The following is a 52,345-nucleotide window of genomic DNA, read 5'->3' as shown; positions in this document are numbered from 1 at the left end:
AATATGTGGTGAGTTTTTTTACTCTTCTTCATCTTCTTCTAATTCTTCATCATCCTCTACAGATGGATAAGCACTCTTAGCTTCTTCTAATCTGTCTAACTCCTGTTGCACGTTTGTAGTCCATGGATGATTCGCTACTATCGTTTCTTGGCTGATTACGCCTAAACTCTGCTGTGCTATGGTTACTTGTTCTAACTCGTTCATAAGCATACTTTTGTTAAAAACGAACTCAATATTTTTATAATCGTATGTGCCTTGTCCTGATATTTCGAGATATTCACATACATACCAAATAAACTCACGTAAGCCTTTTTCGAATTTACGTTCTAATACAGATGCTTTCATGTCGAGTAATGAGAACAGGAACTTCAATGCTATCCCAGATGGACTATTCCCATACTTATCACTGGATATATCAACACCTTGCCCGAATTGGAATATATCGTCTTTCATACGGTCTAAATGAGTTGAAATAGATTGCATAGGAACTTCCCCTTGCAATATGTCTACCCCACTATTCTCATCCGAACTAACTGCAACACCTTTAAACCGTTTGAAATTAGTTACGGCTTCCGCTATATCTTGTCCTTCATATCCTCTGATGACGTATAGAAATTGTTGCACATCCTCAATTGTGTTAGTAGTGTCTGATATTATATTGTCTGTTGCATCAATGAAATCTTTGTAGAATAACAAGTCATTCACTCGTTTGCTGTTGTTTGCAAACTCAATAAAGGGTACTGCCTTCTTGCCTTCTTTGCTCCATGAATAGCCTTTCTTGTTATCTTCTGGACCATAATAAAAATGCGGTTGCGGGTTATCCTCATATGATACATCCATTACAATTCCTTGGTCTGTTTCCTCGTAAAACGTAACTTGCTTATCATCCCACAATTCTATTTTCTTCGTGCCATCGTCTAACTCATAATATCGAATAAACCCTATAAGGCTTTTACGCTTCGTATTGTCGTATATCGGTATTCCCTCTTGTGCAGGTATAATAATATAATCAAATTCCCCGTTCGTATCAATATAAGGATGTAGCCATTCTCTGCCTTTGTTGGATGCTGCGGTTACTAATTCGGGTAGTGTATCGTTAAATTCATCGCCTAATGTTTCCGTGATTGGCTCAATATCCTTATCAGACTTGCTACTTATTGTTAATGGCTCACCGACTAGGTAAGAGGTTTTCTGATCCACTAATAATTTGTGGTAGCCAGATGCCAATTTATTGTTTGTCGCTTCGTGATCTATTAGCTTATTCCCTGCGTTGTCATACTTATATATAACTCGATCGGTTATGTCATTTTCTTTATAGTAATACTTGATCCCTTCATCCATAGCCTTCGTGTCGTGGTTCTCTATATATTCTTTGATGATGTCTACTGTTTTAGGTGAGTTGCTTTTTATCATTTGTATTAATTCTTCTGTGTGCGTCGGACTACTTGGGTACATATCCGCACCTCCTTAGTTTACAAATTGGATTCCTTTGCGTACCATATCTCTTTCCATTCCGTAACGTATCGCATCCAATAAATGGTTGTCCTTATCTACAGGTGTAGGGAGTACGATTCCGTTCTTATCTTCTTTCCACTTATACTTCTGAAATTCATTCTTTGTGTTTTGACAGCTTACATCTATAATTATCTTTTGTTGTTTTAACCAACCGATGCCATGATTAACTGAATCCTTGCCTTTCTTAGCGCCTAATGCTCTTACCCCAAGATTCTTTAATTCTTGTATACTCTTAGGTTCTGAACTATCGCAAAACACAACCTCGCTGCCTATCTTCTCTATTACACGATCTGCAAGTACATCATTTGTTAGTCCATGCTCGTATAATTCATCGAGTATATATAATTCCTTTTTCTTCTTGTTATAGTACATTCTCGCTAATGCTGACGGATCGTTGGCAAATCCAAAATCGAGCCCATTATTAAATCTATCGAATGTATGCTTAATGTCGGATAAGTCTCTTGTTTCCCAATTCTTGAATATGACGTTACCAAGTACGCCCCAATTACCATAGGTATATACATCACGGTAATATTTATCTGGCTCATTCTCTAACTCGTATACATCGTCTTTTTCTAGGAAATCATTGTCTTGATATGTTGTCTTGATGATTAATAGTTTTTCATCGTGATAGCTTGTTTTATCATCTTCCCAACCATCAAAGTATTCCTCGAATATCCAATGCGATTTTAAAATGGGATTGAACGACAAAATAAGACGCTTATTAACTTTAGAGCGCCCTCTTAAACGTTTATTTAGTTGCTTTACAGCTTCATATCGTGTTTCGGTAGCTTCTTCTACCCATACGTCAGTTATAACGCCCTCAATAGGTGTAATGGACTTTATTTTCTCTGGATCATCTAAGCCAGCGAATAAAATTTGCTTATTAGTCAGATTACACGTAATTACTAAGTCAGATTTATTGATGCTGAATGCTTTTGAAAGATCCATTTCTATAATGGTCTTGCTGATCTCATTGAATACAGACTTACGAATTGTGTTCGCTACGTTCCTGCATATCAGGTAATTACGATGACCACCTAACACATCTAATATAGTACGTTGGGCCAAAAAGAAGCTTTTCCCACTTGATGAACCACCGAATAGTATTTGTGTTCTTGTATCGTTTTTCAATAATGGTAAATACGTTTGATTAACAGTTACATCAATGTTCATTACCTTTACTTCCTTTTACGTTGATGTTTATACTCATGTCGCCTGTTTGTTCTGTCCTGTCAATAAAAGCAGCGTTTGTCTTAGCAATGTATTCAGAAGCCTTTAAGCGATCTTTGTAGTCTAGTTCCTCATCACGTATAGTATTAGTCCAAAACTCTTTTACTTCTGTCATATTGGCTATCCTTTGGCTTTCTAATTGTTTATTTCGTTCTTCTATATATTTTCTGATCCCAACATTATCCAACAATTTGTACCCTTGGGCATTAGCATAGTTTTTGCTATATCCTGCCCTTACTGCTGATTCCGTTATGTTGCCTGTCTCGATGTAATAATCTGCAAATCTTCTCTGTTTCTCATTCACTTATAAGCGCTCCCTCCTGCATATGCTATATTGGTTATTTTCTATATAATTTGTACGCTAATAATATCGCTATAATCGGAAGTGTAACGTACATGGTTAAAATCAGTCCTAATCCAATCATATATTTCCACCTCTTTCTAGTGTGGGTATGTTTGGCAGACTCATCTTAGGCATTGTTGGGAAATCCATTTTAGGGATGTCCGGCAAATCTACTTCCGGTAATCTTGGCATCTTATGTTGCTTACCTTTGTTTCCGAATCTTAAATCGTTATCCTTCAATACCTGATACAATACCTTGCCTACTCGATTAATCATATCCTCGTCCTGTGTATCATATCCTGCTTCATAGTGAATAGCATGAAGTAACTCATGTATAAATGTTTCTTCTTTTCTATCTTGCGGTATATCCTCTTTTATTTCTATTTCACTAAAACCCCAATTACATATTCCTGCTAGAGTTGCATTTTTATCTACTGTTGGCTTCTGCAATACGTCATATTCTATTCCTGCTACTTTTACTTTGCTTGGTATCATGTAATCACCTCTGTTCTAATATATTGACATTCAATTTATGCCCTTTATCTTCTATGTCTGCATTCAATTCATTCTGCACCTTTTTTAGTCGCTTTAGATATATTGATCGAGACATTTTATTTGCAAGCAACTTAGACCACATGAAAAAACTTGTTTCAGCACAACCCAGAGCAACTGCCCTTCCTTCTTTCCAAGCGGACATAGTTACTGTGTTAGTGAATTTATTTTCATATAGTGTTGTATCCACTCTGTGATTTTCATCAATATTAGTTGTCCAATTTTGTGTTGTTGACATTACCTTTATCTTCATGGGTTTCATGTAATCACCCCTACCTATACGATTCATTTATATAATCAATTGGATTCTTAATTTTAAGTATAAAGTTAGTCACATCCGGTTCTGGCAGCACTTGATAATCAATTTTACGACTAGTATTCTGCATCGTGTACGTATATGCTAGTTCATGCGCTGTTTCAATGCCTAACCCATCATGTATCATTTCCTGCTGTATTTGATGTTTTCCCATCCTTGTATTCTTGGCAATCATATATTTCATAACTATCACCCCCTATACATAATGAATACATCGTTCTGCATCGTAATCATATTCATGTACTTGGAATCTCTTGTGCGCTGTTGTATATCCCATGTCATCATGCCAAATATCAGCAGGAACACGGGTAGATAACTGCCTAATCACTATGCCACCCTTATCTATCACTAACTCATGATGTAGGTGTGCGGTAAATACTGTCCTTGTTTTCGCCTTACTCCACTCAATAGGGAATTCTACTGCAAAGTTTTCTGATATGTTTTTCATCTTCTTCTTATCGCCATGATTAGCTCCACAGAAATTCAAGCCTAACATGTGGACTTTTCTTTCCTTGAATTCATCGTCAAATATTATCTGTGGGAATCTCGCTTTAAGCATCTGAACAAATGCCCATTCCATGCTCTCCGAATGATTGCCCTTAATGTACATAATCTTCACTTTATTACTGTTTTCTAATGCATATCCCAATAATGGATAATAAAACGCTTTAGCATCTTTCCATGCTTGTACCATGTCTATCTGTTGTATCTCTCGTCCTGATGATGTTGTGTTTCTAAAGTTATCTACGTGTAAAAGGTCATTTCCAATAATAAATAATACTTCCTCATGCTTATTTCGTATTAGATTAATTATTTTAGATTGTGTTTCTTTGTAATAATCGTAATCAGCCACACCGAAATGCATATCTGCTAGAGGAATATTTAAATACGTTGTAGCGTTCGGTATGTATGTTTCTATATTGACTGTTGGCGTTTGTTTAATTTCGTCTAACAACCTGCCCCAATCAAATCCATTTACTTTCGGTTTAACTGTTACTTTTGATGCATACATTGTCTTAGGACTCGACATTTCTTTATTAAAATGATGCCACTTACTCGATGTTGCTTTAACTATCTCCCATTCAACAGGATCATAGCCGTGTGCTATCAATACGCTATCCTTGTCCTTCTCTTCTTCTTCGGATAACTCTATTAGTCTATCCGTTTCAATATTTCCATTTTCCAATATCTTTGTAGTCTCGTTATATGCAGGTATATCCTCGGTTTCTGCTTTCTCATATTGCAGTTCAGTTCTCCATCTACTGCGGACTTGTTCACTGCTGAATGTTTCCCCGAATTTATTTTCCATTTCCTTGGCCACAAATTGCCACTTCTTTCCGTGTATTGTAACCAGGCTTATTAAGTATTTGTCTTTATCTTTGTTCCATTTCATAATTGCCCCGCTCCCCTCCAAGCAAATGGCTATCCCATAAACGCTTTTAGCCCATGTAATATAAAAAACGCTATCGAATTAGTAATCCAATAACGCCAACCGATTACGGCTTTCCTAAAAAAGGGAGTAGAAGGATTTGAACCCTCAATCAACTGTGTAGAAAACAGGCGCTTTATCCGTTAAGCTATACCCCCATATAAAAAGCACCCATACGAGGTGTGTTCGCCCATTAATGACCGAATCTCGTACAAGTGCGTTATCTAATTTTCCTATACTACTATACTACTACAGAAATGCGTTCAATTCGTATTTAATTTGTATGCAAAAAGTATAGATGTTTCGCTATTTTTCTTCTAGTTGAGATTCGATTGAGTAAATTTGCGTTGTTACCTTTTCTTTTTTTTGCGTTATATACCGCAATATCAATTCTATGCTGAGTATTTAAGTGTTCAAGTTCATATTTTTTGGACTGTAATGTTTGTTTTAGATAATCTTCATGACTTGTTTTCATATTGATACCTCCTTTCACCACAAGTAAAAACTGTCTGCAATCATACCCATTAATTCATATTTCTCACCAAAGTATTTATTCCGATTACTCGTTAAATTCATGTGGATCATCGTCTGTTCGTCTGTATATCCATCTATAAATCGGTAATCCCATATATCCTTCTTTTCCTGTGTAATAGATTCGTAGATGATGTCCAGCTTTTCTTTTTGTTTTAATTTGATTTCTAGTTGCATTTTCTTCATAACGGAATCCTCTGTCGATGAATAAAACTGGTTATCTCGTTGGGCTTCGCTTACATCAAAGCTTTGTGTTACTTTCGGCATAACTACGCTCATACTTTCTATAATTGCATCTAAGTTACCGTAGGAGCGTAATATCTTAGTTACTTCACGTTTAGCTTTTTTATCCAGTTTCTTTTCAGCAAAGGACAGTTGTGTCATTCATTAACCCCCTAACCCTAATGTGGTTGCGCTATGTCGTTCATCTGTAAGAATGTAATACCTTGCCTATCACCTTTTTCATATGCTTTTATAAGATGTTTTATTAAAGTTGCATTAATAACAGCTTGCGGATGTGGTATAGCTTCCCAATAAGGTAATATTAACTTAATGCGTTCTACTTCGTTTTTCCATTCTTGTTCTGTTGGCATGATTAACCCTCCTTATCAACCAATATGAGTAGTACTAATACGATTAATACGATTAGTAACTCCATGTACTATCCCCCTACATCAGACTGAAATCTCAATATGCTTTGCAATCCGCTTAACTCTGCTTGTAACGCTCTTAAACTCTCAATCGCTGCCTTGAACATATCCTCTGCTAAATCTCGATCACGTTTTAACCTTGCAATATCTTCTTTTCCTCTTGCTAAATCATCAATGAGTGTTATTGCCATTCCTTGATCTTTTAATATAAATTTTTCTTTTGCTAATGCTATACGGAAATATTCTTCGGTCTCTGCTTTCTTTTCGGCTAGTTTATATATTTCTCTCGTTGCTTTGTCTATTCGTTCTGAAGCAATCATTATCATTGAGGTTACTTTTTGGAGTTCCATCTAATCAGTCCACAATAAGCTATCTGTCAGGCCGTTCGTTAATTCGTTCATTCTGATGTCCTCATCTATCTGTGTGGTTGCTTTAAATTTTAAATACTCTATCTCTCTGTCTACTTTGATTTTCCATCTTTTATTACCCCCAAACACTGGCTTTCCAATAATGGAATCAAACCAATATTCACTTTTACTTGAGCCCGGTTTATAAATGTTACATTCAACAAAAACAACTTCTCTATCCATTGGTTTGCTAACAAATGCTTCTATTTTTATATGACGGTTTTTATAATCTTCACTCCATATTTTTTTCAATCATCCCAACTCCTTTATACAAGCTAATTGTGCTTTTGCAGGCTTTCCATGACCATCTAACGCCCTACCAATCTGCGCTAATACATACGCATCCCTTATGTTGTCTGAACCGTTCCTATAGCCCCATCTGTCGTTAATCGGTAGTATCATATCCTCTTTCTTTACGTTCCCTTTACCTGTAGCGAATTTTTTTAATGTGTTAGGCGATACCTCGATATAGTCGGATATATATTTGCTTCGGACTAATTTTAATAGTTTTATGCGGATTGCCCAACCTATGCCATATTGTGTGGAGACTCCCCTACCTCTTGAACCGTAGGAGAATCCCTCAATTAATACTTTGTCACCCTCGTTTATGAATGGGATTATTTGTTTTGTTATATCTACGAATCTTGCAGGATCGCTTTTTTCTTTTGTGGTTATTTCTTTTTCAAGCAATACGTTACCTTCAACATTCAATATAACTAACCCCGTTTTCGTACTTGGGTCTATGCCTATATAGTTCATTAGTAAGCCCCCATAAATATAGCGATAATCAGTAATACACTTAATACTCCCATTGCCCCCAAGAGAAAGGTTGTTACTCTTTGCTCTGCTTTGTATTTCTTGAAATAAAAATCCCTTTCTTGTTCAGCTTGTTTTTTATAATGTTTCAGCATTGTAATTCGATTATCTTTATCCATAATATTTCTCCAACTCCTTTAATAGTTCTGTGTCACCTATTCTGTCAAATACGCTGCGGTTATATCCTGTGATTAGTACTAATTGTTCGATGATGGATTCACGTTCAGTAGTCATTGTTCTGTCTTTCGTGATTGATTTTGTTTTTGTCCAGATATGCTTGTTCGATTTGTTCTGTGGTGAATCCTAGCATTTCTCCAAGAGTTATGAAGGTATCGAAAACGATTGTGTATTTTATTTCAGTTAAGTCTTCATTGCCTGAAAAGTAAGCCCGATAGAACATATTAATTGTTTCAAAAGTGACAAGAAACATATCTGATACTGTCTTAGTTTCTGGTGAACTCCCAATCATAGGATAATTACCAAACTCTAAATCTAACCCAATACTCAATATAAAATGCAGGCAATCAACGTATTCTTCTAGGAGTGGGTTTCTGACTCCGACTGTTCCAGCGCAATCACATTCTTCACAATCAATATATTCATGGTTACCACTTCCCTCGGCATCCTCTTGAACCTTTTCGTAGTTTAAATCACCTGTTCCATTACAAGTTGAGCACTCAATCCAATCTTCGACCCTCGGTCTCTGATCCTTACTCCAAAACTTAAACCCTCGCCATTCATTCGCTAACTCGCCTAATTCAACTTGTAAAGCTAATATCTTTTTATTTAGCAAGTCCTGTCCTTCTAATCCATGCTCTTTCATGATTCGATCATCCAATGTTTTCTGTATCTCGAATAATTTAGTTAGATTCATGCGTTACCTCCTAGTGCTTTTTCTGCTCTTTTTCTTATTACGTGAATAGGACTTATATATTCAAGGCTACCGTCATAATGAGTGTCTGATATAATTAACTCCAAAGCCTGTTTGTGGCGTTGGTTTTGTAGCTCAAGTTCGCCTTTATTCCGAACTTCATATAATAAAACTTTGTGCCTGTATTCCAATTCCTCTACACGTTCTGCTTGGTTTAATAACTTTTCAAACATCAATTTATTTAATGTAATTTCTTTTAATCCATGTTCTACTTGAGTTTTATAAATCATCCTTATTGCTTTAAAGTCACTCATCGTTTAACCTCCTAGAAAAATTTATTATCATCGTGTGTTATGTCTATATCCATTGCTCTAGCTGCTGCTAGTTTTATTTTTAATTCTTGATATGTGTAATGGTCGTTGTTGTAACTACCGAATTTCTCTAGTTGCTCGATAACATGCGTTCGCTTCATTTCGTCATGGGTCTCATACGTTTTCATATTTCGCCCTCCTTGTATCTGTTGGAAATTCTTTTTCTAATACATTTGAAACTTGATCCACTAATTCAACTGGTAATTTGTCATCTAACATTTCAAGCAAAGAATATTGTGTAACCTCGTATGTGCTAAACCGATGCTTGCACGATCTACATTCTCTCCTGCGGTACATTACTTCTGTTTTACGACTATCTATTACTTTTGTTTTATCTTCGCACTCTGGACATTCCATAGTCACCATCTCCTAAATAATTCATAGTATTGTTTTCTCCAATATGGCGATAACGTCTGTTTAATGCGTTTAACTTTTAAGTGTCTGCAAGCTAGATATTTAATATCTAACTCGCAGTTTTCATGTAAGGCTATTTGCTGTAGTTGTTGTTTAGTTGCTTTTGAGTAGTCCATAATTAAAATGGTAATTCTGTATCTTGGATTTCTGTTCCTTCACTTGCTGGAATTGATTGATTGCTAGATTGGTTGTCCTTCTTGCTTTCCAGGAATGCCGCTTGATCCGCTACTACTTCCGTAACAAATACTGTCTTACCCTCGCTATTTTCATATGTCCTCGTCTGAATACGTCCTGTTACTCCGACTTGTGAACCTTTTTTCATGAAGTTTGCTAAGTTCTCAGCCTGTTTGCCCCAAATAGTACAATTGATAAAGTCTGTTTCCTGCTGTCCGTTCGTTTTAAATGGCCTGTTGACCGCTAGCGTAAAATTCCCTACCGCTTTTCCATTGGGCGTGTACCGTAAATCTACGTCCTTTGTTAATCTGCCTACTAGCGTTACTGCGTTTATCATATAATTACCTCCTAATTAAAGTATCCAGTCTATTTGTGGTTGACCCTCATATCCGTGCTCCCACACATACCAAGCAAACGCTAAAACCCCTGACCTCTTATTGCCTTCTAAAGTACCTTCATAAAAATTCAATCTTTTAGAAAAAACTAAAACATGCTTTAAAGGTGTATTGTTGAACATTTCATACCTTCTTGCGCTTTCAAGAAAATTCAACTTCAACAACATAGCAACTTTACCCGTCGTACATTCTAGCGATCTTTCAACAAATTCTTGAGCGATTTTATAAGGCGGATTAGTAATGATGTTTGCCGGTCTGTGGTTGAATGTTTTTGTCCAATCCCAAGTTAAAAAATCAATATCATACACGCCATAACCTCGATCGTATTTATCTGTTGCATAAACCTTATACTCCTTTTCTTCTAAAACCTTACAAATCGCCCCATCGCCACATGCGGGCTCCCATACACTTCCCTCAAAGTTAACTCGATTAAGCAATGATTCCGTTGCATGCGGTGGAGTGGGGTAAAAATCGTTTTTTTCTCTTTCTCCTTTATTCTTATTTCCTGCCAATCCGTTAGCTACTAATGCCATTAAAATTTCCTCCTATTTGTAAAATACTGTTTAGTTTTGTTATTATAGAATTGGATTCTTACGCCCAAATGATATAATTGTAGAAATAAGGTTTACTCTGATGTAGTGTTATCTGTGTTAGTAGATCACCGTCTGCGTTTTCTGTAACTATTTCCTTGACGTATAACTTCATTCTTCAAACAAACTTTCTGTCGTTATCCCTAATACTTCCAATCTTAATTTAATTAACTTGTTTCTGTTTTTTTCGTTTGGTTCTGCGAGATAATTTTGTTGCGGTTCTAACCATGTCTTTTTGCTTGAATGGACTAATGCATGATCTTCTCCGCATAGTTGAATACAATTACTTGTTTCATATTTTCCGCCTTGCGAACCATAAACAACCCTATGCATGTGCAATCCGTCCCCAGGTAGACCACAAAGTAAACATTCTTTACCTCCGTCACGTTCTATTAACTCTTGTTTAATTTTTCTTTTGTCCCCTCTATATCCCCTGCCTGCGTGTTTGCCATTCTTATACATTCCGTTATTTTTTCCGCTATTGTCATTTCCTTTTACAAAGTTTATTCGTGGATTTTCTTTGAGCCATTCGAAATGACATTCCCTTGAGCAGAATATCCCACGACCATATGAAAGTACTGCTTTTTGTACATAAAACTCTTTCCTGCAAATCTTACATTTTTTCATCTTGCCTGTTTTTCTTTCTGGGTAACTTCTCGGCGCTCGTGCGTTAGCTTTGTTTGCACATGCACTACTACAATAGACTTTCCCGTTCCTTCTTTTTACATGATCTGCTCTTTTAAGTTGCTTTTTTTCACACTCCATGCATTCAACTTCTCTATGCGCTCTATTTGCAATGTAAGTGTAGTTTTCGTTTCTTTTTTTCAAATTGTGAGTGGATACCCATTTTCTAGTTGCCTTAATTTCAGTTCCGCATCCACACCTACAATAATTCTTAGGCTTAGGCACTTCCATTCGTTTTTCTCCTTCCTGTTATCCTAGAGTGATTCCCTCGCTTTGGCTTGATACGGGTTGATTGTAGTTGTTGGGCTTTGCTATACATTTTCTATTGTCCATTTGCCTTCGAATAAGTCCATCAAACTGAAATCAGCTAATATATCTGTGTCGTCATATTCTCTCGGGTATAATTTTGATGAGTCTCCACCATCAAGAGAAAACCATCTGATTACCTTTCCTTCCTTCAATGCCTTCATAGCTTCCTCAAAAGATACACAGTTTGGTAGGATGCGCCATTTTAATTCCGTTATATAATCATTGACGAAAAATTTCAGTCCGTCTTTTTTCCAGACTAGAACACCTTCATCATATGTCACCTTTTCATCTTTCGTTTTAAAATGCTCGGATGGGTTGTTTGCCACTTCCGCAACTTCCCCAACTTTCAACTGATCTATCATTTCACCTGTAGTTAACCATTCATTCATTATCATTACCTCCTAAAACTTCCCTTGCTTTTGATTGCAATTTAACTACTACCCGCTTAGGTTCTACGTTGTGCTGTTTAAACGCAATTTCTTCTAATGCTTGTTTGTAGCGTTGGTTTTCACCAATGATTTTTCCATACTCTTTATTGTTGAAGTTAATACCGTCAATAATTTCAGCGTTTCTCTTTTCCAATTCCTTTACATATTCTGCTTGTTGGATTAAATAATTTAGATCAGCAACCTCTATTTCGTAATTTGGAAGCGTTTCTCCTGATGATAAAGCTATATCAACCATATTTGAGTAATTTTCCTTTATCTTTTTCAACCATTCACTCATTATCATTACCTCCTAATGCCACTAAGCTATATCCGTTTATATCCTGCCATGCATTTTCTTCTCCCTGATTTCCGTTAGCTATTCGCATCTGTTTATCAAACACTCGTACAAGTCCTAACATATCTTTGTATTGCTCTGGCTTGATTCCATCTGGATATAAGAGTTTAAGGAAGTCGCCCGATTTATTGAATGAATCTCCGTATTGTTTGTTTTTCTCTGCTACTAATTTACCGATGTTTTTCGCTATGATTTCGTAATCTGTTTTACCTTTTGGCGCTTCGCCATACTTATCATCTAAAATTATCCATGCACCCTCACCGATATATTCTTTAACTTTTTCTACTTCATAAGTAGCTGGTTCACCCGTAATGTCATCCCAAGTAACGTTGACTGTTCCATCTGATACTTCTGCATAATAAATTTTATCCCTGTACTTAAACTTAAGCTCCTTTGGTAAATTCATTGAAATAACCCTCCCCATATAATGCCTGATGTGATAGATACAGTTAGAATAGCCATGTAGAATATTTCATAAGATTGTGCTAGCTTACCTTCTTTTGATGATTTATTGACGTGTTGTACATGCCCTATGATGACTAGGATTGCTACGATTAATATTATTGTTGCGGTTATAATCATTTAGATTCACCTTTGTCTAGTCGTTTTTCGGCAAAACAGGCTACTTTAAAATCTTTTTTTAACTCGTCCCATGTTTTCTTTGTGGCGAACTCGTTGAACATAACGTAGCTTTCATCAACTGCTCGAACTGTGTAAGCAAAATTTCTTTTGTCCAATACATCACCATTTTTCAACTCCCAATTTTCCCTGCCGTGCTTGCTCCACCATCTGCGTTCTTTTTCTTCTGCTATTTCTTCTGGTGTGGCATGGCGTAAATGATTGTCTGTTACCCAACTTAAAAACCTTTCTGTAGTAATAGCCCCTTCTGAATCAAGCTTATAATTAATATTCGTTATTTTTGTGATAACATTTTCACGAACAACCCAATCCCCAACCTTAAACTGTGGCTCTACTTCATAACCGATGTATAAAGCTTTGATAAAATCATCTAAATCTAATTCGTTTAAGGATAGATCTGATTCAAGCACCCAGCCCCGAATATGAGTTTCCACTAATTCTGAATCATTGCGATCTGAACATGTTCTCCATTGATGTATCGCATCAGCTTGATCTTGTGTCACCTTCACTTTATTCATTTTCCTGCCCCCTCAAATTTATCTTGCAGATCATTCCTTACTTTGCATTTGTAAGTCCTGTTATTTTGATTTGTTTTCACCTTTCGCAAACTTCCTATAGCTTGGTCTAATTCGTTAATATGTGGTTTTAGTTTTATGAATATATTGTTGATCTCTGCCAGTAGTTCATTTTCGTTTTTGTGCTTTCTTCTTTCTTTGCTTACTCTTTGGAAATCTTTGTAGGCTTTGCATCCATCACTAGCGTTTAAGTTGCAAAATTCCATGTAATGCATGATGTCCTGGCGTTCTTTATCCAACTTACTTTGTGCTTTGCCGTTATAATCGAATTGCTTCGGTATATCTCGTATAGCATCCCGTATGAATGTTGCGGTTTGTTCGATGTCGTCAAACATGAGTTACCCCCTATCCCGATAAGCGAATGGTCTTAATTTGACGTTTCTTTTGTTCTGGTGGATTAATGCTATTAGCACCTCATATTGATTTCGTTTTACTTCTTTCGCTATATCCTCTAGTTCCATGCCATCGTTATGTAGGTCTGTGATGGTTTGTAGTTGTTCCGTTGGCATTACGAACTCTAATTCTTCTAGCAGGATTACGTTGTCTCTTGCTCTTGTCTGCTTTAGCATCGCTACATTGCTTAATGTGTTCATAGTCCTAACCTTCTTTTCAGGTCCTCTATATCATCATCATTCCGTATGAAGTCACAATGGGAATCGGGGCAGGGGGCAAATTGTACGCCCCACGTATGTTCAATGGTTAGACCGCCTTTCCCTTTACATGTAGCACACATCTAATCAAAACCTTTCAGCCGTTGATCGTCACCATCAACCTTGATTACTTTTGCTTTGTTCATCATTCTGGAAATGATTCGCTTTGATAACATGCCGTATTTCTTATTAAGGTCCTTACTTGTGTAATTGGTTGTATAGATGTTTTGCTTACCTAGCCTTGAATTTACAATCTGAAAAATAATATCAGCAGCCCAACTTTCATAACCATTTGCATCAGGTTTAACGTATTCAGCGCCTATATCATCGAGTATTAGCAAGTCAGCGTTTGCTATGGTCCGTAATAGGTTTTCTTGTACTTTCCCTGAATCTTTATATCCGAATGAGTTTTTTATCCTATTCATTAGTTCAGGTGAATCAATGAATACCACCGACTTAATACGATTTCTGAAAGAATCTCTGATACACTTAGATAAATGGCTTTTACCTATCCCTGTATCTCCTTGAAAAACCAGTGAGGATTCTTCTATGTCATCGTTAGCAAACTTGATGGCAATATCTTTCGCTTTTCTCTGCAAGTCTGTTGTTGGCATATAATCATCAAATGTCTTATTCCTAATATCCATTGGAATATGGCTTATTCTGTCAGGGTCAATTAACTTCTGTTTCTCCATCATGACTGAAAAGGTTTCTCGTACTTTGTTATCCTCTGAATCTATTAAACAATATGGACATGTGTAAGATGGGTTTGTTTCTGTGTTCTTTCTCCTAGCAAGATCAAACTCTTTCCCGCAATCTTCGCATGTATGTTTTCCCACTATTTCTACACCGTGTTTTTCTCGTATCTTTTCCATAGCTTCTTTCATACTCATGAGCTACCTCCTAAAATAATTCGTCAAATGCTCCGCCGTCATTGGCTTGTCCTTCTTGATTGAGATAACCTTCAAACTTTGGACTGAATAGCGTTTCTGGTCTGATAAACTTATTCATTTTTTGATCGTCTTTCCATTCATCGTGCTTTATATCTATAACTCGCTTAAAGTCATCAACTCTAAATCCTTCATTCCACCTAGCCTTGATTAAGTCTTTTGTCTTATTGGTAGATGATTTATAATTCTTGGAAGCTATATCGTTGAGATAAGTAATTATCTCGACATAAGGTATTGTAGTAGTCTCTGTTGTGTTCTCTGTAGTAGTCTCTGTTATAGATTCTGACTTATTGTCATGTTGGATACTGACATATTGTAAGTTTGGAATCTGACATAATGTAAGAATGGAATCTACCAACTTGTCATAATGGAGTTTGTAGTGAACTGTTGGTGATCCGTTCGCTCTCATTAGCTTTGTTTCAACTACTTCTAACTTCTTCAATTTATTAACCGAGTTTCTAACTTGTCGTTCCGTTAAACAGATTTCTGTTTTCCATTCTTTATAGGTTTTATAAAAGTAACCATCTTTTCGCTTTGATTTATCTGACAAGAAAACAATTTGATTTAAAAGAATCGCTGTAGTTAAATCTCCAGTGTATTCAACGTATATCTTAGGTACGGTGAAAGTGTTATGCTGACCACTCATTTTGTTTATAAGGCCCCTGATGGCATCGTAGTTACTCATTTATTCACCTTCTTGCAATTTGTTGGTATATTCTTGTCCATTTCTGATATACTAATAGTAAGATTGTTTTTGTATTGGGCTTTATGGTGTTAGTAGCACCTAAAGCCCTCACTTCCTTACATATAAATCCTTTTTAAAATGTTCTGGATTGTTATTCATGAATTCTCGTATTTTGCTATAATTTATTTTTGTTTTTCCCATCATTCGTTTTGCTTTTTGTACTTTCAAAAAATCATTTAAATCAGTTACGTTTTTGTATCTTTCCCTTTGAATGTAATAGTTTGTTTTGTGCTTGTTGCACAATCCATATGCTGAAAAAGGTCTGTCGCACCCTTCGACTAAACAACCACCGTCATTCTCCATAAACTCTCTTTTAAATTTTGGTTTAGGTGTACCATAATTACGAACTCGTATATAATGATGCCTGCAATACCCATGAACGCCTGTTGCTAGCGTGTTGCAATCGTCAACACTACAAGGAATACTCTTTGCCATTTCTATTTTCTTGGCTATACCTCCATCGTTCCTATCGACCCCGAAACCACTTAATATTTGCCTAACTCTTTCTCTGGTAACCCCATAAATGTCGCCTATTTCTTGTAACGTAGATCCACTTACGTACATTTCTTTCATATCGCTGGCTCTTGGTTTGTTGAATTCCTTGAAAGCGTATGAATCAATTTTTAATTCGCTGACGTTGCCTAACTTGCTTTTGATTTCTCTTTTTCTTGCGTTGATTTCTTTCGACTTTTTCACCAGTTCTTTCCACTCGATGTATAGATCAAGCTTTTCCATTATGCTCCCCCCTTTCTCTTTACTTCCTTATGAAGAACCATTGATATAAAGCTGTTTTTGTTGATTCCCAATTCCTTTGCTTTTGTTTCGATCTCGTCATTGATCCGAGAATCTATACGCAATGTTAACCTTTTCCTATTGGTGTCGTTTTTATGCAATTTGGTGTCACCTCCTACTATTAATAATAACATGACCCCTATGCGACGTCAAGATAATTATTCCATTTAAATTAAATATTTCTAGTTATATTTTTTGGTGTCTTAGTGTATACTAGATAGTGTCAATAAGGTGCAGAAAGGAGTTGCCGTAATGTCTGATTTAAAGCGATTCACGTTGCGTATTGATGCTGATGTTCTGGACAAGGTAAAAGAACAGGCCGAGGACAACAAGCGATCAATGGCTAAAGAAATTGAATACATTTTAGAAAAATATCTTGATAAAAAAGAAGGGGAATAACCTCCCCTTATCCTATTAATCTACTAAAGCATGTCCAACATAGCTTGCTGCGTTTGTTCCAGGGTAGGAAGTTACATAACATGCATTTCATTGCTTCATTCCCTTTCCAAAACACTTTGTACATGTTGTTTTTATATTTCCGCTTGTAGTGATAGGTAATGAAAAACCCATGAAATTGCTTTCTTTACCCGTGAATATATCGTTGGATTTCATAAATACAATTCCAGTACCATTACAAAACTTGCATTTCCTCATTCCAACAACCCCTTATCTTCGTATATGTTGCCGATTACTTCTGCATATACACTCGGTGTCACATTATGAAAAAAACATTCGTAACCGTACTGGTAATAAACTTCATTCTCGTAATCTTCATGTAAATACAATTCAATTGGAACAAAGCAGTAAGCTCCATATTTTTTAATGTACTTAACTACTGTTAAATTTCTATTTTCATCGGTGTCAATATCCCCCTCATATATAGGAGTTCCGTTCTTGTCATGCAAGCCTGTGAATTGCATATAAATTAGATGTTCCATGCTATCTACCCCGTCACCACTAGGTGTGCCGTTCCGAATGTCTGTGCATTCAATCCCTGTATCGCTTAAAGAGAAAATAACGTCCATATCCTCTCCTACATACAACATTTCAAATGCTACGTTATCCCATGCTCTAAATTTAATCTCTCTCACTTAAATACCTCCCTCTTAATAGTCCGATAGATAAACCCCTCTGGCGTATTAGCAAAGTAACTGCCCCATTCCCACTTATGCATACATAGGTACATATCTTTAAATGCTTTGTCGTTATGTGCGATGATCTGTTTGAGTTCGTTGATCTCGGTGTCTTTCGTTGCGGTTATTTGTTCTATTGCTAATCGGATGCGTTCTGATTCGGCTAGTGAAAAATCTTCGTATGTTTGGATCATGATTGTTCCTCTAAGGCTTTCTCTCTCATTTTTCGTATTTCCATATAAATATCATAAAACTCTTCTCGTTCTTCATCTTCTAATGTAGGATTTTTATATTCTACTCTTAATGGATAATATACAGCTTCGCTTGATAGCATTTTTTCGTATCGTTCAACCTGTTTGATTAGAAACTCAAGCACTTCTCTTTCAACCAAAATATCTTTCCTTTTATTAAACATCACTGCGCTTTTAATTCCTTTTAACCGTTCATTCATTTTCAACACTCCTTCATATTTTAGGTAATGCAAGGGGCAAAACGCCCCTATGCACTCTTATTGGTACTCAATATCTTTATAGCTTCACTCGCTTGTTGTGCTGTCCAATTTTCCATATCTACATCGGTTTTCATTCTATTTTTTAATCCGTTATATAATCTGTCTTGCGGTATGTCGTTGGTTGCTTTTTCTTTTAGTAGTTTGGTGACAAAATTGAGTTGTTTATCGGATGCTCTAGCCCCGTTTGTCTTTGACTGACTCGCTTGGTTTCCAGATGAACTATTTGCATCATCGTCAGCATCGCTAGTTATTCCGTATATGGCAGATAGTGAATATCTCTTTAAGTATGTTATTAATGCTCCTGCCCCTTGTGGTGTCTCTTTATCCGCTTTCATGAATACTGCATCGAACTCGATAAACTCACCGCTAGTGTGCATTAAAAGAGTCGCTACACCTACTCGGCCTGTTTCGTCATTCTTAGGCCATTGAACAAAAGATAATCCGTTTTTTGGTCCACTTTCTGCAATGGCTTCTACTACATTTTCTAGCGGAACATATTTACTTTTAAAGAATGGGTTATCCGCATCTTTCAATGGTTGCTTAACTTCTTCTTGAAATTTTGCCAACGCCTTGCTGATCTCGACAATGCTTTCCGATTTATTCATCGTATATTTAAACCCCTTTCGGAAATCATAGAAACACCTTCAAATTCTCGGCCATCTTTTATGGCTTGTTTCAGTGCCTTTTTATCTACGCTGCTTTTTGTTATAATGAAATCAGATGGAATTAAACTTTCATCTTCTATCTGGACTTTAGGCGGATTATTGCGTATCGAGATTGTGAAGTGTGGAGACTGTACTTTCTCAATACCTAGTCCGTCTAATTCATTGAATAAATAAAACTTAAGATGATCCTGCTTGCTTTCTAATGCCCTTCTGCGCTCTGCTAGGCGTTTTTCTTCTGCTCGTAATACATCTGCATCCGATTTCATTTGTTGAAGCACATAGGCTATATTTTCAGCCTTAGAATTGATGCCCTCTGTTATACCCTCTAATGCATCTTGAAACGCTCCTGCATCTACTTCCTCTGCTAATTCGAGTAATCGTTTGTACTTGTGAGTTAAGTCATATAAAGTTGTCATTCTATCCCTCCTATATAAAATCCGATTGTTTGTGTCCTGCATCCCGCATGGCTACTTCTTCGCTTGTTACCCCTCTTGGTTGAGATACTAAAAATTCTTCATCTTCAACCTCGAACAGCGAAGCATATTTTTCTTCGTATATTTCATCAGTTGCTATGGAATAAAAAAGAACTTCTCCGCTTTCAAATGATAATTCGTGAGGGAATAAGCTTCTCCCTCTCTCTTCGTGTTTGATGGAATGACCATCTGCATAATCTAAGAAGTGACTTTGCGCCAAGTGAACCACAACCTTTTTGACATCTGCGCAATACTCAATCCTCAATATTCCAACGTCTGTGAAACTAGTGTTTTTTTGAGTTAATACATTCATACCGTTACCTCCTCGATTTGTTCAACCTCATATACCAGATGTTCGTCTGTCTCGATTAGCTTACCTACTAGAAATTCATCGTGATTAGCCATGCCATGTTCCTTAGCTTCCTGCTTTGTTGCGAATTCCTCGTTACACCAGTTTTCTAATTTGTCAGCATATGTCCATCCCATTAATAAAACCTCCTATTATTTGGTTGTTCTTTGTTCGGATTGCGAATTACTTATAAATAACCATAAGCATATATGAATGCCCGTTTTCAGCGCCTTCAGATGTAAACTTAATATCAATTACATCTTTGTCTTTGGTGAACTCGTTAACCTCGTCTTGTAAACCAGCTATAGATTCTTCGTTGTATCGAGAATCATAAAACAATTGAATTTTCATACTTTCACTCCTTCGCATTTTTTTGTCTTTGCCGACTAACTAACTTCCTTCTGCAACCATGAATCAATTGAATCTAAGTTGAATACTAAAACCCTGCTGCTGATCCTGATGTGTGGTATCTCTTTTTCTCTTACTAATTTGTACAGTGTCGTCTGTCCGATAGGTACTTCGTTTTCGATTAAGTATTGCTCTAGTTTTTCTACCCCTCGAATATTACGCATTGATTGTCTCCTTTCTGCCATATATAGATATTTACTCAATTTGCCAACTCCTACCGCATTCGTTTAATTACTCACCTCTTTTTCTTCATTTTGGGTGAAGTTTCTTGGTAAAAAAATTTGTTCCATTGGTAATCCGAAGTATTCTTTTAATGAAAACATTTCATCTGATGAAAATTGAATCTCACCTCTTTCCTTCTTGCCATAAGACACGACACTCATTCTGGCGATTTTAGACATCTTTTCTTGGCTCAAATTATGCTCTTTTCTTAATTTCAGTAACTGCCATTGCACTATTTTTCCCCTCCTTCCAATTTCTAACTATCCTAAGTATACTTCACCCACAGTGAAGTGTCAACAAGAAATCTTTACTTTTGTTAAATATTTAATGTTTATAGGTGGAATGCTATATGTTATAATTCACTATGACTGAAAGACGAGGTGAAATAAGATGACAAGAAAGAAGACGAAGTTATCGCAATATGTCGGTAATAAAATAAGGGAATATAGAAAAAAGCAGAAATTAACTCAAAAGGAATTGGGAGATAAAATAGGTGTAAAACACAATACAATTTCTTCATATGAATCGGGGACTGTATCACCAGAGCAGGATAGTCTGTTTGCTCTTAGTAGAGCCTTAGAAGTAAAGGTAGATGATTTTTTTCCTGCTCGCGATGATAGTCTTGGCAATTTGGATAGAGCAATTGAACTATCTAATGAAGATTTAAACTTGGACGAACTCGGTTTCCTTAATGATCTTTTATTACAGGTTAATACACTTGAAGGTGAAGAACGGAAGCGGTTCTGGGATAACATTAAATTTGCGGTTGAATTTTATAAGTCGCACAAATGACGGGTCTACACGTTTAATCTTGGCGAATTCAATCAGTAGTTTTATTTCGTTGTCGCTCATAATAAGCCCTCCTTTGCCAAATTGTAACAGATTTTTCAGATTTTTAATGCAGGTACAAATTACTATTTTTCTTGGAAAGGTTTGGGAATACCTCCCAACCTGTAAACATATAGTATCATATTTTTAGATAAAAAAGAACACTTGTTCGATTAATATTAAAAGGGGTGCAATAAAATGTCTAGCTTTAGCGATATAGGAAAAGGCAAGTATAAGCTATTTGTGGAGTTAGGATATGATAACAAAGGCAAGCGTATTAGAAAGACTAAAACGGTCAATGCGAGTGGTGTACGTGAAGCACAGAGGAAGTTATCTGAGTTTGAAACAGAGGTTTACTCGAAAACACACATTGATACGAAAGAAACGCCCTTTAGTGCTTTTGTGGAGTTATGGAAAACCAACTACGGTTACTCAAAAATAGAACGCCGCACACTTGAAAATTACGAGAACTCGTTAGCATCAAGTATAATTCCATATTTCGGCAGTATGAAAATGAACAAAATTAAAACGCTGCACATTGTAGAATTTTTCAGGAAAGAAGAAGAAGCCGGCAGGGCCACACTAGAAATGAAATACTTTATTTTATCTAATATATTTCGTCATGCTAAATTGTGGGGGATTATTGAAACTAATCCAATGGAAGGAATCGAAAAACCTAAATACAAAAAGAATGAGCGCGATCCATACAATGACAAGGAAATAGAGACACTCCTGGAGCGTATAAAGATGCAACCTACCCAACATCAACTAATCATCAAATTAGCTGTTTTGGGCGCTCTAAGGCGTGGTGAAGTGATCGGCTTAACAGATGATGTAATCGACTTTGAAAACAATCAGATCACCGTTAAACAAACGATACAGTATACAAAGCGTGACGGGTTGTATATGAAGGGAACGAAAAAAGAGGACACACGTACTATTACGATACCAGAATTTTTAATGAGGGAATTAGAGGACTATTATAAAGAAAGATTGGAATTTAAAGAGAAGATGGCTAACCTATGGGAAGGATTTAAAGATCAAGATGGCAATAAATTGTTTATGCTGTTTTCTAATGAATACGGGAAGCCATACACCCCTAATGCAGTAACGAGGTTCTGGCATCGGTTTTTGGATCGAACAGATTTAAGGCGTATTGCTTTTCATGATTTAAGACATAGCGCTGTGAGTTATGCGCTAAGACACGGCGTTAACATTAAAGTTATACAAAAACGACTAGGGCATAAAAATATCACAACGACACTTAATACGTATGCACATGTCACTGATGATGACGATAAAGAGGTAAGTGACATACTTAATAATATGTTTGGTCACCAAGACGACACTAAAACAAAATAAAAAGGCTCTCCATAGCCTGGGAGCCTTGATATAACAACGTTTATATTTTAGTGACTTACTTATTATACAAAAGACAGCCAAGGGTAGCAATTACAAATCACGTTATCATATATTACTGTTTTTTCAATTCCTGTTCCGCATTGTCTTCAACAGCACTATCTGCCAGTCCATTATCCTGCAATTTACTGCTCATTTTTTTATTTTCAGTCTGCAACCTTTTCACTTCCCGTTGCAATTGAAAAAATTTAACCGCACCGACTGATGCCGTAATGATACCTCCCATTAATACAGAGAATAATATTAGTAGAATTAACGGAGACTCTCCACTCCAAAATAAATAATTCACTTCAACAGGTTCCACATTTGTTACTGCAAAAACAGCTACTATAATTACAAAAATGATAGCTAAAATTACATACGTTTGCCCTTTCATCCAATTCCTCCTTCATTGTATATGATCATCCACTCTTAAGTTACCCGTTTTTCAATTCATTTAAGCATGACTCAGAAACCCCTGTCACCATGACAGGGGTTTCTATAACATAGCATGAAGGAAACTCTTTACTAAACTTGCGGACCTTCTACACGTTTTTTCTTAGAAAAATCAACAGGTTTTTTCTTGATCATCTTTCCACGCCACACTAGCCATATTTGGGAAGCCAGGAATAAGGATGAATAGGTTCCCACCAGCAGACCTACAGTTAATGCAATAGCAAACCCAGTAATCGATTCTGCGCCAAAGAATAGGAACGCCAGGACAGCAATTAATGTCGTCGTTGTGGTATTAATACTGCGTGTAAATGTTTGTATTAAACTTTTATTCACAACTCCTGCAAGCTGTTTAAACGATGTAATTCGTTTTTTCTTGCGAAGATTCTCCCGTATTCTATCAAAGGTTACAATCGTATCATTAATTGAATAACCTACAATTGTAAGTATAGCGGCAACTATAGTTACATTAAATTCAATCTGAAAAATACTGAATATAACAAGTACAAAAAATGCATCGTGAATTAAGGCGATTAATGCCGTTATTGCGAAAAAGAATTCGAACCTGAACGTAACATAAATAATCATAAAGATAGAGGCAATAGCTACAGCATATATTGCGTTTTTGACAAGTTCCTGGCCTACAATCGGCGATACAACACTCACGTTGGGATTATTCCCGTATTTATCTCCGAAATAGGTTGTTACTTCAGTAATTTTATCTTCTGAGATAACTGTATCAAATCTCGTTACTGCTAAATCATTATTGTCCCCTGATAAGACTATTGAGCTTGCTTCCAGGTCAAGTTCCTCAAGACTTGCTCTTACCTCTTCTGCAGTCATCTGAGTATCAGACAAAACTTCTATTCTGGAACCACTTGTGAAATCTATTCCGGGGTTAAGTTTAAAAATCGTTAAAGACGCTGCACCAAGAAGTACCATAAGTAAAGAGATCATAATAAACTTCTTACGATGCTGAATCACATTTACTTTCCTGTTAAAGAACTTTGCTTCTTCTTCCTCTTTAACAGCTATATCTTTAATATCTTTCTTTTTAACTCCAAACCATCCAGGCCGGTTTGTCAGCACTCTACTTTTCACCCATAATCCTAACAACAGTCTAGTGCCAAACACAGCAGTAAGGAAGCTCACTACTATACTTACAATGAGCATTGTAGCAAAGCCTTTTACTGAACTGGTACCAAAGACGAATAAGACTGAAGCAGCGATCAATGTTGTAATATTCGCATCGAATATTGTAGAAAGTGAATTCTTGGATCCCGCTTTAAAAGCCGCAATTACAGATTTACCATTTCTTAATTCTTCCTTGATTCGTTCAAATGTAATAACATTCGCATCAACTGCCATACCAACTCCTAAGATCAAAGCTGCTATACCGGGTAAAGTTAATACACCATTCATTAACTCAAATATCAATAACACTAAAAAGACGTAGATACTTAAATTGACAGCAGCAATTATACCTGGAAAACGATATACAGCAATCACAAATAAAAATACAAGTCCAATCCCAATAAATGCAGCAAAAACAGTTTTATTTAATGCCTGTTCACCAAATTGGGCACCTACTGATGTTGAGTATAGTTCATTCATATGTACAGGTAAGGAACCTGAATTAATTATATTAGCTAGTCTTTGTGCTGACTCTACTGAGAAATCTCCAGAAATCATTACATTTGTTGTATTCAATCGTTCGTTTATGCTGGGAGAGGAAATGAATTTAGGTTCTTCCTTCCCAAGCTCTTCCTCAAAGGAATCGCCCTCCTGATAGTCCATCCAAATAACTAATAAGTTGTTTGGTACACCCATTTCCATAACTTGTGTAGATACCTCACCGAACTTAGATGCATTCTTTAATTGCAGCGTTACAATTGGTGCATTTGTTTGCGGATCGAAATCCTGATTAGCACTACCTTCTTTTACATCGGAGCCATCCAGCAATTCGGTATCATTTACATCCCTAAATGAGAGTCTGGCTGACGTGGACAGCATCTCCCGGGCTTCTGTTTGGTTTTCTACGCCAGCAAGCTGGACACGGATTCTATCTTCTCCTTCGATATCAATGTTAGCCTCACTGATACCCAGCCTGTTAACACGGTCATTTAAGGTTTGCACTGTAGATTCCAATAACCTTCTATCCACATCCTGGTCATCAGCAACAGGCTCTACCTCATATAATATTTCAAACCCACCTTGTAAATCCAAGCCAAGATTTATGTCCTTTGTAATTCCAGTAATCGTTGTTCCAATCGTTCCTGCAAATAATAACACGATTAGAAAAAAAGCAACGATCTTTCCTCTATGTTTCATCTGTAGTATGCCTCCCTTTACTCTATCAGGTTGTTCTTTATGTAATTTAGTTACACTTCTTCCATATAATCAGTTGTTAATGCTGCAATAGAGGCCATCAAATCATCATCTTGATATGCTTTTAGAGTTAAATAACTCATATAGATACTGGAACCCAGATGTAATACATCTTGAACAACCTCATGTATCCGTTTTTCCGGATCACCCTTCCATACTTTTTGGTCAAGACATTTCCAAACATCTTCAACAGTGGCCTGCGAATAACCCATTAAGCGAAATTCACTTGCTTTACTTTCCAGTGCAGGGATGATCATTGCTTTCCATTCATTAACAGTTTGTACTATTTCCAAGTCATTTCCTCCTATCGTGGAGTACATAATTCTCCTTCTTGTCATGCTTGGCCTATTCCTTCGCATATATATCATTGTATATGAAATTTTATTTTTTGAGAAGGTAGGTCGGCAATAATGACCAAACAAACATTTTTACAAGGGACGTTAATATTAATACTAGCGGGTATGATAACTCGTTTTTTAGGATTTATTAATCGGCTTGTTGTAGCTCGTTTAATGGGCGAAGAAGGCGTAGGTCTTTATATGATGGCCCTTCCCACTTTATTTCTGGTTATTACATTAACACAACTTGGCCTGCCGGTCGCTATATCCAAACGAGTATCGGAGGCTGAGGCCAGAAACGATCAACGAAAGATTAAAAAGATTTTAATCGTATCTTTAATTGTCACCACGATCTCAAGTGTTGTTTTCACTACAGTAATGATGTTAGCTGCTCCATTTATTGCAACTACATTACTCACTGATGCCCGGACAGTTTATCCTTTACTTGCAATAAGCCCTATCGTACCTATTGTTGCAATCTCATCTGTATTAAGAGGGTACTTCCAGGGAAAACAAAACATGAAGCCACAGAGTTATGCACTGGTAATTGAGCAGATTGTTCGAATTACCTGTGTAGCACTGTTTGTAAAATTATTATTGCCCTATGGTGTTGAATTTGCTGCTGCTGGTGCGATGGCTAGTGTAGTTCTCGGTGAATTTATTGCATTAATGTACATGATATACATGTTCAAGCGCAAAAAAGTAATAAAAATAAGAACAGGATTTTTTACGTATTTAAAATCAAGTAAAGACACAATGAGAGAATTATTTTCTATCGCCCTGCCAAACACAGGTAGCCGGATGATTGGATCTTTCTCTTATTTCCTTGAACCGATTTTAGTTGCACAAAGTTTAGCAATTGCGGGTATCTCAAGTTCGCTTGCAACAAAGCAATATGGAGAACTCACTGGATTCGTACTTCCACTCTTATTTCTACCAACGTTTATTACACAGTCTTTATCTATAGCACTCGTTCCATCTATTTCAGAAGCCGGAGCAAACAGGAACAAAGAATTAATTCACTATCGAATTCATCAGTCAATTCGAATATCATTCGCCTCTGGTGCAATAGCAACTGTAGTACTTTCACTATTTGCTGTTCCCATATTAACATACATGTATGGAACAGCTAATGCCAGTAAATTTTTAGTCTTGATGGCACCCTTTTTCATTTTACTTTATATTCAGGCTCCATTACAAGCAGCATTACAAGCACTCGATCTTGCCAAACCTGCTATGTGGAATAGCCTCATTGGTGCTGCCATTAAATTTATTGTATTATTTCTATTGGCATCCAATGCTAATTTCGGAATCATGGGGGTTGCCATTGCCATGTCAGTAGGAGTCGTTTTAGTTACCTTATTACATTTAGCTTCCTTGCAAAAGGAGATTAATTTTCGAATACCAATAAAAGATATATGCAAGATGCTCCTTCTGATTTTGGTGACTTGGGGTGCCGGAAATGTACTTAAGGATCTATATAATTCCTTTGAACCAAATATAATTATACTCTTCTTCATTCTAATAGGATTGACTTGCATTTACATTGTTTTCTTATTTCTATTAAAGTTTATTACTAAAGAAGAACTAAAACAGATACCACTTATTCAAAGATGGCTATAATTTGCAAACTTATGAACAAAAGCGCAGGGCGCCCGGTTAGGGACGTACGGACAGCGCCCGCGCACCCGAGGTTAGGTCGACGTAGTCGCTCAGGAGTGGCGTAGTTAGTCGATCTTCCACTGCCGCAGAAGATTCACTCCAAAGTATAAGTTTCACTTAGACTTTCGCCATTCCTGGCGATAAGTCAAGTTCATCTAAAAGAAGACATGCCCCTACATAGGGGTATGCCGACGCCTGAGCACAAGCTCAGGAATAGTCGGCCTTCCTTATCCTTAGGAAGCCGATGTTGACTTAGATTACGGAGGTGAAGGAAGTCTCGCTAGTCCCTGGGCGCTGGAGCTGGACGTGGTTGTTTAAGTGTACGAATTAATTGCAGTCAAAAACTCATACTCCCTCTATATACTAACGTTTTCAAAAAGAAAAGACCATTTACGTATAAAATGATTGTAGATTCTAATTTTCATAGTTGATATAAAAGACGACGTAATGAAAATTCTCTTAGTGATACCTTTCACTTTTTAAAGATGGTTGAGTGCTTGGATTCGCTTCGGCAGAATAATTCGCCTTCCATGGGCACGGCCTCAGCCTCCTCAGAAGCAAAGAACGCTTACTAAGGGGGGCTTCGGACACGTGCTGTTTCGACGAACACGACGTTCTAGTGTCGGTGTTGGTCATAGGACGTGACCGTTTTTAGCCGACCCATACTGCGAAAATCCCTCGCACGAAGAAAATTGCTTTTTATTTTCGAGGAGTCTACGTATTCTGCCTACGCTGATAGAGATTCCTTGATTAACAATTAGTTACAGTCCATAAAATCAACGTTTCATGTGTATCTTTTCACCCTAAAAAGAAAGTTATACTAGCTACGGAAAAATGCGAAACTCCTCGAAAAATACATCCACTTTTTTCTTCGTGTGATGTAATACTGCTGAAGCTTTACTGTGGGGTCTTCAGTTGATGCTTTCCGCAGGAGTCGACTACTGTCCTACGTTCCAATCAACAATAACAAATAGCGCGTATTTGTTCACTAAAACAATAGATAAATATTATAACAAGCAAACACCAACGGAGGAAAAACACGAAGACTCCTGCGGGAAAAGCGATGCTAGCGAGACCCCACAGAACGAAACGACAGTGAAGTTCGAGGAGGATTTGCAGACCGCCCAGCGGCAAAGGAGACACTGCGAAAACGAACAGCGTGAGTCTGAGTAGATGTCGCACTTGTACCCGGAGTGGTGAAAGCGTAGTGTATTTTCCGCAGTGGCAGCTAACAATCTATTCGCTTTGTGATGACCGCTGCACCTGGCTTCATTCAGCGATTGCTTCGCTTAATCCCGCGTTTACCCCGGTTTATTCAGCGTTCGGACCAATTTATCCCGCGATTGTTCAGCATAATCCCGCGATCACCCCGGTTTATTCAGCGATTACCCCCTTTGAGCGAAGTATATTTCCGGAGCGATTATAGTAAACAGTAGTTACTTCGTCTTATATATATTTTGTGCAAAAACCTACAATTTTTAAAAAAAGAGCCAAAGAAAAACCCGACAAAGCGAATGTACGCTTCGTCGGTTTTTTTCCTTTCATGTATAGGGTAGTAAATATCGAAAGAAAATATAAACTGAAGATATAGTAAGGGATAGAATGACCAGGGGAACACCATAGATCATGAATCGGATGAAAGGTATCTTCTCACCCGCGCCCTCTGCTAAGCCCGCAACTACTACGTTAGCCGATGCTCCAACTAATGTCCCGTTCCCCCCCAGACACGCTCCTAAAGCCAATGACCACCAAATAGGATCTAAGTTATCCATCCCATAGCTTTTAAATTCCTGAACTACTGGAATCATTGCTGCCACGAAAGGAATATTGTCTACAATTCCAGAGAATATTCCTGAGATCCATAAAACCAGTAATGACGTCTTTGCATAATCACTATCTGTGGATAGCACAATTCCTCTCGCCAGCTGATCTATTATACCAACCTCCTGAAGCCCTCCTACGAGTGTAAATAAACCAATGAAGAAAAATAACGTGACCCATTCAACTTTTTCAAAAATCTGTTCCGTTGCCAGCTCCTTTTCAGTTAATAATAAAAGTAGTATTGCTCCTGATAATGCTATTACTGTCAGCTCCATATGTATAATTGTATGCAGTAGAAAACCAAGCATAGTCATTAATAAGACTGTTATAGATTTGTAAAGCATAGGAGATTTTATTAAATGCGAATGAGCATTAATTTCCATTAACTCCTTTATCTCCCGATGTTGGTTCCTTAAGACACGGTTAAAAATAAGGAAGATCATTGCCAGCATGATAAAAAACATAAGGATTGCTAAAGGAGCCAAATGTACAAGAAACGATAAAAACGTAAGTTGTTCAACTGCTTGTCCAATCATAATGTTAGGCGGGTCACCAATTAATGTAGCTGCCCCGCCAATATTAGAACTGAAAATGATGGCCAGCAAATAAGGAAAGGAAGGCAGTTTCAGCATCTTCGTTATTTTTAGGATGATTGGAACAAAGATTAGTACAGTTGTCACATTGTCCAATAAAGCAGACCCCACTGCAGTCAAAATACTACACCCTATCAATAGATGGATGGGATCTCCCTTAACTTTTTGTGAAAACCGGATTGCTATAAATGTAAAAAGTCCGGTCTTTTCAGTTATGGATATTAATAACATCATAGAAAACAATAATGCAATAGTATGCCAGTCTATATAATTCATAAACATATCACGGGTAGTATAAACCCCGGTCAGTAATAATAGAGTCCCGCCGCAAAGAGCTATGACAGCACGATTAATACGATCTGTCATAATAAAAAAATAGCTTACTATAAATATTACCGCCGCAAGAATTAAGTCCATTCATATCCACTCTCCAAACAATAGTACTTTTATAAAATATATGTTTGGAAAAACAAAATATTTTCGTCTATTTTATTTACAGATGAATAGTATTAGTATAAGTGGACAATCATGGAGGGGGATAACAGATGCGCAAACAACAATTTACCGCATTAATGTATGGTTGGATAATCGTTTTGGGGTTAATTCTATTAGCGAGTTTTATTCTGGCATTTTTATTACGTTTTACAACATTTAATGAACCAACTTTGTCTTGGGTGGCATTAGTAATAGGGTTAATATCCCTGTTTATCGGTGGAATGGTAGCGGGTGTAAAAGGGAAAGCAAAAGGGTGGATTATTGGTGCGATTACAGGCCTGGGGTTTACACTATTTACATTTTTAGTTCAATACCTCGGGTATCAGCAGGCGTTTTCGCTAGAACAATCTGTTCACCATATTGGTTATATACTCGCGGCTCTCTTCGGTGGGGTGGTAGGAGTAAATATTATTGGGTCAACAAGCAGCGACTGACTTTTCGTTAGCGTTAGTTAAAAGAAGTTAATACCACATGATATTAACTTCTTTTTTCTGCTATGTATTTATCATACATATTTATGGATTCAATTGTAAATTTACTAGCATAGTAATTGCTTACTGTTGTACCTCACGGATAGCTGAACGGTCATATGTAAGCTTTGTACCGTCTCCTCCTTGGATAATAACAGTATTTTCATCAATCGCATGAATGACACCGTGAAAACCACCGATTGTAATTACGGATTGTCCTTTTTGCAAGTCTGCTTGCATTTGTTTTACCTGCTTTTGACGTTTTTGTTGTGGACGTATTAGCAAGAAGTAAAAAATCACAAACATTAGAATGATTGGTGATAATGACAATAACATTTCCATTTCGTATTCCCCCCTTTCATCGATAGATCTCTAAAAGTTTTTTGCATTCGGTTGATTCAAACCATATTGTTCAAAGAATGCCTCTTTAAAGTCGCCAAGACGATCCTCGCTTATCGCAGTTCGTACTTGCTTCATTAATTTTAACAGAAAATCCAAGTTATGATAAGTAGTAAGTCTAAATCCAAAGGTTTCATTACATTTAATTAAATGTCGGATATAGGCACGGGAGTAATTTTTGCATACGTGACAGTCACAATTTTCATCTAGAGGACCAAAGTCGCGTGCATATTTTGCATTTCTTACAACAAGCCTTCCGTTTGATGTCATGCATGTCCCATTTCGAGCAATCCTTGTTGGCAATACACAATCAAACATATCTATCCCTCGAATAGCACCATCTATTAAAGAATCCGGTGAACCTACTCCCATTAAATATCTTGGCTTATTTGCTGGCATCATTGGTGTTGTAAAATCGAGAACGCGGTTCATCACATCTTTCGGTTCACCAACAGAAAGCCCCCCAATTGCATACCCAGGGAAATCTAAAGAAACCAAATCCTCTGCACTTTGTTTTCTCAGTTCTTCAAATTCGCCACCTTGAATTATTCCAAACAGTCCCTGCTCACCTTTTCGTTGATGTGCTTCCAGACATCTTTCAGCCCAACGGGATGTTCTTTCCACCGATGACTTCATATAATCGTAACTTGCAGGATAAGGAGGACATTCATCAAAAGCCATCATAATATCTGATCCAAGTGTATTTTGAATTTGCATAGCTTTCTCTGGCGACAGAAAGAGCTTCTCCCCACTCAAATGATTTCGGAAGTGTACACCTTCTTCTTTGATTTCACGCATATCACTCAAACTGAAGACCTGAAAGCCACCAGAATCAGTTAAAATCGCCCCATCCCAATTCATAAATTTATGGAGACCTCCTGCTTCGCGAATTATGTCTTCGCCAGGCCGTAGCCATAGGTGATACGTATTTGAAAGAATAATATTTGCGTTTATTTCTTTCAATTCTTCGGGACTCATTGTCTTTACAGTTGCTAAAGTACCAACAGGCATAAACGTTGGTGTGTCAAACGAGCCGTGTGGTGTGTGCACCCTGCCCAGTCTAGCACCTGTTTGTTTACATGTTTTTATTAGTTCATATGTTATAGGTGTCATATAATACCCTTTTCTTTTTTATTATAGTATTAACATTGCATCTCCAAAGCTAAAGAAACGATAGTTTTCATCAACAGCTGTATTATAAGCACTGAGGATAGTGTTTTTATCAGTTAGAGCACTTACAAGCATAATCAGTGTTGATTTTGGCAGATGAAAATTAGTTATTAATCCATCGATTGCTTTAAATTCATACGGAGGATAGATAAATATGTCTGTCCATCCGCTCGATGCTGCAAAGGTTCCCTTATGATCTCTTGCAATTGTTTCAAGTGTACGTGTGGAGGTTGTACCAACAGAGATAATTCTTCCTTTATCCTTTTTAACCTTATTTAGTATGTCTGCAGTTTCACTAGTCATTTGATAAAACTCGGCGTGCATTTTATGGTCGTCAATATTGTCAACACTTACAGGACGGAATGTACCAAGTCCAACATGTAACGTAATAAAGACTACCTTTACACCCATTTCCTTTATTTCAGTTAGCAATTCATTGGTAAAATGCAAGCCGGCTGTAGGAGCGGCGGCTGAGCCCTGTTCCTTGGCAAAGACGGTCTGGTACCTATCTTTTTCTCCCTCAGGAAGCTGTTCTTTTATATAGGGAGGTAACGGCATCTCTCCAAGATCATCAAGTACTTCGTAAAAAATACCATCATATGAAAATTCCAGAATTCTCCCACCATGTTCTTTGAATCCGGTGCATGTAGCTTTTAATTTACCTCCTCCAAAGACCAGTTCTGTACCTAACTTTACTTTCTTAGCTGGTTTAGCTAGTACCTCCCACGTATCCTTTTTCTGTTGGTGGAGTAGCAGGACTTCGACATTTGCCCCTGTGTCTTCTTTCACACCATACAGTCTTGCAGGAAGAACACGCGTATCATTTAAAACAAGACAGTCCCCTTTTTTAAAATACGTCTTAATTTCTTTAAAATGATGATGTTCAACTTGTTTCGTATTTCTACTGAGCACCAGTAAACGAGAAGCTGCGCGATCCTTCAACGGTGTTTGAGCAATTAATTCTTCCGGTAAATCAAAATCAAAATCTTCTATGTCCATGTTTCATCTCTCCTATTACTTAACGAAATCTTCCCATTATGAAAAAAACCAGTGTCAATATAATACTTACAACAATTGATGTCATTATAGGGAAATGAAAAGAAACATTCCCTTTTCTGAAGCTGAAATCACCTGGTAACCTGCCGATAAATGTCCATAGTAATCCAATTATAAGTAAGACAATTCCTGCTATTATAAAAAGTTTACCTGGATTCATTATCATCATTCGCTTTCAACCCAAAATGTTGATATGCCTTAGGGGTAATGACTCTCCCTCTTGGAGTTCGTTGAATAAAGCCTATTTGTAATAAATAAGGTTCGTATACATCTTCAATCGTTTGGGGTTCCTCACCGATCGTTGCTGCTATAGTATCTAAACCTACAGGACCTCCCTGGAAGCTATCAATAATTGCTTTTAACAGTTTATGGTCAACATGGTCAAGTCCTGCATCATCAACCTGAAGCATTTCTAAAGCTAAGTCTGTTGTCTCCAGACTGATTTCGGTTTCTCCTCTAACTTGCGAGATGTCACGGATTCGCTTTAACAAACGGTTGGCAATACGTGGAGTACCTCTTGATCTTCGGGAAACTTCAGCTGCTGCTTCCTTTGTTATGGAAGTATGAAAAATATCTGCTGTTCGTTCAACAATTGAGCACAAATCCTTGGCTTCATAGAATTCGAGCCTGCTTAATACACCAAACCGATCACGAAGTGGGGCTGAAAGCAAACCTGCCCTTGTTGTAGCACCAACCAGAGTAAATGGTGGCAAATCAATACGAACGGACCTGGCACTCGGCCCGGTTCCGATAACGATATCAAGGAAATAATCTTCCATCGCAGGGTACAATACTTCTTCCACTGCCCGTGGCAAGCGATGTATTTCGTCAATAAATAGAACATCTCCTGGCTCGAGTGAAGATAATATCGCAGCAAGGTCGCCTGCTCGCTCAACAGCAGGACCAGATGTAGATCGGAATTGAACACCCATTTCATTTGCAATGATTGCAGCCAGGGTTGTCTTTCCAAGGCCGGGGGGACCGTATAAGAGAACATGGTCGAGCGGTTCTTCGCGCATTCTAGCAGCTTGAATAAATATACTTAAATTTTCCTTTACTTTCTGCTGACCAATATACTGAGCTAATGCTGTCGGCCGAAGACTGAGCTCAACCGTTGAGTCTTCCATCTGTACTTCCCCAGTTACCATTCGCTCTTCCATCATTTTACCCCCCTTCTTAATTTTTCATTAATAAGCCTAATGCTTTTCGGATTATTTCATCTGTATTACTATCCGTTTCAGTTTGTAATTTAGACATGACTGCTTTTATTTCCCTCTCTGTATAGCCAAGTGTTTTTAATGCTTCTTTTGCCTCTTGCAGGCCTTCCCCTATAGCCTCACTGCCGGACGGATGGAAAGCTTCTTGACTGGAGAGTGACAGCATAGAAGTTAATTTACCTTTTAAATCAAGTATGATCTGCCTGGCAGTTTTCTTTCCCACGCCTGGGAAGCTTGTAAGAAACTTTTCGTCTTCCCGTTCTACGGCTGCAACAAATTCAGCTACATCGACCGAAGCCATAACTCCCAGAGCGCCTTTAGGCCCTATTCCTGAAACAGATATAAGTTTCGTAAATAAGTACTTCTCATCTTCATTTTTAAAACCGTACAATACCTGTAAATCTTCTCTAACGTGATGATAGGTATTTACTTTAATTTCTTTATTTAATGCGTCCTGAAAAACAAATGGACTTGCACACATAATTTCGTAACCAACACCTTGTATATCAACGATAATTGACTCATCTTGAATATATGTAAGAATCCCTTTAATATATGCTATCATTCCATCTTCCCCTTTACAGTCCTGCACCTATTTTAACATAACCCTACCTAAAATAATAAACTTCTATTTCTCTATGAAAGAAACAGAAGTTTATTTAGATCAGTCAGTGACCTCAAGATTATGATGGATATCCTGAACATCCTCATTCTCTTCTAAAGTTTCAATGAGGTTCAACATTTTTGTTTCCTCATCTTCGGGTAATTTGCTATAGTTGTGAGGAATGAGGGTTACTTCTGAATCGGCAATAGTTAACCCACTTTCAACTAAATGTTTCACTACTGAATGAAAAGCTTCCGGCGTTGTATAAATTTCATAAGCATCATCTACAGCAGTAATATCATCTGCCCCTGCTTCTAAAGCTTCTAAGGTAATATCATCTTCGTCAATTGCCCCATCTTCATTAGCTATAACAATATAGCCTTTTCGATCAAACATAAATGATACGCTGCCGCTTTCGCCAAGATTTCCGTCATTCTTCTTAAATGCGCTCCTAACTTCGGCTGCAGTACGATTTTTATTATCCGTAATTACATGTACAATAACTGCTGCACCACCTGGTCCATATCCTTCATAAGTCATTTCCTCGAAGCTTGCTCCATCAAGCGCACCGGTTGCCTTTTTGATAGCACGATCTATATTGTCATTAGGCATGTTATCTGCCTTAGCCTTATCAACTGCTAAACGTAATGAAGCATTTTTAGCTGTATCTCCGCCTCCTTGTTTTGAAGCTGTGTATATATCCTTCGCATGGCGCATGAAGATTTTGCCTTTTTTTGCATCTTGTGCATTTTTTCTTCTTTGTATATTCTTCCATTTAGAATGACCAGCCATCGGACATTCTCCTCTCTAGGAATTTCCCTTCTTACTATAACAAAAAAAGGGTTTTTCTTAAAGTGAGAATTCATCAAAGGGAAAGATGCTATAATGCCCACAGACTAAAACCTTTGCAATAGCAAAGGTTTTAATCATTTCTATTGAAGAAATCAGTGATATAATCTTCCAGATCCTCACCAACATCTCTAGCCTCTAATCTTGCATCTAAATTCTTCATTCTATCCCAATAAATATCATCTGTATAAATGATAATCTGTTTGTCTGTTTCTGGGATTACTTCTCGAACTTCTGTTTCAATTGTCTCTGCGACGTCGTGATTGGAGTGTTCCCTCAGCATTACAGCTACAATAATACGATCTTCCGTTGAAGCGACCTGTGCTTGAATAATGTCTCTGTGTGCTTGCAATTCATTTGCAAGAAATTCGGATTCTTCATTTGTAAATACATCGGAGTATCCACCACTGTAGTCAGAAGCATTTACTCCTTCTTGATCGCTTTGTGGATATCCACCCTGTTCGCCAATAGTTTTATCACGCAGCCCTTTCCTAGCCTTTTGTTCACTCTCTGTTTCATAATGAATTGGTTGTGTACGAATGTCTTCGTTATTGGTTTGTGTATTGTCATCTGCATTTGTACAACCAACCACGAATAAGATCAATAAGATGATTGATGCTTTAATTGTTTTGGACATAGAATAACCTCCCTTATACATACTTAGTTTGTATAAGGGAGGTTATTTTACACAGTTAATATAAGGAAATTAACTGTTTTTTGTAAATTGTGGAAGAGGTTCCCGTTTATGGGCAGTGCGCTTATGCATACTTTCAATTAATTTTTTATCCTTCTCTGGGACTTCTTCCCCTTTTATAAACGCATCAATAATGTCATAGGTCGTACCCATTTCATCCTCGTCAGTTTGTCCTTCCCATAGGTCCGCGCTGGGTTTCTTGCCGACAACATCGTCCGGCACACCTAAAAATGCAGCCATTTCCCGTACTTCTTGCTTAGTAAAGTCTACGAGCGGTAAGATATCTGCTCCCCCATCACCGTATTTAGTGAAATATCCTGTGTACCATTCTGAAGCATTGTCTGTTCCAACAACTAAATAATTATAATTAGTAGCTAGAGAATACAGTGCACTCATCCGTAGCCGTGCACGCAGATTAGCACCAGCCAGCTGATCATTATCTACATTAAATTCATTTTTATCATGAAGTTCTTTTGTAATTTGTTCATACATAGCTTGGTGAGTATCGGTAAGGTCCACAGTCATCGAGCTTATCTCACAGCTTTCAATCACCTTTCTTGCATGTACCATATCAGACTCTTTTGTGTGGATTGGCAGCATCACTCCTAGTGAACCTTCAGGAAATGCCCGTTTAATCAAGTGGGCAACTACTGCTGAATCCAATCCACCGCTAACACCAACCAGCAAGCCATTTACCCCTGCTTCTTTGACACGGTCTTGTAGCCATTTTACTATTTTATCAACTTGTTGTTCCATATTTATCGCTCCTTTGCCAGAAGTAATTAACACTTCTCAACTCAATTTTAGCATTAATTTAGTATTTTTTAAAAATATACGACGCTTCTCCCATGATTCTTCCAATTGACTTAAGTATTCAAATACTGTAATTGTACGATTATCAGCTAAATAATGTAACCATTCTCGTAATACATCCGAAGGAATCATAATAGTTTGCAGCCAAATCTGCTTCTCACTATCCTGTACCATATCATAGGACAGCAGGTCATCTAGGCTCCATTCCAAATATGGCAAGTAACGTTGTCCTAATTGAATATAATCATGTATTTGCGGTGTAGAGTGCACTAAGTCAAAATCAATTAGATACGTACTTTTATTTTTGATGAAATTATGTGAGGCAACATCACCATGAACCCAAATTCCTTTACGGCGTGCCTCATACTCATACCTCTTCCATGGAAACTGCATAGCTAACTTCAACTGAACTACCGTTGTTTGTACTATATCCTTATATAAATTTTCAAAACCATTTTCATTAAATAAATACTCGGTTTTTTTAAACGAAAGCAATCGTTTATTCCAGCGAATGTAGAAAATATCTTTACTTAAAGGCCGACTGACAACTATATTTCTAGCATATTTGTGAAAGGACTTTAGTGCTCTTACTGCTTTCGTTCGATCTTGAGGGAAATTATAGTTTAATTTCTCTCCTTTTATATATGGAGCTAACGTCCAATGGTAATTTTTACGGGTAATAAATTTCCGCCCATTTGGATATCGGGTAAACCCCACACAATTGGAGTCAGCTAACGCATTTAAAAATTCCCATTGTTGTTCAACATTCTCTTTTATACGATGGCCCTTCAAAATTAGTGCTTCGTTTTCGACAGTTTTCAAGTAACATACATATGGCTTAATTACTGAAATTTTTTTTACCTCCAGCTCTCCTTCTTGGAACAAAAAAGAAGAGAGACGATTTTTAAATTCGTCTCTTTGATCAGTACTACTCATTTTCGGTTTCGTCCTCTTCTTCTCTATTTGCAAATCTGGAATAATCAGGGTAAGCAGGTGGAGTTGGATAAGGATAACTACTCATCATATCATCACCGAATTGCGGTGGATATAAACTGGTAGGCGGCATATTATTTTCCTGACCATGGACAGGCTGTTGTTGATATGGTTGATAATCCTGTTGTCCACCTCTAAATGTACTAAGGGGCACAGGGTTATAATGCGGTAAATTATCATGCCCTTTGCAGCCACAATCCTTATCAGCTGGTTGCATCGGACTTATCGGCATTTCCATACCAGGACCGGGTCCAGTATTGTGCATTACACCTCCCAATTGAGGATGTGGCATTGGACCATGTGGGAAAAACCCTTCTCCCATGTGAGCCATTACGGGGAAATCTACTGGTGGATAGCATGGATGAATGATATGACAACACATTGGCACCATCATTTGCATCGGCATCGGCTGCGGTGGCAACGGTTGATCCTTTGGTTTGGGCATTGGCTGTGGCATTGATATGGGCATCATTTTCGGTACAGGCTCAGGCATTGCCTTGGGCATTATTTTCGGTGCGGGCTCAGGTATTGGTTTGGGCATTGGTTTTTCCTTTTTGATAGGCTCTTTCTTTTCTGGTTCTTTATAGTGTGGCATTTCCGGAAAATTGATCGTTGTATAATTTTTTAATTCCTGCTCCATAACTGGCATTTGCATGATCGGTTGCATTGGCATCTGTGGCATCTGCGGTGGTTGTTGAATTGGCATTTCAGGCTTAACCACCATGTGTTTGTGTTTATCATCTTCTTTAATTACCGGTAGAGGCTTGGGAGAAATATCTTTATACGGTTTTTTAACTGTCTCCTTCTTTACATCTACTGCCGGTATGTTCTCTTCCTTTACAGGTTTTGATGATCCGGGTATTTTAATCTTCATACCTGGCATAATCATGTCCGGGCTGGATAAATGCGAATTAAGTTGTTTCACCTGTTCGAAATCAACTCCATACTTCTTAGATATTTCCCACAATGTATCTCCTTTTTGGACGATGTGTATTCTCAAAACGAACCAAGCTCCTTTCATTTCTAAAAACTGGGCTAATTACTCTATATCAACATATGCAAGAAATTGATAAAAGTTGAGAGTTAATTTCTAAGTCTAATTATTACAGTCATTTTAAGAAGGTCAACATGTATAGGAACTATAAAAAAACGTCGATCATAAGATCGGCGTTTTTAGTAATTCTATAGAGCTATGTTGAATACTGGATAAGTACCCAATATGGTAACATTACATCCCAAGGTCTCGAGTTCTGCCTTAACCCCCGGAAAAAGCACATCATCAAAAGGTTGATCTACATCAATAATAAAAAAGTAGTTACCTAAACCTGTTTTCATCGGTCTTGACTCTATTTTAGATAAGTTCATCCTGCGCCATGCGAAGGCAGACAGGACTTGATGTAATGCTCCAGCTTGATCACTTGGGAGTGTAATCAATAAGCTGGTTTTTTCTGTATTAATGGGTAAATTAATTTTCACCAGATTCTTATCCTTTGCAAGAACTAAAAACCTGGTATGATTATTTGGATAATCATGGATATCTTCCGTGTAAACAGTCAGTCCATATTCTGTTGCAGCAAGTTTATTTCCAATTGCTGCTATAGGCTGTTCACTAGTACTCACCAGCTCTGCTGCCCTGCCGGTGGATGAAGTGAAATGAATTCCAGCATTAGGTAACTTTTGATGAATATACTGATGACACTGTGCTATGGCATGACTGTGTGAATGCACTTCTTTTATGTGAGACAGGTTACCTTTAAAAGCAGAATTGACAAGTAAATGCTGTTGTATAGGTACTACTATTTCAGCAATAATTGGAAGTCTTACCTGATGAACAAGGTAATCTACTGTTAGTTGTACAGTTCCCTCAATAGCATTTTCAAGCGGTACTACACCGATATCAATTTCATTTTTTGCAACAGCATCAATACATTCTGGGATTGTGTCAAAACTGCGTTTGGTCTCCCCGTTAAATACAGTATCAACAGCTAATTTTGTAAATGTTCCTTTTGGTCCTAAATAACCAATACTAGTAGTCAAAAAGCTCCCCCCTAAGGTGCATGTTAATTACTTTCTTTTATACAATTCTTATTTATTCAATAAACTCAAATTCATAGTCAAGTAACCTGATTGTGTCGCCATCTTTGGCTCCTCGTTCCCGTAATTCCTCATCCACGCCCATGCCACGTAATTGACGTGCAAAACGCTGTACTGACTCATCGCGGGCGAAATCGGTCATTTTAAACAGCTTTTCAATTTTAGGACCTGATAATACATAAGCTCCATCTGAATCCCGGGTAATATGGAACGCTTTCTCTTCCTTCTGATAACGGTAAATTACTTTTTCTTCTATTTCCTCTAGCGGAGTTACAAGTTTAGGGATCGCTTCCAGCGTATCAGCAATAGCAAATAATATTTCTCTTAGTCCTTCTTTCGTAAGTGCTGATATTTTATAAACTTGATTTTCTTCGCCTACTTGTTCCTTGAACTTCACCAAATTCTCTTCTGAACCTGGCATGTCCATTTTATTTGCTGCAATAATTTGCGGTCTGTTCATTAATTTAGCATCATATTCTTTTAATTCTTGATTAATTTTCAAGTAATCATCATATGGATCTCTGCCTTCCGTACTTGCCATGTCAATAACATGAACGATAACTCTCGTTCGCTCCACATGACGCAAGAACTGATGACCTAAACCAATCCCTTCATGGGCACCTTCAATCAAGCCTGGTAAGTCAGCCATAACGAAGCTTCGTTGATCACTCGTGTCAACAACACCCAAATTCGGGGCTAAAGTAGTAAAATGATAGTCTGCAATCTTAGGTTTAGCTGCACTGACTACAGAAAGGAAAGTAGACTTACCTACACTTGGAAATCCTACAAGGCCTACATCTGCAATTAATTTTAGTTCCACCTTAATATTTCTTTCCTGCCCAGGTTCACCGTTTTCTGCCATATCAGGTGCAGGGTTTTGTGGGGTCGCAAAACGTGTATTGCCACGTCCGCCCCTTCCTCCTTTAACAATAACAGCCTGTTGATCGTGCGTGATTAAATCGGCTATAACTTCTTCCGTTTCTTCATCTATAACAGATGTTCCTGGTGGAACTGGTACAATTAAGGGTGTGGCATTTTTACCATGCTGTGTTTTACTCATACCATTTTCTCCACGTTTTCCTTTAAAATGACGATTATAACGAAAGTCCATCAACGTATTAAGACCTTCGTCAACTTTGAAAATAATATCTCCGCCTTTACCTCCGTCGCCCCCGGCAGGTCCTCCTAAAGGAACATATTTCTCACGACGATATGCTACGATCCCATTACCGCCATCACCAGCTTTTACATATACACTAACCTGATCTACAAACATTATAGCTCACCTCATATATTACATGGAACTGAAAATTCACACATCATACCATTAGATGTTTCTTTTACATCTACCATGTAATTTAGTCTCATGTTTTCCAAATTTTGTTTAAAACCATCAATATCATCAGAATTTCCGTCTATAAAAAGACTAATCCTGAGTAGGCTGGGTTTCTCTGTCTCACTGATTTGCAAATTTAATTCAAACAACCTCGTTTTATCGCAAATTTTCGTCAAACACACTAAGATCATATTAAACTGCTCTACCAGTAGATTATCTATTGCCTGCAATTTTTTATTTCCAGTATGTATTTTATAAGTTAGACGAAAGTTCTCATATTTATTATTAAATTGAATAACCCATAATATGAATTTTGGTGCATTTAAGCTCAACAGCTTACGTTCTTCATTAAAATATTCCAGAAAATCAGTTACTTTAGTTTCTACTATTTCTACTTTTCCCATACTTAGATAACCTTGAATGATTTGCATTTTATTCATTAGATCATGGCGATAATGCTGTAAAACCCGGACAACCTCTTTCTCATTCATGATTTTCACCTCGTATTTTAAAAGTATAGCAGAAAAGCTGGGAAAGTTCACTTTATCACTGAATTGAAAAACTCCAACCAATAGCTTGGTTGGAGTTTCTATTAATACTGATTATGCTTCTTGAGCAACTGGATAAACACTTACTTTTTTACGATCGCGACCATAGCGTTCAAATTTAACAACACCATCAATCTTTGAAAAAAGTGTGTCGTCTCCACCGCGACCTACATTTTCACCTGGATAGATCTTAGTTCCACGTTGACGATATAGAATAGATCCTCCAGTTACAAATTGACCATCTGCACGTTTTGCGCCAAGACGTTTGGATTCTGAATCACGTCCGTTTTTCGTACTACCGGCACCTTTTTTCTGAGCGAAAAATTGTAAATCTAGACGTAGCATATTGCTGCACCTCCTTATTTACTATAAATCTTAATAAACTTACTATATTCGTTTTCAATCGATTTTAGCGAAATATACATACCCTCGAACAAAAGCTGAACGTTCTCCATTACACTTGCATCAAGTGATGCAGGAATTGTAACGTGAAGATAGCCGCCTTCTTTGCCTTGTTCAATTTCCAGGTTCGTTTCACATAATTCCATAACTGCATTGACAGCACCAATGGAAACAGCTGAAACCCCCGCACATACTAGATCGTATCCATAAGGACCACTTTCAGCATGTCCCGACAATTCAAATGCTGTAATTTGATTGTTTGACCGATATACAGTTACATTAATCATACAAAATACCTTTATACATTAATTTTATCGATTACTAATTTCGTATAAGGCTGACGATGACCTTGCTTGCGATGATAGTTTTTCTTAGGCTTGAATTTGAAAACAGTGATCTTCTTTTGACGACCATGCTTTTCAACTTTAGCTGTTACCGTTGCACCTTCAACATATGGAGCCCCAACTTTAACATCATCTCCACCTACGAAAATAACCTTTTCAAAAGTAACAGATTCATTTGTATCCGCTACAACTTTTTCTACGTAAATTTCTTGACCTTCTACAACTTTTACTTGCTTTCCACCTGCTTCAATAATTGCGTACATACCTTGCACCTCCTTAATTAACTCAGACTCGCCATACAGGAACTCTTCATTTGAGTTTACATCCTGGTCTGTGCGGTTGTAGCACGGGTGCTACGATGAATAACGTAATAATGTTACCATGTCAGCAAATACTTTGTCAAGTATGCATTACTAGCGTTTAAGGATTAGGGAATGTATTCTACAATCTCCCCAATTGTTTTATTGTAGTTCTTTCCATGAAAATAACTTTGTAAACAATCACTTTCATCCATAAACTTGCGTTCGCTACTTGGAAATGTAATATAAATTGAGTGCTTTTTTTCCCGTCTGAAAAAGGAAAAAACATCCATTAATGAGTTTTCATGTGTGACAACAATTGGATATACCTCTTTAATTGAAGAATTACCTTCATACCGTTTAAGTAAAAAACGAATAAATACATAGTAACGTTGTTTCCACTCATTTTTATTTTCCATAAAAAGAAATATCATAATAAGAAATGTACTCAATGTAAATGGATAGAACAAGAACTGGAGAAACAAAAATGACAAACTGGCAACCATTGAAAAAATGATAACTGCATGATATGCCTTCTTGTATGGTAATAATGCCGATAAACCTAAAAATAAAAGCTTGCCCCCATCCAGTGGCCAAATAGGTAAAAGGTTGAAAACAAGGATGATCGTATTGTAATAAACAGCTAGCTCAATGACCGATGCAGGCACAACGCCACCATTTGATAAAAAACTCAGCAGGATGTAAATAATAATATGTTGAAACGGCCCTGCGATTGTAACAAGAACCTCTTCTCTAATAGGTCTATTACCATGTTCATCTGTATCCATCACACCACCAAACACCCATAGCATTACACTGCGAATTCGCCATTTAAACCGCTGTGCCATGAAGTAATGACCCAATTCATGAAGAAAAACAATAGATAGTATAATAATTAGTTCCATAAATGTTCCTGTTAAAAAAGAAATAACTACAAAAGCCATCAATACAGGATGAATATGGATAGTTGGCAGAAACTTAGGAAGCGTCATCAACTTTAATCACCTGAACTGGATCTATATAGTCATTGTCTTTCTCAATAGCAAAATACACGGTGTTATTTTCGGATGATGGTGTAAATTGACCAATTCGTTCATTACTCTTTACAAATTGGTATAAATGCACATCCATAGCACTTAAGTACCCATAAGTGGATTTACTTCCGTCCGGATGCTGCACAATAATTGTCTTATTTGTTTCCTTGTCATTCCCTGCAAAGATGACTACACCCTCACTCAAAGCTGACACAGCTGAAGCCTCTTCTGTTTTAATCATGATTCCTCTTCCGTTAGCCTGAAAGGACTCTGAAACACTGCCATTTACGGGTAATGCTAGTGCTTCCTCACTTCCTGCGCTCTGTCCTTGCTGAGGTGTAAATGCCAATGGGCTGCCAAACGTTTCCTGATACCATCGATTTACTTTAGCAAACGGAAATTCTTCTGTTAATACATTACTTGTCCACTCTCTAGGTTTATGAAACAGCTCATAATCAGTTTGCCACAACAAAGCTACTCCAAAAAAAAGCATAACTGATAAGATCCCTTTCAGCATATATCCAGACGCAGTCTTACTTTTACTTTTGCTCTGTAAAGCCGTATCTGAGAAGAAGGGAAAGTAACCATGCTTTTCTTCCTCTTGTGGGAATGCGGTCATACTATCTGCCTTTGAATCGTGCTTCCCTGGAAATCCACGCATTTTTTTACGTTGTACAATTGATTGGCGTACTTTCTTAACCCCTTTATTCATTTTCCTCACAATCCTTCACAAACGTTTGTACAAGTCTATGAGGAAATGGCATAATATATGAATTAAAAAATGTAATGGTAACTTACGTGTTAGCCATTACACCTTTTTATTCAACCCTCTATATTTTCAACACGGACACACTTTTATTTTTACGAGCGCATGCCAAAGAAATTTTTAACTCTTTTAAACATTCCTTTTTGGTCTTCAAGCGATTGGAGCGGTACTGTTTCGCCTAAAATCCTTCTTGCAATGTTTCGATAAGCAATAGAAGCTTTAGAATTTGGATGCAAAGCCACAGGCTCTCCATTATTTGAAGCTTTAATAACCTCATCATCGTCAAGCACTATTCCAATAAGATCGATAGAAAGAATCTGAGTGATATCGTCGATTTCTAACATGTCGCCATTTTTCATCATATGGTTGCGAATACGATTAATAATTAAACGTGGACTCTCCATTTCCTCTTTTTCCAGCAATCCAACAATTCGATCAGCATCACGGACACTGGATTTTTCAGGAGTGGTTACAACAATGGCTTTATCAGCTCCAGCTATAGCATTTTGAAATCCTTGCTCAATCCCGGCTGGGCAATCTATGATAATATAATCATATTCCTGTTTAAGTTCAGAGACAATCTTTTTCATACCATCCGTAGTAACCGCAGTTTTGTCACTGGTTTGTGCTGCTGGTAATAAAGATAGATAGTCAAATCGCTTATCCTTAATAAGTGCCTGCTTTAGTTTACAGCGCTCTTGAATAACATCAACGATATCATAAATAATCCGGTTTTCTAACCCCATTACAACATCCAGGTTTCTCAAACCAATATCTGTATCTATTAAACAAACTTTCTTATCCATTAATGCTAAAGCAGTTCCAATATTAGCAGAAGTAGTAGTTTTACCAACTCCACCTTTACCCGATGTAATAACTATAGCCTCACCCATTTTGCATTCTCCTTTCGAATCCGCTTATTAGTATTCCTTTATGTGACAGAACTTGTAGTCGATCAATAATAATCTTATCTTGTTCTTCATCAATAAGACCACATTCCATATACACACCATCAGATTCATAATCTGGAGCACGACTGATATAATCAGCAATTCGAAGTTGACTGGGCTTCATAAATGACGCTGCTATGAAGGCATTGCGGTCTCCATTTACACCTGCATGAGCTATCCCAAACAAGTTTCCCATTATATAGATATTACCTGTTGAAACTACTTTCCCACCCGGATTTACATCTCCGATCAATAAAAGATCTCCTGTAACTTCCAGTACTTGTCCAGATCTTACAATACGACTAATTGCCTGGATTTCACTTTCTTCTTTCCAAAGAAGTGCTTCTTCTCTAGTAATCACATCAGAATCTACAGCTTGGATATTAAATCGGCTCTCACCAGCTATAATTGATCTGAGCTGCTCTTCCTGCTCTTTATATAAATAACGTTTACCAAGCTTCACTTTTACAGAGACTACAGGTTCATCTTTATTCGGACGACTCGAAATAAGTTTATCATTAAGTTCAATGATTGCCTCATCAAATGAGCATGACTCATCAATAAATAGTGTGAGCCCTTCCCTCGTTCCTTTTATGGTTATAAATTGTTTCTTGTCAAGCACGATCATTTCACCTCATTAAATTACGATAGCATAGATGATCTATGCTATGAAGATTTGCCTCATAATGAATTACTCGAAGTTAATTGTTCTCTTCCCCATCTATCAAGACGCTTCATCATAATTGGATATAATACTAATAGAAATACAAGATTTGATAAGACCGTAGGAATTAATCGAACCATAAAATAGTCTTTCCACAACATATCTGTTATTCCCACAACTGTATATACTGTATTTATAGAAATATCAGCTAGTACAAGTGCAGTGACCCCTAATAACAGACTTACGTGAATATTACCATGCAGCAATTTGATTAATCCATGAATGATGTAGATGACCATTCCATAGGAAAACATGTAGACACCAAGTATGCCTGTATAAACGATATCTATTAATAAACCGAAGATCAAACCATAAAGTACCGAAAAATATGTATTTTCCCTATCATAAAAGATGGCTATTAACACTAAAAAGACAAGTACCCAATGAGGAATAATATACAAATTACTCATTACTAAATTAACAGGTAACAATTCCAGTGCAACACCTTCTAATACTAGAAACAAAAAGAGGAAGAGAGGTATATATAAGCGTTTCATTACTCATCATCCCCCTCATTTTCCACATCTTCGTCTTCATATAAAGTTCTGTCAACTACAATGACATGATTTATCTCATACATATTAGCGGCTGGTTCAACTAAAGCAGTCCGTGTTAAACCATACTGATCAGATACTACATCTTTAACAGTACCTATTAATAATCCAGCAGGAAAAACACCACCCATACCTGAAGATACAACGAGCTCTCCTTCTTCTAAGTCTTTGTCGGATTCCTCAATAATCTTGTATAATAAAGAGTTACTCTCATCATCGTATTGCTCAATCAAGCCGATGATATTATTTCCTTCCTCTCGCGATATAGTAGCAGAAATACGGTTGAACTGATCGAATCCTGTTAGTAATTGGACTGTGGAAGTGAATTGAGATGAAGTATTAATTTTACCTACCATTCCCTCAGCTGTTATCACTGCCATGTTTGGTCTTACCCCATCTTGCGTCCCTTTGTTTATGGTTATCTGTTCTACCCACCGCTCAGGGGAACGAGACATAACGGTTGCTTGTATGGGATCAAAATCACGTATCGATTCTGTCATTTCCAGTGTACTTCTTAACTCTTCGTTCTCTTCTTTTATTTCCTGAATTTCATAAATAAGACTTTTATATTGTGCTAACTTTTCTTTTAATATCTGATTTTCATTATACGTATTTCTAAAATCATCCATATTTGTAAAAATATCTGTAACAAATCTCACAGGGGTGTGTATAACACTTTGTGCCCACCCGACTGTATCATTTACAAATTGTTCTGCGGTAGTTAAATTATCTCTGTCCCGTAAAGAAAATCCAATCAGAACTACTAGAACAATAAAACCTATTAATATAACAAATAAACGCTTTTTACGAAAAACTGGCATTCAACCACCTTCTTAATCTGCAGTTGGACGAGAAGATACATTCGGACGGGAACGAAAATGTTGAATGTAATCCAAAGATTTACCTGTCCCAATAGCAACACTTTCTAAAGGATTATCTGTAACAAATACAGGCATTTTAGTCTCATCACTAATTACTTGATCTAGATTTTTTAATAGAGATCCACCACCTGATAGTACAATCCCACGATCCATTATATCTGCTGCTAATTCAGGAGGTGTTTTCTCTAATGTGTTTTTAACTGCTTCTATAATTGCTTCTACTGTATCTTCTAAAGAAGTGGCAATTTCTTTTGCAGTAATTGTTATTGTCTTAGGTAATCCGCTTAATAAGTCACGTCCACGGATATCCATTTCCACATCATCCACTACTTCTCCAGCCATACCAATGTCCATCTTGATTGACTCTGCAGATCTTTCGCCAATCATCAGACTATAATGTTTACGAATATAGTTTGTAATAGCTTCATCCATATCGTCTCCAGCTGTACGTATGGATTGACTAGTTACAACACCGCCCAAGGAAATAACAGCGACTTCTGTTGTACCGCCCCCAATATCGACAATCATACTACCGGTTGGTTCCCATACAGGTAAACCTGCTCCGATCGCTGCTGCAAAGGGTTCAGCAATTGGAAATGCTTCTTTTGCACCCGCTTGTTTGGTGGCATCGATTACTGCTCTTTCCTCCACCATGGTGATACCTGAAGGTACACAAATCATAACATTTGGCTTTTTAGCAAGAAATGATCGGTTTCGCATTGCTTTTTTTATATAATATTTCATCATTAAGGCTGTCGTGTCATAGTCTGCAATAACACCGTCCTTCATTGGTCTTATAACAGAAATATTACCTGGTGTCCTGCCAATCATATTACGGGCTGAACTACCTACAGCTTCGATATCTCCTGTTTCTATATTCTTTGCTACAACAGTAGGCTCTCGTACCACCACACCTTTGCCTTTTATAAATACCAATGTATTAGCGGTCCCTAAGTCTATACCTAAATCTTGCGAAAAACTAAATCTTCCCAAAAAAATCTCCCTTTCTAAAACACAGTTCGTTTATTAGTTATTATCAAAACTAAACTCCATCGTTTAGTTTGTACCCTGCAATGAACACATTCATTATAATAATACATGTTGTTCCTAATAAGCAAAGTATTACCTGGCGCTACCAATCTTAATAAGCGCCACTTTCAATGAAAATCGAAAAATGGCGCCACATTGTTGATCGTAATTATAATTATACGAAAAAAATTATAAAATAGATAGTATTATAAGTATCCTTTTTCTTTTAAAGATACAAATTTTCTATCACCAATAATTAAATGATCTAAAAGTTCTATTCCAATCATTTTTCCTGATTCAACTAAACGTCGTGTGACATGGATATCTTCTTGGGAAGGGGTGGGGTCCCCTGAGGGATGGTTATGGGCGACGATGATTGAAGCAGCTGAGCGTTTAACAGCTTCCCTGTACACTTCCCGAGGGTGTACAATAGAAGCGTTCAGGCTGCCGATGAAGATAGTTTGTCTGTGAATAATTTGATTTTTAGTGTTTAAAAAAAGAACTACAAAATGCTCTTGGTTAAGATTGCGCATTTCTTCCATGACGTAATCCGCCCCATCTTCTGGGGAACGGATAATATAACGTTCATCCGGTTTATATTGGTTCATTCGTTTCCCTAGCTCAATAGCTGATAAAATTAAAACTCCCTTAGCAGTACCTATTCCCTTTATCGCTATGAGTTCCTCAATAGTCGCATCATGCAAAAGCTTTAGCCCTTCAAAATGCATTAGCACACGACTTGATAATGCCATAACGGATTCTTCTTTTGTTCCAGTCCCAAGTAGTATAGCTAATAATTCCTGGTTGGAAAGATGGCTTGTGCCTAGCTTTAACAAACGTTCACGTGGTCGGTCTTCTTTTGGTACATCCTTAATCATAATAGATTGAATTGACATATCTCATTCTCCTTTTCATGGTAATATGTCTAGTTTAAAATGATACTATAATTAGAACAAATCACTGAAATTGTATTTTTAGAAGAATATCATCTCAATATTATAAAAAGGAAGCACAGGAAATGCTCTTTTCAGCACAAAACCTGCTTACAAAACAGAAAAACAGGTGATTGAACCACCTGTTTTACAATTATTAGACAATACTTATATGTTCCATTTAAAAAACATACTCATACTGCTTCCATAATTCTAATAGTATATTTTGTGTTTCGACTTTATCAGACTCATCCATTTCTTTCTGCAGACGAATAATTTCTTGTGAAATAGTAGAGAGCTTCTCTGACGCTTCCGGATAGGCTGTTATCAGGTCCTTCCATTCATTACCTGAAAGGACAGTTTGCTCGTTTAATGAATTGAAATACATGTACCAGTGCTCATGAAAATCATGGAGCCAAGCATGTTCGGTATTAGTAAGTTCTATTTCAGAGCCATTCGTCTTCCATTCTTTAATAAACGTCTCAAAACCGTCTTTCTCAAGATCAGCTGCTAATTGCATTGCCTGCTCCTTAGAATTGGTTAGACCAACTAATAGAAAATACTGATTATCTCTTTCCCAAATTACCCCAGGTAGACCAGCCCTGTAATAGTCTGATGCCCACTCATTTGCATTTGATTCTTCTGAGAAAACGCCCGCCTGTAAAACAAAGGCACTTATCGATTCATGATTTTCTGATATCGTTTCTGACACAGCTTCATTCTCATCATTTGTATTTTCCTCTTCTGTATCCATAATAGGTGTAATTGTTTCTCCGGTTGCAGGACTGTCCTCTCCCATCGTTACAAACATACGTAACATAATGACTCCTAGAATGGTTCCAATTATAATTGCTGAAAGTACAGCAAAAATAACCGGTTTTAGGAAGGTATATTTTTGTTGTTTATTTGAATTTTCCTTATACTTATTTGTATTTGGCCTGGAAAACGTAGGTATTTGACCATTTTCAGATTCCTGTAGTGAGGCAGCCAGCTCTCTTTTTACTTCATGAGACTCCTTGGAAGTGTCATTGTCATTTATATTAAGTTTGGTTTGTCGACCATTCTCCCATATAATAATAGTCTTTTTTTTATCCACCTTTTCCCCTCACTTTGCTAGATTAGTTTTGTTATACTCTAGCATAGGGAGTATAAAAAGTAAGACGAAAAATGTCACGAATCCCAAAAAAATTTCTACATAAATCACTGTATTATGCAATAAGTTTACTCCTTGTTAATAAAATAGGTTCTGACAAATGCAATAAAATGCAGTGAACCAGTAATAAAGTATATTGCATCTTTTTTGTGGGTGAGTGGAAGAACTTCTTTCCAGTCATGTAAACAGGATTTATTGCCCGAGGCAGTCATATTATATAGTTCCTCTGCTGACGCTGCTCTCGGATGATTAAAAGTAGTTAATGCTATTGATGAAAAATGCTTGCTTAACTGTTCAAGCATTGCAGCTGTATCTTTATCTTTAAACGCAGCAAACAAGAGATGTCTCTCCTTATTACTGTAATTAGTTAATACTGTCTCTATAAAAGATTGAATTCCTGCTGGATTATGTGCTCCATCCAAAATTACTAGAGGTTCATGCTGAATGATCTCAAATCTGCCAGGTACTTGAATATTTTTAAATGCTTCGATACACCGTTCCATGTCTATGGTATAACCGATTTCTTTTAGTTTAACTAATGACATGTATGCCATTGAGGCATT

The 52,345-nt window shown here is 37.2% G+C and carries 79 protein-coding genes, 1 tRNA gene and 1 other annotated feature (2 of these 81 running past the window's edge); of the genes, 6 read left to right on the top strand and 74 right to left on the bottom strand.

From position 1 onward, the window contains the following. On the top strand, positions 1 to 2 hold a 2-nt sliver of the coding sequence (locus QGM71_RS01235; protein WP_327605689.1) for a hypothetical protein. It extends 307 nt beyond the left edge of the window; a 2-nt sliver of its 309-nt coding sequence is all that appears in the window; its start codon lies beyond the left edge, outside the window; its stop codon straddles the left edge of the window (only 2 of its three bases are visible, at positions 1 to 2). Between the two features lie 16 nt (positions 3 to 18). Here QGM71_RS01235 and QGM71_RS01230 read toward each other — a convergent pair whose 3' ends face one another. The 33 genes from QGM71_RS01230 to QGM71_RS01070 all read right to left on the bottom strand — a co-directional run bounded on the left by QGM71_RS01230 (position 19) and on the right by QGM71_RS01070 (position 16,835). Further along, complete coding sequence (locus tag QGM71_RS01230; protein ID WP_327605688.1) at positions 19 to 1,455, bottom strand: phage portal protein; 1,437 nt, start codon at positions 1,453 to 1,455, stop codon at positions 19 to 21. A 12-nt stretch (positions 1,456 to 1,467) separates the two neighbouring features. Then, positions 1,468 to 2,691 (bottom strand): PBSX family phage terminase large subunit, encoded by a 1,224-nt coding sequence (locus QGM71_RS01225; protein WP_327605687.1) that lies wholly within the window; start codon positions 2,689 to 2,691, stop codon positions 1,468 to 1,470. Further along, on the bottom strand, positions 2,681 to 3,052 hold the full coding sequence (locus QGM71_RS01220) for a terminase small subunit (protein WP_327605686.1): 372 nt from the start codon (positions 3,050 to 3,052) through the stop codon (positions 2,681 to 2,683). The genes QGM71_RS01225 and QGM71_RS01220 overlap by 11 nt, the downstream gene beginning before the upstream one ends. A 117-nt stretch (positions 3,053 to 3,169) precedes the next feature. Next, positions 3,170 to 3,586, bottom strand: a complete 417-nt coding sequence (locus QGM71_RS01215; protein ID WP_327605685.1) for a hypothetical protein — start codon at positions 3,584 to 3,586, stop codon at positions 3,170 to 3,172. A gap of 4 nt (positions 3,587 to 3,590) precedes the next feature. Continuing rightward, positions 3,591 to 3,905: a hypothetical protein gene (locus tag QGM71_RS01210; protein ID WP_327605684.1), complete on the bottom strand. Its 315-nt coding sequence runs from the start codon at positions 3,903 to 3,905 to the stop codon at positions 3,591 to 3,593. Between the two features lie 10 nt (positions 3,906 to 3,915). After that, complete coding sequence (locus QGM71_RS01205) at positions 3,916 to 4,143, bottom strand: hypothetical protein (RefSeq protein ID WP_327605683.1); 228 nt, start codon at positions 4,141 to 4,143, stop codon at positions 3,916 to 3,918. Positions 4,144 to 4,155: 12 nt separating this feature from the next. Continuing rightward, complete coding sequence (locus QGM71_RS01200) at positions 4,156 to 5,352, bottom strand: SANT/Myb-like DNA-binding domain-containing protein (protein ID WP_327605682.1); 1,197 nt, start codon at positions 5,350 to 5,352, stop codon at positions 4,156 to 4,158. A 121-nt stretch (positions 5,353 to 5,473) separates the two neighbouring features. Then, positions 5,474 to 5,546, bottom strand: a tRNA-Arg gene (locus tag QGM71_RS01195). Positions 5,547 to 5,662: 116 nt separating this feature from the next. After that, positions 5,663 to 5,863 carry a hypothetical protein gene (locus tag QGM71_RS01190; protein ID WP_327605681.1) on the bottom strand — a complete coding sequence of 67 codons (201 nt, stop codon included), beginning with the start codon at positions 5,861 to 5,863 and terminating at the stop codon, positions 5,663 to 5,665. Positions 5,864 to 5,877: 14 nt separating this feature from the next. Then, positions 5,878 to 6,303 (bottom strand): hypothetical protein, encoded by a 426-nt coding sequence (locus tag QGM71_RS01185; RefSeq protein ID WP_327605680.1) that lies wholly within the window; start codon positions 6,301 to 6,303, stop codon positions 5,878 to 5,880. A gap of 17 nt (positions 6,304 to 6,320) precedes the next feature. After that, positions 6,321 to 6,512 (bottom strand): hypothetical protein, encoded by a 192-nt coding sequence (locus QGM71_RS01180; RefSeq protein WP_327605679.1) that lies wholly within the window; start codon positions 6,510 to 6,512, stop codon positions 6,321 to 6,323. A 68-nt stretch (positions 6,513 to 6,580) separates the two neighbouring features. Further along, a complete protein-coding gene (locus QGM71_RS01175; RefSeq protein WP_327605678.1) occupies positions 6,581 to 6,919 on the bottom strand; it encodes a hypothetical protein in 339 nt (112 codons plus the stop codon). Then, on the bottom strand, positions 6,920 to 7,228 hold the full coding sequence (locus QGM71_RS01170; RefSeq protein WP_327605677.1) for a hypothetical protein: 309 nt from the start codon (positions 7,226 to 7,228) through the stop codon (positions 6,920 to 6,922). Further along, a complete protein-coding gene (locus QGM71_RS01165; protein WP_327605676.1) occupies positions 7,229 to 7,735 on the bottom strand; it encodes a hypothetical protein in 507 nt (168 codons plus the stop codon). After that, positions 7,735 to 7,911, bottom strand: coding sequence for a hypothetical protein (locus QGM71_RS01160; RefSeq protein WP_327605675.1), 177 nt, complete (start codon positions 7,909 to 7,911; stop codon positions 7,735 to 7,737). The genes QGM71_RS01165 and QGM71_RS01160 overlap by 1 nt, the downstream gene beginning before the upstream one ends. A 104-nt stretch (positions 7,912 to 8,015) precedes the next feature. Continuing rightward, positions 8,016 to 8,666 carry a dUTP diphosphatase gene (locus QGM71_RS01155; RefSeq protein ID WP_327605674.1) on the bottom strand — a complete coding sequence of 217 codons (651 nt, stop codon included), beginning with the start codon at positions 8,664 to 8,666 and terminating at the stop codon, positions 8,016 to 8,018. Then, entirely contained in the window at positions 8,663 to 8,977 is a 315-nt protein-coding gene (locus tag QGM71_RS01150; RefSeq protein ID WP_327605673.1) for a hypothetical protein, read from the bottom strand. Before QGM71_RS01150 ends, QGM71_RS01155 begins: the two co-directional genes overlap by 4 nt. A gap of 11 nt (positions 8,978 to 8,988) precedes the next feature. After that, positions 8,989 to 9,162 carry a hypothetical protein gene (locus tag QGM71_RS01145; protein ID WP_327605672.1) on the bottom strand — a complete coding sequence of 58 codons (174 nt, stop codon included), beginning with the start codon at positions 9,160 to 9,162 and terminating at the stop codon, positions 8,989 to 8,991. Continuing rightward, positions 9,149 to 9,391, bottom strand: a complete 243-nt coding sequence (locus QGM71_RS01140) for an NrdR family transcriptional regulator (RefSeq protein WP_327605671.1) — start codon at positions 9,389 to 9,391, stop codon at positions 9,149 to 9,151. The genes QGM71_RS01145 and QGM71_RS01140 overlap by 14 nt, the downstream gene beginning before the upstream one ends. Before the next feature lie 175 nt (positions 9,392 to 9,566). Continuing rightward, the gene (ssb, locus tag QGM71_RS01135; protein WP_327605670.1) at positions 9,567 to 9,959 is read right to left on the bottom strand and encodes a single-stranded DNA-binding protein; all 393 of its coding nucleotides are present in this window, start codon (positions 9,957 to 9,959) and stop codon (positions 9,567 to 9,569) included. 15 nt (positions 9,960 to 9,974) lie between these two features. Continuing rightward, on the bottom strand, positions 9,975 to 10,550 hold the full coding sequence (locus QGM71_RS01130; RefSeq protein WP_327605669.1) for an NAD(P)-dependent oxidoreductase: 576 nt from the start codon (positions 10,548 to 10,550) through the stop codon (positions 9,975 to 9,977). Between the two features lie 168 nt (positions 10,551 to 10,718). Beyond that, positions 10,719 to 11,522 carry an HNH endonuclease signature motif containing protein gene (locus QGM71_RS01125; RefSeq protein ID WP_327605668.1) on the bottom strand — a complete coding sequence of 268 codons (804 nt, stop codon included), beginning with the start codon at positions 11,520 to 11,522 and terminating at the stop codon, positions 10,719 to 10,721. A gap of 80 nt (positions 11,523 to 11,602) precedes the next feature. Next, the gene (locus QGM71_RS01120) at positions 11,603 to 11,989 is read right to left on the bottom strand and encodes a hypothetical protein (protein WP_327605667.1); all 387 of its coding nucleotides are present in this window, start codon (positions 11,987 to 11,989) and stop codon (positions 11,603 to 11,605) included. Continuing rightward, positions 11,982 to 12,326, bottom strand: a complete 345-nt coding sequence (locus QGM71_RS01115; RefSeq protein ID WP_327605666.1) for a hypothetical protein — start codon at positions 12,324 to 12,326, stop codon at positions 11,982 to 11,984. Before QGM71_RS01115 ends, QGM71_RS01120 begins: the two co-directional genes overlap by 8 nt. Then, positions 12,319 to 12,789, bottom strand: a complete 471-nt coding sequence (locus tag QGM71_RS01110) for a hypothetical protein (RefSeq protein WP_327605665.1) — start codon at positions 12,787 to 12,789, stop codon at positions 12,319 to 12,321. The genes QGM71_RS01115 and QGM71_RS01110 overlap by 8 nt, the downstream gene beginning before the upstream one ends. Beyond that, a complete protein-coding gene (locus tag QGM71_RS01105) occupies positions 12,786 to 12,965 on the bottom strand; it encodes a hypothetical protein (protein WP_327605664.1) in 180 nt (59 codons plus the stop codon). The genes QGM71_RS01110 and QGM71_RS01105 overlap by 4 nt, the downstream gene beginning before the upstream one ends. After that, positions 12,962 to 13,540, bottom strand: coding sequence for a hypothetical protein (locus QGM71_RS01100; protein WP_327605663.1), 579 nt, complete (start codon positions 13,538 to 13,540; stop codon positions 12,962 to 12,964). Before QGM71_RS01100 ends, QGM71_RS01105 begins: the two co-directional genes overlap by 4 nt. Beyond that, complete coding sequence (locus QGM71_RS01095; RefSeq protein ID WP_327605662.1) at positions 13,537 to 13,932, bottom strand: hypothetical protein; 396 nt, start codon at positions 13,930 to 13,932, stop codon at positions 13,537 to 13,539. The genes QGM71_RS01100 and QGM71_RS01095 overlap by 4 nt, the downstream gene beginning before the upstream one ends. 3 nt (positions 13,933 to 13,935) lie before the next feature. Next, complete coding sequence (locus QGM71_RS01090) at positions 13,936 to 14,190, bottom strand: hypothetical protein (RefSeq protein WP_327605661.1); 255 nt, start codon at positions 14,188 to 14,190, stop codon at positions 13,936 to 13,938. 140 nt (positions 14,191 to 14,330) lie between these two features. Continuing rightward, entirely contained in the window at positions 14,331 to 15,140 is an 810-nt protein-coding gene (locus QGM71_RS01085; protein ID WP_327605660.1) for an ATP-binding protein, read from the bottom strand. Between the two features lie 10 nt (positions 15,141 to 15,150). Further along, positions 15,151 to 15,882, bottom strand: coding sequence for a conserved phage C-terminal domain-containing protein (locus QGM71_RS01080; RefSeq protein WP_327605659.1), 732 nt, complete (start codon positions 15,880 to 15,882; stop codon positions 15,151 to 15,153). A 108-nt stretch (positions 15,883 to 15,990) separates the two neighbouring features. Further along, a complete protein-coding gene (locus QGM71_RS01075; RefSeq protein WP_327605658.1) occupies positions 15,991 to 16,677 on the bottom strand; it encodes a sigma factor-like helix-turn-helix DNA-binding protein in 687 nt (228 codons plus the stop codon). Beyond that, on the bottom strand, positions 16,677 to 16,835 hold the full coding sequence (locus QGM71_RS01070) for a hypothetical protein (protein ID WP_327605657.1): 159 nt from the start codon (positions 16,833 to 16,835) through the stop codon (positions 16,677 to 16,679). The genes QGM71_RS01075 and QGM71_RS01070 overlap by 1 nt, the downstream gene beginning before the upstream one ends. Positions 16,836 to 16,986: 151 nt before the next feature. Between QGM71_RS01070 and QGM71_RS01065 the strand changes: the two genes are divergently transcribed. Beyond that, a complete protein-coding gene (locus QGM71_RS01065; protein WP_327605656.1) occupies positions 16,987 to 17,133 on the top strand; it encodes a DUF6364 family protein in 147 nt (48 codons plus the stop codon). Between the two features lie 251 nt (positions 17,134 to 17,384). Here the strand turns inward: QGM71_RS01065 and QGM71_RS01060 are convergent, their stop codons facing one another. The 10 genes from QGM71_RS01060 to QGM71_RS01015 are packed head-to-tail and all read right to left on the bottom strand — an operon-like array spanning position 17,385 to position 20,728. Continuing rightward, positions 17,385 to 17,825 (bottom strand): YopX family protein, encoded by a 441-nt coding sequence (locus tag QGM71_RS01060; RefSeq protein WP_327605655.1) that lies wholly within the window; start codon positions 17,823 to 17,825, stop codon positions 17,385 to 17,387. Beyond that, positions 17,822 to 18,061: a hypothetical protein gene (locus QGM71_RS01055; RefSeq protein WP_327605654.1), complete on the bottom strand. Its 240-nt coding sequence runs from the start codon at positions 18,059 to 18,061 to the stop codon at positions 17,822 to 17,824. Before QGM71_RS01055 ends, QGM71_RS01060 begins: the two co-directional genes overlap by 4 nt. Then, a complete protein-coding gene (locus QGM71_RS01050; RefSeq protein WP_327605653.1) occupies positions 18,058 to 18,318 on the bottom strand; it encodes a hypothetical protein in 261 nt (86 codons plus the stop codon). The genes QGM71_RS01055 and QGM71_RS01050 overlap by 4 nt, the downstream gene beginning before the upstream one ends. 47 nt (positions 18,319 to 18,365) lie before the next feature. Further along, the gene (locus tag QGM71_RS01045; protein ID WP_327605652.1) at positions 18,366 to 18,983 is read right to left on the bottom strand and encodes an ERF family protein; all 618 of its coding nucleotides are present in this window, start codon (positions 18,981 to 18,983) and stop codon (positions 18,366 to 18,368) included. After that, positions 18,980 to 19,459, bottom strand: coding sequence for a siphovirus Gp157 family protein (locus tag QGM71_RS01040; RefSeq protein WP_327605651.1), 480 nt, complete (start codon positions 19,457 to 19,459; stop codon positions 18,980 to 18,982). Before QGM71_RS01040 ends, QGM71_RS01045 begins: the two co-directional genes overlap by 4 nt. Positions 19,460 to 19,469: 10 nt before the next feature. Next, positions 19,470 to 19,829 carry a hypothetical protein gene (locus QGM71_RS01035; protein WP_327605650.1) on the bottom strand — a complete coding sequence of 120 codons (360 nt, stop codon included), beginning with the start codon at positions 19,827 to 19,829 and terminating at the stop codon, positions 19,470 to 19,472. Beyond that, positions 19,826 to 20,002: a hypothetical protein gene (locus tag QGM71_RS01030; RefSeq protein ID WP_327605649.1), complete on the bottom strand. Its 177-nt coding sequence runs from the start codon at positions 20,000 to 20,002 to the stop codon at positions 19,826 to 19,828. Before QGM71_RS01030 ends, QGM71_RS01035 begins: the two co-directional genes overlap by 4 nt. Before the next feature lie 46 nt (positions 20,003 to 20,048). Further along, the gene (locus QGM71_RS01025; RefSeq protein WP_327605648.1) at positions 20,049 to 20,216 is read right to left on the bottom strand and encodes a hypothetical protein; all 168 of its coding nucleotides are present in this window, start codon (positions 20,214 to 20,216) and stop codon (positions 20,049 to 20,051) included. Between the two features lie 35 nt (positions 20,217 to 20,251). Beyond that, positions 20,252 to 20,476 (bottom strand): helix-turn-helix transcriptional regulator, encoded by a 225-nt coding sequence (locus tag QGM71_RS01020; RefSeq protein WP_327605647.1) that lies wholly within the window; start codon positions 20,474 to 20,476, stop codon positions 20,252 to 20,254. Positions 20,477 to 20,500: 24 nt separating this feature from the next. Continuing rightward, the gene (locus QGM71_RS01015) at positions 20,501 to 20,728 is read right to left on the bottom strand and encodes a helix-turn-helix transcriptional regulator (protein ID WP_327605646.1); all 228 of its coding nucleotides are present in this window, start codon (positions 20,726 to 20,728) and stop codon (positions 20,501 to 20,503) included. A gap of 157 nt (positions 20,729 to 20,885) precedes the next feature. Here QGM71_RS01015 and QGM71_RS01010 point away from each other — a divergent pair, with 157 nt between their 5' ends. Together QGM71_RS01010 and QGM71_RS01005 are read left to right on the top strand one after the other, a co-directional pair. Further along, on the top strand, positions 20,886 to 21,287 hold the full coding sequence (locus tag QGM71_RS01010; protein ID WP_327605645.1) for a helix-turn-helix domain-containing protein: 402 nt from the start codon (positions 20,886 to 20,888) through the stop codon (positions 21,285 to 21,287). Positions 21,288 to 21,521: 234 nt separating this feature from the next. Then, the gene (locus QGM71_RS01005) at positions 21,522 to 22,685 is read left to right on the top strand and encodes a tyrosine-type recombinase/integrase (RefSeq protein WP_327605644.1); all 1,164 of its coding nucleotides are present in this window, start codon (positions 21,522 to 21,524) and stop codon (positions 22,683 to 22,685) included. Positions 22,686 to 22,797: 112 nt separating this feature from the next. Here the strand turns inward: QGM71_RS01005 and QGM71_RS01000 are convergent, their stop codons facing one another. The 3 genes from QGM71_RS01000 to QGM71_RS00990 form a co-directional block, all read right to left on the bottom strand. Then, positions 22,798 to 23,118: a LapA family protein gene (locus tag QGM71_RS01000; RefSeq protein WP_327605643.1), complete on the bottom strand. Its 321-nt coding sequence runs from the start codon at positions 23,116 to 23,118 to the stop codon at positions 22,798 to 22,800. A 131-nt stretch (positions 23,119 to 23,249) separates the two neighbouring features. Continuing rightward, a complete protein-coding gene (secDF, locus tag QGM71_RS00995) occupies positions 23,250 to 25,505 on the bottom strand; it encodes a protein translocase subunit SecDF (protein ID WP_327605642.1) in 2,256 nt (751 codons plus the stop codon). Between the two features lie 50 nt (positions 25,506 to 25,555). Beyond that, positions 25,556 to 25,855, bottom strand: a complete 300-nt coding sequence (locus QGM71_RS00990; protein WP_327605641.1) for a post-transcriptional regulator — start codon at positions 25,853 to 25,855, stop codon at positions 25,556 to 25,558. Positions 25,856 to 25,972: 117 nt separating this feature from the next. On the opposite strand from QGM71_RS00990, the gene spoVB reads away from it, so the two are divergent. After that, entirely contained in the window at positions 25,973 to 27,523 is a 1,551-nt protein-coding gene (spoVB, locus tag QGM71_RS00985; protein ID WP_327605640.1) for a stage V sporulation protein B, read from the top strand. A gap of 1,580 nt (positions 27,524 to 29,103) precedes the next feature. Here the strand turns inward: spoVB and QGM71_RS00980 are convergent. Further along, complete coding sequence (locus tag QGM71_RS00980) at positions 29,104 to 30,393, bottom strand: ArsB/NhaD family transporter (RefSeq protein WP_327605639.1); 1,290 nt, start codon at positions 30,391 to 30,393, stop codon at positions 29,104 to 29,106. A 128-nt stretch (positions 30,394 to 30,521) separates the two neighbouring features. On the opposite strand from QGM71_RS00980, the gene QGM71_RS00975 reads away from it, so the two are divergent. Further along, positions 30,522 to 30,905 carry a TIGR04086 family membrane protein gene (locus QGM71_RS00975; protein WP_327605638.1) on the top strand — a complete coding sequence of 128 codons (384 nt, stop codon included), beginning with the start codon at positions 30,522 to 30,524 and terminating at the stop codon, positions 30,903 to 30,905. Positions 30,906 to 31,025: 120 nt separating this feature from the next. Here QGM71_RS00975 and yajC read toward each other — a convergent pair whose 3' ends face one another. The 27 genes from yajC to QGM71_RS00840 form a co-directional block, all read right to left on the bottom strand. After that, positions 31,026 to 31,283 (bottom strand): preprotein translocase subunit YajC, encoded by a 258-nt coding sequence (gene yajC / locus QGM71_RS00970; RefSeq protein ID WP_327605637.1) that lies wholly within the window; start codon positions 31,281 to 31,283, stop codon positions 31,026 to 31,028. A 30-nt stretch (positions 31,284 to 31,313) separates the two neighbouring features. Further along, positions 31,314 to 32,453 carry a tRNA guanosine(34) transglycosylase Tgt gene (tgt, locus tag QGM71_RS00965; RefSeq protein ID WP_327605636.1) on the bottom strand — a complete coding sequence of 380 codons (1,140 nt, stop codon included), beginning with the start codon at positions 32,451 to 32,453 and terminating at the stop codon, positions 31,314 to 31,316. 21 nt (positions 32,454 to 32,474) lie between these two features. Then, positions 32,475 to 33,509 carry a tRNA preQ1(34) S-adenosylmethionine ribosyltransferase-isomerase QueA gene (queA, locus tag QGM71_RS00960; protein WP_327605635.1) on the bottom strand — a complete coding sequence of 345 codons (1,035 nt, stop codon included), beginning with the start codon at positions 33,507 to 33,509 and terminating at the stop codon, positions 32,475 to 32,477. Positions 33,510 to 33,528: 19 nt separating this feature from the next. Further along, positions 33,529 to 33,726, bottom strand: coding sequence for a DUF2905 domain-containing protein (locus QGM71_RS00955; RefSeq protein ID WP_327606391.1), 198 nt, complete (start codon positions 33,724 to 33,726; stop codon positions 33,529 to 33,531). Next, positions 33,713 to 34,726 carry a Holliday junction branch migration DNA helicase RuvB gene (gene ruvB, locus QGM71_RS00950; protein WP_327605634.1) on the bottom strand — a complete coding sequence of 338 codons (1,014 nt, stop codon included), beginning with the start codon at positions 34,724 to 34,726 and terminating at the stop codon, positions 33,713 to 33,715. Before ruvB ends, QGM71_RS00955 begins: the two co-directional genes overlap by 14 nt. 16 nt (positions 34,727 to 34,742) lie before the next feature. Continuing rightward, the gene (ruvA, locus tag QGM71_RS00945) at positions 34,743 to 35,348 is read right to left on the bottom strand and encodes a Holliday junction branch migration protein RuvA (RefSeq protein WP_327605633.1); all 606 of its coding nucleotides are present in this window, start codon (positions 35,346 to 35,348) and stop codon (positions 34,743 to 34,745) included. A gap of 99 nt (positions 35,349 to 35,447) precedes the next feature. Beyond that, positions 35,448 to 36,179 (bottom strand): YebC/PmpR family DNA-binding transcriptional regulator, encoded by a 732-nt coding sequence (locus QGM71_RS00940; RefSeq protein ID WP_327605632.1) that lies wholly within the window; start codon positions 36,177 to 36,179, stop codon positions 35,448 to 35,450. Positions 36,180 to 36,309: 130 nt separating this feature from the next. Next, positions 36,310 to 36,873, bottom strand: a complete 564-nt coding sequence (locus QGM71_RS00935; protein WP_327605631.1) for a YhcN/YlaJ family sporulation lipoprotein — start codon at positions 36,871 to 36,873, stop codon at positions 36,310 to 36,312. Positions 36,874 to 36,942: 69 nt separating this feature from the next. Beyond that, positions 36,943 to 37,686 carry an NAD(+) synthase gene (gene nadE, locus QGM71_RS00930; protein WP_327605630.1) on the bottom strand — a complete coding sequence of 248 codons (744 nt, stop codon included), beginning with the start codon at positions 37,684 to 37,686 and terminating at the stop codon, positions 36,943 to 36,945. A gap of 36 nt (positions 37,687 to 37,722) precedes the next feature. Continuing rightward, the gene (locus QGM71_RS00925; protein WP_327605629.1) at positions 37,723 to 38,679 is read right to left on the bottom strand and encodes a hypothetical protein; all 957 of its coding nucleotides are present in this window, start codon (positions 38,677 to 38,679) and stop codon (positions 37,723 to 37,725) included. Next, a complete protein-coding gene (safA, locus tag QGM71_RS00920) occupies positions 38,672 to 39,736 on the bottom strand; it encodes a SafA/ExsA family spore coat assembly protein (protein WP_327605628.1) in 1,065 nt (354 codons plus the stop codon). Before safA ends, QGM71_RS00925 begins: the two co-directional genes overlap by 8 nt. 182 nt (positions 39,737 to 39,918) lie before the next feature. Next, a complete protein-coding gene (pheA, locus tag QGM71_RS00915; RefSeq protein WP_327605627.1) occupies positions 39,919 to 40,773 on the bottom strand; it encodes a prephenate dehydratase in 855 nt (284 codons plus the stop codon). A 52-nt stretch (positions 40,774 to 40,825) separates the two neighbouring features. Beyond that, a complete protein-coding gene (gene obgE, locus QGM71_RS00910; protein WP_327605626.1) occupies positions 40,826 to 42,106 on the bottom strand; it encodes a GTPase ObgE in 1,281 nt (426 codons plus the stop codon). Between the two features lie 11 nt (positions 42,107 to 42,117). Then, positions 42,118 to 42,657, bottom strand: a complete 540-nt coding sequence (locus tag QGM71_RS00905; RefSeq protein ID WP_327605625.1) for a Spo0B domain-containing protein — start codon at positions 42,655 to 42,657, stop codon at positions 42,118 to 42,120. A gap of 111 nt (positions 42,658 to 42,768) precedes the next feature. Continuing rightward, positions 42,769 to 43,059, bottom strand: coding sequence for a 50S ribosomal protein L27 (gene rpmA, locus QGM71_RS00900; RefSeq protein WP_327605624.1), 291 nt, complete (start codon positions 43,057 to 43,059; stop codon positions 42,769 to 42,771). A gap of 14 nt (positions 43,060 to 43,073) precedes the next feature. Next, on the bottom strand, positions 43,074 to 43,403 hold the full coding sequence (locus tag QGM71_RS00895; RefSeq protein ID WP_327605623.1) for a ribosomal-processing cysteine protease Prp: 330 nt from the start codon (positions 43,401 to 43,403) through the stop codon (positions 43,074 to 43,076). An 11-nt stretch (positions 43,404 to 43,414) separates the two neighbouring features. After that, complete coding sequence (gene rplU / locus QGM71_RS00890) at positions 43,415 to 43,723, bottom strand: 50S ribosomal protein L21 (RefSeq protein WP_327605622.1); 309 nt, start codon at positions 43,721 to 43,723, stop codon at positions 43,415 to 43,417. A 14-nt stretch (positions 43,724 to 43,737) separates the two neighbouring features. After that, positions 43,738 to 43,811: a sequence feature (ribosomal protein L21 leader region), on the bottom strand. A 76-nt stretch (positions 43,812 to 43,887) separates the two neighbouring features. Continuing rightward, positions 43,888 to 44,751, bottom strand: coding sequence for a M50 family metallopeptidase (locus tag QGM71_RS00885; RefSeq protein WP_327605621.1), 864 nt, complete (start codon positions 44,749 to 44,751; stop codon positions 43,888 to 43,890). Next, the gene (locus QGM71_RS00880) at positions 44,738 to 45,505 is read right to left on the bottom strand and encodes a M23 family metallopeptidase (RefSeq protein ID WP_327605620.1); all 768 of its coding nucleotides are present in this window, start codon (positions 45,503 to 45,505) and stop codon (positions 44,738 to 44,740) included. The genes QGM71_RS00885 and QGM71_RS00880 overlap by 14 nt, the downstream gene beginning before the upstream one ends. A gap of 149 nt (positions 45,506 to 45,654) precedes the next feature. Beyond that, complete coding sequence (minD, locus tag QGM71_RS00875; RefSeq protein WP_327605619.1) at positions 45,655 to 46,452, bottom strand: septum site-determining protein MinD; 798 nt, start codon at positions 46,450 to 46,452, stop codon at positions 45,655 to 45,657. Next, positions 46,445 to 47,131: a septum site-determining protein MinC gene (gene minC, locus QGM71_RS00870; protein ID WP_327605618.1), complete on the bottom strand. Its 687-nt coding sequence runs from the start codon at positions 47,129 to 47,131 to the stop codon at positions 46,445 to 46,447. The genes minD and minC overlap by 8 nt, the downstream gene beginning before the upstream one ends. A gap of 59 nt (positions 47,132 to 47,190) precedes the next feature. Further along, positions 47,191 to 47,730, bottom strand: a complete 540-nt coding sequence (gene mreD, locus QGM71_RS00865; protein ID WP_327605617.1) for a rod shape-determining protein MreD — start codon at positions 47,728 to 47,730, stop codon at positions 47,191 to 47,193. Further along, positions 47,730 to 48,608 carry a rod shape-determining protein MreC gene (gene mreC, locus QGM71_RS00860; protein WP_327605616.1) on the bottom strand — a complete coding sequence of 293 codons (879 nt, stop codon included), beginning with the start codon at positions 48,606 to 48,608 and terminating at the stop codon, positions 47,730 to 47,732. Before mreC ends, mreD begins: the two co-directional genes overlap by 1 nt. A 12-nt stretch (positions 48,609 to 48,620) precedes the next feature. After that, the gene (locus QGM71_RS00855) at positions 48,621 to 49,661 is read right to left on the bottom strand and encodes a rod shape-determining protein (RefSeq protein ID WP_327605615.1); all 1,041 of its coding nucleotides are present in this window, start codon (positions 49,659 to 49,661) and stop codon (positions 48,621 to 48,623) included. Between the two features lie 242 nt (positions 49,662 to 49,903). Further along, positions 49,904 to 50,593, bottom strand: coding sequence for a RadC family protein (gene radC / locus QGM71_RS00850; protein ID WP_327605614.1), 690 nt, complete (start codon positions 50,591 to 50,593; stop codon positions 49,904 to 49,906). 217 nt (positions 50,594 to 50,810) lie between these two features. Further along, positions 50,811 to 51,725 (bottom strand): SPOR domain-containing protein, encoded by a 915-nt coding sequence (locus tag QGM71_RS00845; RefSeq protein WP_327605613.1) that lies wholly within the window; start codon positions 51,723 to 51,725, stop codon positions 50,811 to 50,813. A 125-nt stretch (positions 51,726 to 51,850) separates the two neighbouring features. Further along, positions 51,851 to 52,345 carry the 3' end of a bifunctional folylpolyglutamate synthase/dihydrofolate synthase gene (locus tag QGM71_RS00840; RefSeq protein WP_327605612.1) on the bottom strand. 786 nt of this gene lie beyond the right edge of the window, so only the last 495 of its 1,281 coding nucleotides appear in the window; its start codon lies off the right edge, out of view; its stop codon occupies positions 51,851 to 51,853.

This window comes from Virgibacillus tibetensis (genome assembly GCF_036026595.1).
Lineage (GTDB): Bacteria > Bacillota > Bacilli > Bacillales > Amphibacillaceae > Virgibacillus_P > Virgibacillus_P tibetensis.
Note: the sequence above shows the minus strand (reverse complement) of the source record. Positions and strands in the feature narration are given on the sequence as shown.

What these genes read in the sequence shown, in the direction of transcription:
- QGM71_RS01130 (WP_327605669.1), bottom strand. Translation starts at nt 10,550, where the DNA reads ATGGCATTAGTAGCTAACGGATTGGCAGGAAATAAGAATAAAGGAGAA.
- QGM71_RS01200 (WP_327605682.1), bottom strand. Translation starts at nt 5,352, where the DNA reads ATGAAATGGAACAAAGATAAAGACAAATACTTAATAAGCCTGGTTACA.
- QGM71_RS01090 (WP_327605661.1), bottom strand. Translation starts at nt 14,190, where the DNA reads ATGAACACATTAAGCAATGTAGCGATGCTAAAGCAGACAAGAGCAAGA.
- QGM71_RS01115 (WP_327605666.1), bottom strand. Translation starts at nt 12,326, where the DNA reads ATGAGTGAATGGTTGAAAAAGATAAAGGAAAATTACTCAAATATGGTT.
- QGM71_RS00880 (WP_327605620.1), bottom strand. Translation starts at nt 45,505, where the DNA reads ATGAATAAAGGGGTTAAGAAAGTACGCCAATCAATTGTACAACGTAAA.
- QGM71_RS00935 (WP_327605631.1), bottom strand. Translation starts at nt 36,873, where the DNA reads ATGTCCAAAACAATTAAAGCATCAATCATCTTATTGATCTTATTCGTG.
- QGM71_RS01125 (WP_327605668.1), bottom strand. Translation starts at nt 11,522, where the DNA reads ATGGAAGTGCCTAAGCCTAAGAATTATTGTAGGTGTGGATGCGGAACT.
- ssb (WP_327605670.1), bottom strand. Translation starts at nt 9,959, where the DNA reads ATGATAAACGCAGTAACGCTAGTAGGCAGATTAACAAAGGACGTAGAT.
- QGM71_RS01185 (WP_327605680.1), bottom strand. Translation starts at nt 6,303, where the DNA reads ATGACACAACTGTCCTTTGCTGAAAAGAAACTGGATAAAAAAGCTAAA.
- QGM71_RS00975 (WP_327605638.1), top strand. Translation starts at nt 30,522, where the DNA reads ATGCGCAAACAACAATTTACCGCATTAATGTATGGTTGGATAATCGTT.
- QGM71_RS01120 (WP_327605667.1), bottom strand. Translation starts at nt 11,989, where the DNA reads ATGAATGAATGGTTAACTACAGGTGAAATGATAGATCAGTTGAAAGTT.
- ruvB (WP_327605634.1), bottom strand. Translation starts at nt 34,726, where the DNA reads ATGGAAGAGCGAATGGTAACTGGGGAAGTACAGATGGAAGACTCAACG.
- QGM71_RS01145 (WP_327605672.1), bottom strand. Translation starts at nt 9,162, where the DNA reads ATGAAAACGTATGAGACCCATGACGAAATGAAGCGAACGCATGTTATC.
- QGM71_RS00925 (WP_327605629.1), bottom strand. Translation starts at nt 38,679, where the DNA reads ATGAGTAGTACTGATCAAAGAGACGAATTTAAAAATCGTCTCTCTTCT.
- ruvA (WP_327605633.1), bottom strand. Translation starts at nt 35,348, where the DNA reads ATGATAGCATATATTAAAGGGATTCTTACATATATTCAAGATGAGTCA.
- QGM71_RS01140 (WP_327605671.1), bottom strand. Translation starts at nt 9,391, where the DNA reads ATGGAATGTCCAGAGTGCGAAGATAAAACAAAAGTAATAGATAGTCGT.
- QGM71_RS01005 (WP_327605644.1), top strand. Translation starts at nt 21,522, where the DNA reads ATGTCTAGCTTTAGCGATATAGGAAAAGGCAAGTATAAGCTATTTGTG.
- QGM71_RS01025 (WP_327605648.1), bottom strand. Translation starts at nt 20,216, where the DNA reads ATGAAAATTCAATTGTTTTATGATTCTCGATACAACGAAGAATCTATA.
- QGM71_RS01175 (WP_327605678.1), bottom strand. Translation starts at nt 6,919, where the DNA reads ATGGAACTCCAAAAAGTAACCTCAATGATAATGATTGCTTCAGAACGA.
- QGM71_RS01050 (WP_327605653.1), bottom strand. Translation starts at nt 18,318, where the DNA reads ATGAATGAACGGTTAAAAGGAATTAAAAGCGCAGTGATGTTTAATAAA.
- QGM71_RS01040 (WP_327605651.1), bottom strand. Translation starts at nt 19,459, where the DNA reads ATGACAACTTTATATGACTTAACTCACAAGTACAAACGATTACTCGAA.
- queA (WP_327605635.1), bottom strand. Translation starts at nt 33,509, where the DNA reads ATGGACATAGAAGATTTTGATTTTGATTTACCGGAAGAATTAATTGCT.
- QGM71_RS00980 (WP_327605639.1), bottom strand. Translation starts at nt 30,393, where the DNA reads ATGGACTTAATTCTTGCGGCGGTAATATTTATAGTAAGCTATTTTTTT.
- QGM71_RS01225 (WP_327605687.1), bottom strand. Translation starts at nt 2,691, where the DNA reads ATGAACATTGATGTAACTGTTAATCAAACGTATTTACCATTATTGAAA.
- radC (WP_327605614.1), bottom strand. Translation starts at nt 50,593, where the DNA reads ATGTCAATTCAATCTATTATGATTAAGGATGTACCAAAAGAAGACCGA.
- QGM71_RS01030 (WP_327605649.1), bottom strand. Translation starts at nt 20,002, where the DNA reads ATGGGATGGACATATGCTGACAAATTAGAAAACTGGTGTAACGAGGAA.
- QGM71_RS01190 (WP_327605681.1), bottom strand. Translation starts at nt 5,863, where the DNA reads ATGAAAACAAGTCATGAAGATTATCTAAAACAAACATTACAGTCCAAA.
- QGM71_RS01155 (WP_327605674.1), bottom strand. Translation starts at nt 8,666, where the DNA reads ATGAATCTAACTAAATTATTCGAGATACAGAAAACATTGGATGATCGA.
- QGM71_RS01205 (WP_327605683.1), bottom strand. Translation starts at nt 4,143, where the DNA reads ATGAAATATATGATTGCCAAGAATACAAGGATGGGAAAACATCAAATA.
- spoVB (WP_327605640.1), top strand. Translation starts at nt 25,973, where the DNA reads ATGACCAAACAAACATTTTTACAAGGGACGTTAATATTAATACTAGCG.
- QGM71_RS01100 (WP_327605663.1), bottom strand. Translation starts at nt 13,540, where the DNA reads ATGAATAAAGTGAAGGTGACACAAGATCAAGCTGATGCGATACATCAA.
- rpmA (WP_327605624.1), bottom strand. Translation starts at nt 43,059, where the DNA reads ATGCTACGTCTAGATTTACAATTTTTCGCTCAGAAAAAAGGTGCCGGT.
- QGM71_RS01180 (WP_327605679.1), bottom strand. Translation starts at nt 6,512, where the DNA reads ATGCCAACAGAACAAGAATGGAAAAACGAAGTAGAACGCATTAAGTTA.
- QGM71_RS01105 (WP_327605664.1), bottom strand. Translation starts at nt 12,965, where the DNA reads ATGATTATAACCGCAACAATAATATTAATCGTAGCAATCCTAGTCATC.
- minD (WP_327605619.1), bottom strand. Translation starts at nt 46,452, where the DNA reads ATGGGTGAGGCTATAGTTATTACATCGGGTAAAGGTGGAGTTGGTAAA.
- QGM71_RS00895 (WP_327605623.1), bottom strand. Translation starts at nt 43,403, where the DNA reads ATGATTAATGTAACTGTATATCGGTCAAACAATCAAATTACAGCATTT.
- QGM71_RS01085 (WP_327605660.1), bottom strand. Translation starts at nt 15,140, where the DNA reads ATGAGTATGAAAGAAGCTATGGAAAAGATACGAGAAAAACACGGTGTA.
- QGM71_RS01065 (WP_327605656.1), top strand. Translation starts at nt 16,987, where the DNA reads ATGTCTGATTTAAAGCGATTCACGTTGCGTATTGATGCTGATGTTCTG.
- QGM71_RS01000 (WP_327605643.1), bottom strand. Translation starts at nt 23,118, where the DNA reads ATGAAAGGGCAAACGTATGTAATTTTAGCTATCATTTTTGTAATTATA.
- QGM71_RS01160 (WP_327605675.1), bottom strand. Translation starts at nt 7,911, where the DNA reads ATGGATAAAGATAATCGAATTACAATGCTGAAACATTATAAAAAACAA.
- QGM71_RS01210 (WP_327605684.1), bottom strand. Translation starts at nt 3,905, where the DNA reads ATGAAACCCATGAAGATAAAGGTAATGTCAACAACACAAAATTGGACA.
- QGM71_RS00955 (WP_327606391.1), bottom strand. Translation starts at nt 33,726, where the DNA reads ATGAATCCAGGTAAACTTTTTATAATAGCAGGAATTGTCTTACTTATA.
- mreD (WP_327605617.1), bottom strand. Translation starts at nt 47,730, where the DNA reads ATGAAACGCTTATATATACCTCTCTTCCTCTTTTTGTTTCTAGTATTA.
- QGM71_RS01110 (WP_327605665.1), bottom strand. Translation starts at nt 12,789, where the DNA reads ATGAATTTACCAAAGGAGCTTAAGTTTAAGTACAGGGATAAAATTTAT.
- tgt (WP_327605636.1), bottom strand. Translation starts at nt 32,453, where the DNA reads ATGACACCTATAACATATGAACTAATAAAAACATGTAAACAAACAGGT.
- QGM71_RS01230 (WP_327605688.1), bottom strand. Translation starts at nt 1,455, where the DNA reads ATGTACCCAAGTAGTCCGACGCACACAGAAGAATTAATACAAATGATA.
- yajC (WP_327605637.1), bottom strand. Translation starts at nt 31,283, where the DNA reads ATGGAAATGTTATTGTCATTATCACCAATCATTCTAATGTTTGTGATT.
- QGM71_RS01075 (WP_327605658.1), bottom strand. Translation starts at nt 16,677, where the DNA reads ATGGAAAAGCTTGATCTATACATCGAGTGGAAAGAACTGGTGAAAAAG.
- QGM71_RS01035 (WP_327605650.1), bottom strand. Translation starts at nt 19,829, where the DNA reads ATGAATGTATTAACTCAAAAAAACACTAGTTTCACAGACGTTGGAATA.
- QGM71_RS01010 (WP_327605645.1), top strand. Translation starts at nt 20,886, where the DNA reads ATGACAAGAAAGAAGACGAAGTTATCGCAATATGTCGGTAATAAAATA.
- QGM71_RS01080 (WP_327605659.1), bottom strand. Translation starts at nt 15,882, where the DNA reads ATGAGTAACTACGATGCCATCAGGGGCCTTATAAACAAAATGAGTGGT.
- mreC (WP_327605616.1), bottom strand. Translation starts at nt 48,608, where the DNA reads ATGCCAGTTTTTCGTAAAAAGCGTTTATTTGTTATATTAATAGGTTTT.
- secDF (WP_327605642.1), bottom strand. Translation starts at nt 25,505, where the DNA reads ATGAAACATAGAGGAAAGATCGTTGCTTTTTTTCTAATCGTGTTATTA.
- QGM71_RS01045 (WP_327605652.1), bottom strand. Translation starts at nt 18,983, where the DNA reads ATGAATAAATCGGAAAGCATTGTCGAGATCAGCAAGGCGTTGGCAAAA.
- QGM71_RS01215 (WP_327605685.1), bottom strand. Translation starts at nt 3,586, where the DNA reads ATGATACCAAGCAAAGTAAAAGTAGCAGGAATAGAATATGACGTATTG.
- QGM71_RS01150 (WP_327605673.1), bottom strand. Translation starts at nt 8,977, where the DNA reads ATGAGTGACTTTAAAGCAATAAGGATGATTTATAAAACTCAAGTAGAA.
- QGM71_RS01095 (WP_327605662.1), bottom strand. Translation starts at nt 13,932, where the DNA reads ATGTTTGACGACATCGAACAAACCGCAACATTCATACGGGATGCTATA.
- obgE (WP_327605626.1), bottom strand. Translation starts at nt 42,106, where the DNA reads ATGTTTGTAGATCAGGTTAGTGTATATGTAAAAGCTGGTGATGGCGGT.
- nadE (WP_327605630.1), bottom strand. Translation starts at nt 37,686, where the DNA reads ATGGAACAACAAGTTGATAAAATAGTAAAATGGCTACAAGACCGTGTC.
- QGM71_RS00940 (WP_327605632.1), bottom strand. Translation starts at nt 36,179, where the DNA reads ATGGCTGGTCATTCTAAATGGAAGAATATACAAAGAAGAAAAAATGCA.
- rplU (WP_327605622.1), bottom strand. Translation starts at nt 43,723, where the DNA reads ATGTACGCAATTATTGAAGCAGGTGGAAAGCAAGTAAAAGTTGTAGAA.
- QGM71_RS00905 (WP_327605625.1), bottom strand. Translation starts at nt 42,657, where the DNA reads ATGAATGAGAAAGAGGTTGTCCGGGTTTTACAGCATTATCGCCATGAT.
- QGM71_RS00885 (WP_327605621.1), bottom strand. Translation starts at nt 44,751, where the DNA reads ATGACGCTTCCTAAGTTTCTGCCAACTATCCATATTCATCCTGTATTG.
- QGM71_RS01055 (WP_327605654.1), bottom strand. Translation starts at nt 18,061, where the DNA reads ATGATCCAAACATACGAAGATTTTTCACTAGCCGAATCAGAACGCATC.
- QGM71_RS01165 (WP_327605676.1), bottom strand. Translation starts at nt 7,735, where the DNA reads ATGAACTATATAGGCATAGACCCAAGTACGAAAACGGGGTTAGTTATA.